Origin of the sequence: Microbacterium sp. UBA1612 (assembly GCF_002321605.1) — a bacterium.
In the GTDB taxonomy this organism is placed as follows: domain Bacteria; phylum Actinomycetota; class Actinomycetes; order Actinomycetales; family Microbacteriaceae; genus Microbacterium; species Microbacterium luteum.
Map to the genome: position 1 here is coordinate 111,380 of NZ_DCMW01000014.1, position 53,519 is coordinate 164,898.

At 70.7% G+C, this 53,519-nt stretch carries 55 protein-coding genes and 1 riboswitch (1 of these 56 cut by a window edge); of the genes, 31 read left to right on the forward strand and 24 right to left on the reverse strand.

The window, feature by feature from the left end:
* Nucleotides 1-336, reverse strand: the 5' end (the start) of a protein-coding gene (locus B3S45_RS05995; RefSeq protein WP_286718019.1) for an SDR family oxidoreductase. 465 nt of this gene lie to the left of the window's left edge; the window shows 336 of its 801 coding nt (coding positions 1-336); it begins with the start codon at nucleotides 334-336; its stop codon lies beyond the left edge, outside the window.
* Nucleotides 337-451: 115 nt separating this feature from the next.
* Here B3S45_RS05995 and menC point away from each other — a divergent pair, with 115 nt between their 5' ends.
* A complete protein-coding gene (gene menC, locus B3S45_RS06000; protein WP_286718020.1) occupies nucleotides 452-1,585 on the forward strand; it encodes an o-succinylbenzoate synthase in 1,134 nt (377 codons plus the stop codon).
* Nucleotides 1,586-1,719: 134 nt separating this feature from the next.
* A complete protein-coding gene (locus B3S45_RS06005; RefSeq protein ID WP_194383951.1) occupies nucleotides 1,720-2,598 on the forward strand; it encodes a hypothetical protein in 879 nt (292 codons plus the stop codon).
* Between the two features lie 119 nt (nucleotides 2,599-2,717).
* Here the strand turns inward: B3S45_RS06005 and B3S45_RS06010 are convergent, their stop codons facing one another.
* Nucleotides 2,718-5,321: an MMPL family transporter gene (locus B3S45_RS06010; RefSeq protein ID WP_286718022.1), complete on the reverse strand. Its 2,604-nt coding sequence runs from the start codon at nucleotides 5,319-5,321 to the stop codon at nucleotides 2,718-2,720.
* Nucleotides 5,322-5,397: 76 nt separating this feature from the next.
* On the opposite strand from B3S45_RS06010, the gene B3S45_RS06015 reads away from it, so the two are divergent.
* Together B3S45_RS06015 and B3S45_RS06020 are read left to right on the forward strand one after the other, a co-directional pair.
* Complete coding sequence (locus tag B3S45_RS06015) at nucleotides 5,398-5,991, forward strand: TetR/AcrR family transcriptional regulator (RefSeq protein WP_286718024.1); 594 nt, start codon at nucleotides 5,398-5,400, stop codon at nucleotides 5,989-5,991.
* 105 nt (nucleotides 5,992-6,096) lie between these two features.
* A complete protein-coding gene (locus B3S45_RS06020) occupies nucleotides 6,097-7,485 on the forward strand; it encodes a glycine--tRNA ligase (RefSeq protein WP_286718026.1) in 1,389 nt (462 codons plus the stop codon).
* A gap of 15 nt (nucleotides 7,486-7,500) precedes the next feature.
* Here the strand turns inward: B3S45_RS06020 and B3S45_RS06025 are convergent, their stop codons facing one another.
* Entirely contained in the window at nucleotides 7,501-7,923 is a 423-nt protein-coding gene (locus B3S45_RS06025) for a DUF1801 domain-containing protein (protein ID WP_286718028.1), read from the reverse strand.
* On the reverse strand, nucleotides 7,920-8,486 hold the full coding sequence (locus tag B3S45_RS06030) for an HhH-GPD-type base excision DNA repair protein (RefSeq protein WP_286718031.1): 567 nt from the start codon (nucleotides 8,484-8,486) through the stop codon (nucleotides 7,920-7,922). Before B3S45_RS06030 ends, B3S45_RS06025 begins: the two co-directional genes overlap by 4 nt.
* A gap of 9 nt (nucleotides 8,487-8,495) precedes the next feature.
* Here B3S45_RS06030 and B3S45_RS06035 point away from each other — a divergent pair, with 9 nt between their 5' ends.
* The 7 genes from B3S45_RS06035 to B3S45_RS06065 all read left to right on the forward strand — a co-directional run bounded on the left by B3S45_RS06035 (nucleotide 8,496) and on the right by B3S45_RS06065 (nucleotide 13,534).
* Nucleotides 8,496-9,017 (forward strand): XRE family transcriptional regulator, encoded by a 522-nt coding sequence (locus B3S45_RS06035; RefSeq protein WP_143003748.1) that lies wholly within the window; start codon nucleotides 8,496-8,498, stop codon nucleotides 9,015-9,017.
* 32 nt (nucleotides 9,018-9,049) lie between these two features.
* Nucleotides 9,050-9,352, forward strand: coding sequence for a DUF86 domain-containing protein (locus B3S45_RS06040; RefSeq protein WP_286718034.1), 303 nt, complete (start codon nucleotides 9,050-9,052; stop codon nucleotides 9,350-9,352).
* A 137-nt stretch (nucleotides 9,353-9,489) separates the two neighbouring features.
* On the forward strand, nucleotides 9,490-9,822 hold the full coding sequence (locus B3S45_RS06045) for a hypothetical protein (protein ID WP_071045198.1): 333 nt from the start codon (nucleotides 9,490-9,492) through the stop codon (nucleotides 9,820-9,822).
* Between the two features lie 11 nt (nucleotides 9,823-9,833).
* Nucleotides 9,834-10,145, forward strand: a complete 312-nt coding sequence (locus B3S45_RS06050; protein ID WP_071045283.1) for a pore-forming ESAT-6 family protein — start codon at nucleotides 9,834-9,836, stop codon at nucleotides 10,143-10,145.
* Between the two features lie 16 nt (nucleotides 10,146-10,161).
* On the forward strand, nucleotides 10,162-10,506 hold the full coding sequence (locus tag B3S45_RS06055; protein ID WP_071045199.1) for a DUF6507 family protein: 345 nt from the start codon (nucleotides 10,162-10,164) through the stop codon (nucleotides 10,504-10,506).
* Complete coding sequence (locus tag B3S45_RS06060) at nucleotides 10,506-12,716, forward strand: ADP-ribosyltransferase (protein WP_286718042.1); 2,211 nt, start codon at nucleotides 10,506-10,508, stop codon at nucleotides 12,714-12,716. The genes B3S45_RS06055 and B3S45_RS06060 overlap by 1 nt, the downstream gene beginning before the upstream one ends.
* Nucleotides 12,713-13,534 carry a hypothetical protein gene (locus tag B3S45_RS06065; RefSeq protein WP_194383940.1) on the forward strand — a complete coding sequence of 274 codons (822 nt, stop codon included), beginning with the start codon at nucleotides 12,713-12,715 and terminating at the stop codon, nucleotides 13,532-13,534. Before B3S45_RS06060 ends, B3S45_RS06065 begins: the two co-directional genes overlap by 4 nt.
* A 27-nt stretch (nucleotides 13,535-13,561) precedes the next feature.
* Here the strand turns inward: B3S45_RS06065 and B3S45_RS06070 are convergent, their stop codons facing one another.
* From B3S45_RS06070 to B3S45_RS06100, 7 genes are read right to left on the reverse strand one after another with little or no spacing between them, the layout of a single operon-like run.
* Nucleotides 13,562-13,942 (reverse strand): hypothetical protein, encoded by a 381-nt coding sequence (locus tag B3S45_RS06070; RefSeq protein ID WP_194383939.1) that lies wholly within the window; start codon nucleotides 13,940-13,942, stop codon nucleotides 13,562-13,564.
* Nucleotides 13,932-17,954, reverse strand: coding sequence for a type VII secretion protein EccCa (gene eccCa, locus B3S45_RS06075; RefSeq protein ID WP_286718046.1), 4,023 nt, complete (start codon nucleotides 17,952-17,954; stop codon nucleotides 13,932-13,934). Before eccCa ends, B3S45_RS06070 begins: the two co-directional genes overlap by 11 nt.
* Complete coding sequence (locus tag B3S45_RS06080) at nucleotides 17,951-18,727, reverse strand: hypothetical protein (protein WP_286718049.1); 777 nt, start codon at nucleotides 18,725-18,727, stop codon at nucleotides 17,951-17,953. Before B3S45_RS06080 ends, eccCa begins: the two co-directional genes overlap by 4 nt.
* Nucleotides 18,724-20,079, reverse strand: a complete 1,356-nt coding sequence (locus B3S45_RS06085; protein WP_194383936.1) for an EsaB/YukD family protein — start codon at nucleotides 20,077-20,079, stop codon at nucleotides 18,724-18,726. Before B3S45_RS06085 ends, B3S45_RS06080 begins: the two co-directional genes overlap by 4 nt.
* Entirely contained in the window at nucleotides 20,076-20,342 is a 267-nt protein-coding gene (locus B3S45_RS06090; protein WP_194383935.1) for a hypothetical protein, read from the reverse strand. The genes B3S45_RS06085 and B3S45_RS06090 overlap by 4 nt, the downstream gene beginning before the upstream one ends.
* Nucleotides 20,326-21,429: a DUF6177 family protein gene (locus B3S45_RS06095; RefSeq protein ID WP_286718052.1), complete on the reverse strand. Its 1,104-nt coding sequence runs from the start codon at nucleotides 21,427-21,429 to the stop codon at nucleotides 20,326-20,328. Before B3S45_RS06095 ends, B3S45_RS06090 begins: the two co-directional genes overlap by 17 nt.
* The gene (locus tag B3S45_RS06100; RefSeq protein ID WP_194383933.1) at nucleotides 21,426-22,196 is read right to left on the reverse strand and encodes an FHA domain-containing protein; all 771 of its coding nucleotides are present in this window, start codon (nucleotides 22,194-22,196) and stop codon (nucleotides 21,426-21,428) included. Before B3S45_RS06100 ends, B3S45_RS06095 begins: the two co-directional genes overlap by 4 nt.
* Nucleotides 22,197-22,306: 110 nt before the next feature.
* Here B3S45_RS06100 and hemG point away from each other — a divergent pair, with 110 nt between their 5' ends.
* From hemG to B3S45_RS06135, 7 genes are all read left to right on the forward strand, one after another.
* Nucleotides 22,307-23,779, forward strand: a complete 1,473-nt coding sequence (gene hemG, locus B3S45_RS06105; RefSeq protein WP_286718054.1) for a protoporphyrinogen oxidase — start codon at nucleotides 22,307-22,309, stop codon at nucleotides 23,777-23,779.
* A gap of 102 nt (nucleotides 23,780-23,881) precedes the next feature.
* On the forward strand, nucleotides 23,882-24,265 hold the full coding sequence (locus tag B3S45_RS06110; RefSeq protein WP_071045208.1) for a hypothetical protein: 384 nt from the start codon (nucleotides 23,882-23,884) through the stop codon (nucleotides 24,263-24,265).
* Nucleotide 24,266: 1 nt separating this feature from the next.
* Entirely contained in the window at nucleotides 24,267-24,668 is a 402-nt protein-coding gene (locus B3S45_RS06115) for a phage holin family protein (RefSeq protein ID WP_071045209.1), read from the forward strand.
* Nucleotides 24,658-24,930: a hypothetical protein gene (locus tag B3S45_RS06120; protein WP_071045210.1), complete on the forward strand. Its 273-nt coding sequence runs from the start codon at nucleotides 24,658-24,660 to the stop codon at nucleotides 24,928-24,930. Before B3S45_RS06115 ends, B3S45_RS06120 begins: the two co-directional genes overlap by 11 nt.
* 178 nt (nucleotides 24,931-25,108) lie before the next feature.
* The gene (locus B3S45_RS06125) at nucleotides 25,109-25,903 is read left to right on the forward strand and encodes a uroporphyrinogen-III synthase (RefSeq protein WP_071045211.1); all 795 of its coding nucleotides are present in this window, start codon (nucleotides 25,109-25,111) and stop codon (nucleotides 25,901-25,903) included.
* Nucleotides 25,904-25,905: 2 nt separating this feature from the next.
* The gene (cofD, locus tag B3S45_RS06130) at nucleotides 25,906-26,913 is read left to right on the forward strand and encodes a 2-phospho-L-lactate transferase (protein WP_286718058.1); all 1,008 of its coding nucleotides are present in this window, start codon (nucleotides 25,906-25,908) and stop codon (nucleotides 26,911-26,913) included.
* Nucleotides 26,913-27,656 (forward strand): sulfite exporter TauE/SafE family protein, encoded by a 744-nt coding sequence (locus B3S45_RS06135; RefSeq protein ID WP_194385603.1) that lies wholly within the window; start codon nucleotides 26,913-26,915, stop codon nucleotides 27,654-27,656. Before cofD ends, B3S45_RS06135 begins: the two co-directional genes overlap by 1 nt.
* A 297-nt stretch (nucleotides 27,657-27,953) precedes the next feature.
* On the opposite strand, the gene cofC is transcribed toward B3S45_RS06135, so the two are convergent.
* From cofC to B3S45_RS06165, 6 genes are all read right to left on the reverse strand, one after another.
* Nucleotides 27,954-28,661, reverse strand: coding sequence for a 2-phospho-L-lactate guanylyltransferase (gene cofC, locus B3S45_RS06140; protein WP_286718060.1), 708 nt, complete (start codon nucleotides 28,659-28,661; stop codon nucleotides 27,954-27,956).
* Between the two features lie 97 nt (nucleotides 28,662-28,758).
* Complete coding sequence (fgd, locus tag B3S45_RS06145) at nucleotides 28,759-29,778, reverse strand: glucose-6-phosphate dehydrogenase (coenzyme-F420) (protein WP_286718062.1); 1,020 nt, start codon at nucleotides 29,776-29,778, stop codon at nucleotides 28,759-28,761.
* The gene (locus tag B3S45_RS06150; protein ID WP_286718064.1) at nucleotides 29,775-31,301 is read right to left on the reverse strand and encodes a flavin-containing monooxygenase; all 1,527 of its coding nucleotides are present in this window, start codon (nucleotides 31,299-31,301) and stop codon (nucleotides 29,775-29,777) included. Before B3S45_RS06150 ends, fgd begins: the two co-directional genes overlap by 4 nt.
* On the reverse strand, nucleotides 31,298-33,739 hold the full coding sequence (gene cofG / locus B3S45_RS06155) for a 7,8-didemethyl-8-hydroxy-5-deazariboflavin synthase CofG (RefSeq protein ID WP_286718067.1): 2,442 nt from the start codon (nucleotides 33,737-33,739) through the stop codon (nucleotides 31,298-31,300). The genes B3S45_RS06150 and cofG overlap by 4 nt, the downstream gene beginning before the upstream one ends.
* A gap of 216 nt (nucleotides 33,740-33,955) precedes the next feature.
* Entirely contained in the window at nucleotides 33,956-35,368 is a 1,413-nt protein-coding gene (locus tag B3S45_RS06160; RefSeq protein ID WP_286718070.1) for an HNH endonuclease signature motif containing protein, read from the reverse strand.
* Nucleotides 35,369-35,919: 551 nt separating this feature from the next.
* Nucleotides 35,920-36,609, reverse strand: coding sequence for a nucleotidyltransferase domain-containing protein (locus B3S45_RS06165; protein ID WP_286718073.1), 690 nt, complete (start codon nucleotides 36,607-36,609; stop codon nucleotides 35,920-35,922).
* Nucleotides 36,610-36,720: 111 nt separating this feature from the next.
* On the opposite strand from B3S45_RS06165, the gene B3S45_RS06170 reads away from it, so the two are divergent.
* Complete coding sequence (locus B3S45_RS06170; protein WP_349675984.1) at nucleotides 36,721-37,683, forward strand: reductase; 963 nt, start codon at nucleotides 36,721-36,723, stop codon at nucleotides 37,681-37,683.
* A 33-nt stretch (nucleotides 37,684-37,716) separates the two neighbouring features.
* Here B3S45_RS06170 and B3S45_RS06175 read toward each other — a convergent pair whose 3' ends face one another.
* A complete protein-coding gene (locus B3S45_RS06175) occupies nucleotides 37,717-38,145 on the reverse strand; it encodes a hypothetical protein (RefSeq protein WP_286718079.1) in 429 nt (142 codons plus the stop codon).
* Between the two features lie 360 nt (nucleotides 38,146-38,505).
* On the opposite strand from B3S45_RS06175, the gene B3S45_RS06180 reads away from it, so the two are divergent.
* From B3S45_RS06180 to B3S45_RS06190, 3 genes are read left to right on the forward strand one after another with little or no spacing between them, the layout of a single operon-like run.
* Complete coding sequence (locus B3S45_RS06180) at nucleotides 38,506-38,862, forward strand: hypothetical protein (protein ID WP_286718081.1); 357 nt, start codon at nucleotides 38,506-38,508, stop codon at nucleotides 38,860-38,862.
* Entirely contained in the window at nucleotides 38,769-39,137 is a 369-nt protein-coding gene (locus B3S45_RS14690; RefSeq protein WP_422662296.1) for a ribbon-helix-helix protein, read from the forward strand. Before B3S45_RS06180 ends, B3S45_RS14690 begins: the two co-directional genes overlap by 94 nt.
* The gene (locus B3S45_RS06190) at nucleotides 39,134-39,478 is read left to right on the forward strand and encodes a type II toxin-antitoxin system PemK/MazF family toxin (RefSeq protein ID WP_286718086.1); all 345 of its coding nucleotides are present in this window, start codon (nucleotides 39,134-39,136) and stop codon (nucleotides 39,476-39,478) included. The genes B3S45_RS14690 and B3S45_RS06190 overlap by 4 nt, the downstream gene beginning before the upstream one ends.
* 107 nt (nucleotides 39,479-39,585) lie before the next feature.
* Here the strand turns inward: B3S45_RS06190 and B3S45_RS06195 are convergent, their stop codons facing one another.
* Complete coding sequence (locus tag B3S45_RS06195; protein ID WP_194383239.1) at nucleotides 39,586-39,975, reverse strand: heavy metal-responsive transcriptional regulator; 390 nt, start codon at nucleotides 39,973-39,975, stop codon at nucleotides 39,586-39,588.
* 97 nt (nucleotides 39,976-40,072) lie between these two features.
* On the opposite strand from B3S45_RS06195, the gene merA reads away from it, so the two are divergent.
* Nucleotides 40,073-41,449 (forward strand): mercury(II) reductase, encoded by a 1,377-nt coding sequence (merA, locus tag B3S45_RS06200; protein WP_286718090.1) that lies wholly within the window; start codon nucleotides 40,073-40,075, stop codon nucleotides 41,447-41,449.
* Between the two features lie 5 nt (nucleotides 41,450-41,454).
* On the opposite strand, the gene B3S45_RS06205 is transcribed toward merA, so the two are convergent.
* From B3S45_RS06205 to B3S45_RS06220, 4 genes are all read right to left on the reverse strand, one after another.
* Nucleotides 41,455-42,340 (reverse strand): IS5 family transposase gene (locus B3S45_RS06205; RefSeq protein WP_414683076.1). Its coding sequence is split into 2 segments (ribosomal slippage): nucleotides 41,455-41,985 and nucleotides 41,987-42,340, totalling 885 coding nucleotides; the frame shifts between segments, so codons are not numbered across the junction.
* A gap of 48 nt (nucleotides 42,341-42,388) precedes the next feature.
* Nucleotides 42,389-42,901 (reverse strand): hypothetical protein, encoded by a 513-nt coding sequence (locus tag B3S45_RS06210; RefSeq protein ID WP_286718093.1) that lies wholly within the window; start codon nucleotides 42,899-42,901, stop codon nucleotides 42,389-42,391.
* A gap of 26 nt (nucleotides 42,902-42,927) precedes the next feature.
* A complete protein-coding gene (locus tag B3S45_RS06215; protein WP_286718096.1) occupies nucleotides 42,928-43,500 on the reverse strand; it encodes a dihydrofolate reductase family protein in 573 nt (190 codons plus the stop codon).
* A 99-nt stretch (nucleotides 43,501-43,599) separates the two neighbouring features.
* The gene (locus B3S45_RS06220) at nucleotides 43,600-44,466 is read right to left on the reverse strand and encodes an AraC family transcriptional regulator (protein WP_286718098.1); all 867 of its coding nucleotides are present in this window, start codon (nucleotides 44,464-44,466) and stop codon (nucleotides 43,600-43,602) included.
* 142 nt (nucleotides 44,467-44,608) lie between these two features.
* Between B3S45_RS06220 and B3S45_RS06225 the strand changes: the two genes are divergently transcribed.
* Genes B3S45_RS06225 through B3S45_RS06245 form a run of 5 tightly spaced genes read left to right on the forward strand, consistent with a single transcriptional unit; the run spans nucleotide 44,609 to nucleotide 48,651 of the window.
* Complete coding sequence (locus tag B3S45_RS06225; protein WP_286718100.1) at nucleotides 44,609-45,046, forward strand: hypothetical protein; 438 nt, start codon at nucleotides 44,609-44,611, stop codon at nucleotides 45,044-45,046.
* 32 nt (nucleotides 45,047-45,078) lie between these two features.
* Nucleotides 45,079-46,158 (forward strand): enoyl-CoA hydratase/isomerase family protein, encoded by a 1,080-nt coding sequence (locus tag B3S45_RS06230; protein ID WP_286718102.1) that lies wholly within the window; start codon nucleotides 45,079-45,081, stop codon nucleotides 46,156-46,158.
* Nucleotides 46,159-46,162: 4 nt separating this feature from the next.
* Nucleotides 46,163-47,053: an LssY C-terminal domain-containing protein gene (locus B3S45_RS06235; protein ID WP_349675985.1), complete on the forward strand. Its 891-nt coding sequence runs from the start codon at nucleotides 46,163-46,165 to the stop codon at nucleotides 47,051-47,053.
* The gene (locus B3S45_RS06240; RefSeq protein WP_286718105.1) at nucleotides 47,050-47,649 is read left to right on the forward strand and encodes a hypothetical protein; all 600 of its coding nucleotides are present in this window, start codon (nucleotides 47,050-47,052) and stop codon (nucleotides 47,647-47,649) included. The genes B3S45_RS06235 and B3S45_RS06240 overlap by 4 nt, the downstream gene beginning before the upstream one ends.
* 48 nt (nucleotides 47,650-47,697) lie before the next feature.
* The gene (locus tag B3S45_RS06245; RefSeq protein ID WP_286718107.1) at nucleotides 47,698-48,651 is read left to right on the forward strand and encodes a J domain-containing protein; all 954 of its coding nucleotides are present in this window, start codon (nucleotides 47,698-47,700) and stop codon (nucleotides 48,649-48,651) included.
* Nucleotides 48,652-48,668: 17 nt separating this feature from the next.
* Here the strand turns inward: B3S45_RS06245 and B3S45_RS06250 are convergent, their stop codons facing one another.
* Nucleotides 48,669-50,210 (reverse strand): D-alanyl-D-alanine carboxypeptidase, encoded by a 1,542-nt coding sequence (locus tag B3S45_RS06250; RefSeq protein WP_286718108.1) that lies wholly within the window; start codon nucleotides 50,208-50,210, stop codon nucleotides 48,669-48,671.
* A gap of 39 nt (nucleotides 50,211-50,249) precedes the next feature.
* A riboswitch (TPP riboswitch) is annotated at nucleotides 50,250-50,360 on the forward strand.
* On the opposite strand from B3S45_RS06250, the gene B3S45_RS06255 reads away from it, so the two are divergent.
* The 3 genes from B3S45_RS06255 to B3S45_RS06265 all read left to right on the forward strand — a co-directional run bounded on the left by B3S45_RS06255 (nucleotide 50,353) and on the right by B3S45_RS06265 (nucleotide 53,467).
* Nucleotides 50,353-50,979, forward strand: coding sequence for an ECF transporter S component (locus B3S45_RS06255; protein ID WP_071045484.1), 627 nt, complete (start codon nucleotides 50,353-50,355; stop codon nucleotides 50,977-50,979). (Overlaps the previous riboswitch by 8 nt.)
* Nucleotides 50,979-52,691: an ABC transporter ATP-binding protein gene (locus B3S45_RS06260; protein ID WP_286718112.1), complete on the forward strand. Its 1,713-nt coding sequence runs from the start codon at nucleotides 50,979-50,981 to the stop codon at nucleotides 52,689-52,691. The genes B3S45_RS06255 and B3S45_RS06260 overlap by 1 nt, the downstream gene beginning before the upstream one ends.
* Entirely contained in the window at nucleotides 52,688-53,467 is a 780-nt protein-coding gene (locus B3S45_RS06265) for an energy-coupling factor transporter transmembrane component T family protein (protein WP_286718115.1), read from the forward strand. The genes B3S45_RS06260 and B3S45_RS06265 overlap by 4 nt, the downstream gene beginning before the upstream one ends.
* Nucleotides 53,468-53,519: the final 52 nt, after the last annotated feature.

The window sequence follows — 53,519 nt, forward strand, 5'->3', positions numbered from 1 at the left end:
GATGCTGCGCCACGTCGACCGGTCGAGATCGAGGAACGGACCCCCGTTGCCGCCGCCGGAGTTGTTCACGAAGACGTCGAGGCCGCCGAGCTCGTCGGCCATGCTGTCGATGTCGGCTTCCACCCGGTCGAGATCGGTCGCGTCGAACTGCCGCACATGCGCGCGGCGGCCGCGATCCCGCACGCCCTGCGCGGTCTCCTCCGCACCGTCCTGGTCGCTGTGCCAGGTCACGACGACGTCGAGACCCGCGTCGGCGAGCGCGAGCGCCGTGGCCGCGCCGATGCCCGAGTCCGAGCCGGTCACGATCGCGCGTCGAGGATGGAATGTCGTCTGCATGATGCCGACGCTACGACCCGAGTCCGACGCGGGAGAGGGGCTTTACAGGCTTCCTGCCTGGCGTTAGACGCCGAACGCTCGGCGACCGTGCGCGGTACCTCGCTAACGTGGGGGGATGTCGGTCACCCGCCCCGCAGCATCCATCGACCTCGACGGATTCGAACTGCGTGTGCTGCACATCCCGCTCGTCTCGCCGTTCACGACGTCGTTCGGCACCGAGACGGTTCGCGAGGTGATCGTCGTGCGAGCTCTCGCCGACGGGCTCGAGGGATGGGGTGAGATCGTCACGCAGCAGGCGCCGCTGTACTCGAGCGAGTACACCCAGGGCGCGTGGGACGTCACCACGCGCTTCCTCATCCCGGCGCTGCTGGCCGAGCGAACCATCGCGCCGGAGCGGGTCGCGAGCGTGCTCGAGCCCTTCGTCGGGCACCGGATGGCCAAGGCGGGGCTCGAGCTCGCCGTGCTCGACGCCGCCCTGCGCGGGGAGGGGCGTTCCTTCGGGTCCTACGCCGGTGCGGTCGCCGACCGGGTGCCCTCCGGGGTGTCGGTCGGCATTCAGCGCGATCCCGCCGCCCTCGTCGAGACCGTTCGCGGATACCTCGACGACGGCTACGTGCGCATCAAGATCAAGATCAAACCCGGTCGCGACATCGACGACACCGCCGCGGTGCGCGAGGCGTTCGGCTCGATCCCCCTGCAGGTCGACGCCAACTCGGCCTACACCCTGGCCGACACGGACACCCTCGCGCAGCTCGACCGGTTCGACCTGCTGCTCATCGAGCAGCCGCTGCAGGAGGACGACCTGGTGGACCACGCCACCCTCGCCGGCAGCCTGTCGACGCCGGTCTGCCTCGACGAGTCCATCACCTCGCGCAAGGCCGCCGCCGACGCGCTCGCGCTCGGGTCGGCCGCGATCGTGAACATCAAGGCCGGGCGCGTCGGCGGCTATCTCGAGGCGATCGCCATCCACGACCTGTGCCGCGACGCCGACGTGCCGGTGTGGTGCGGCGGCATGCTCGAGACCGGCATCGGCCGGGCGGCGAACGCCGCGCTCGCCGCTCTGCCGGGCTTCACCCTTCCCGGCGACGTCTCCGCCGCTGACCGGTTCTACGCCCGCGACATCGTGACCGAACCCGCCGTGCTCGACGACGGGCACGTGCGCGTGCCGACCGGACCGGGCCTCGGTGTCGATATCGACCCCGATGCTCTCGACGCGTTCACCGTCGAGAAGGCCGTCATCCGCCCCTGACCCGGGCCCGTCCCGCCGCCCTCTTCCCGCCGCTTCGAGAGGATTTCCCTCCCCGAGAGGACGGATTCGCGAGCAGGATCCTCTGGAACGGCGATGTCCTCCCGAGGAGGGAGCGGCGGGCGTAGCGTGAGCGCATGCGAGGGGCGGCGCGGATGCGTGTGAGGCGACGCGCGCTGGTCGCGGCGTTCGCGCTCGCGGTGCTGACGGGGTGCGCCGGCGGCCCGACGGACGGATCCGGCGGGAGCGGCGAGCCGGAGCTGCGGGCGGCCCTGATCCAGCTGCGCGCGGACGTGGCGGAGCGGCACGCGCAGGTGCGAGTGGAGAACCTCTCCGGGGCAGCCGTGCGGATCGGTGAGGTCGCCGTCGTCGATCCGCGGTTCGTGGCGGATGCGGTCCGGCTCGTGGACCGGGGGAGCACTGTTCCCGCCGGGGGATCCATCGACATCCGGGTGCAGCTGCCTGCGGTCACGTGCGATATCGCATCGAGTGCGGATCCGTCGGTGCGCCTCGAGCTCATCGCCGACGGCACCTCTCGCGGCGTCACTCTTCCGATCGCGGATCCGCTCGGGTTCGCCGGTCCCCTCCACGACCGGGAGTGCCGGGCCGAGGCGCTCGCCGCCGCGGCCGACATCGCGTTCACGGGGTTCTCGCCGTCACCCTCGGGCGAACCGGCGCTGTTGCACATGGAGATCGTTGCGGTGGGCGACGGCGAGGCGGAAGTGACCGCGGTCCAGCAGACCAACCTGCTCACCTTCGGCGACGCCACCATCGACGGCGTGCTCCCGATCGGGGTGCTCGTGCAGCCGGGGAAGGAACCCACGACCCTCGACCTGCCGGTCGTCCCCACCCGCTGCGACGCTCACGCGGTGCAAGAGGACAAACGCGGCACGATCTTCGATGTGCGGGTCTCGGTGGCAGGGGAGTCCGGCGAGGTCGAGCTCTTCGTCGGCGACGCGCTGCGCGGCCGCATCCTCACGTGGGTCGCCGACTGGTGCGGGTTCAGCGAAAGCTGACCCCGCCGGCGGCCGTGAGCGGCGTGAACAACACAGGAGATTCGCGGGCCGGACGGCGCGTCAGGCGCCGTGACGAGCCCATGGCGCGCGGATCTCCTGTGTTGTCGACGGCGAAGGTGTCAGAGCTCGCCGCGCTCGCGGGCCTCGCGCCGTGTCAGCGGCTCGTCGCCGGCCGGTTCGTCACCGTCGGCCCAGGGGGCGTGGTGGGCGCGCTCGAGCTTGGCGCCCTCGACGTCGACGTTCGGGATGATCCGGTCGAGCCATCGGGGCAGCCACCAGGCCGAGCGGCCGAGCAGGTGCATGAGCGCGGGCATGAGCAGCATTCGCACGACGAAGGCGTCGAGTAGCACACCGAAGGCGAGACCGAACCCGATCGAGCGGATCATGGTCGACTCGGCGAAGATGAACCCGCCGAACACCGAGACCATGATCAGGCCCGCCGCCGTGACCACGGCGCGGCCGGCGCGAAGCCCCCGCATCACGGCGAGGCGGGCAGGGGCGCCGTGGACGAACGCCTCCCGCATGCCGGAGGACAGGAACAGCTGGTAGTCCATGGCGAGGCCGAAGAGGATGCCCACGAGCAGCACCGGCAGGAAGCTCAGGATGGGGCCGGTCGCGTGCAGGCCGATGATGTCGGCGCCCCAGCCCCACTGGAACACCGCGACGGTCGCGCCGTAGGTGGCGAACAGCGACAGGATGAACCCGCCCGTCGCGATGATCGGCACGAGCAGCGACCGGAACACCACGATCATGATGATCAGGGACAGTCCGACGACGACCGCGATGTACAGCGGCAGCACCGCGGCGAGGTTCTCGGAGATGTCGATGTTGATGGCGGCCTGGCCGGCCACGCCGAGTGCGTATTCGCCGTCGACGGGGGGCAGGGTGCGCAGGTCGCGCACGAGCTCCTCGGTCGACACCGAGCTCGGCCCGTCTTCGGGCACCACCTGGAACGCCGCCAGGGTGCCGTCATCCGATACGGCGATCGGTGCGACGGCGACGACGCCGTCGAGGTCGGACAGGGCGGTGGCGATGTCGAGCTGCGCCTGCAGCTCGGCCGTGTTGTCGAGGTCGCCGGGCAGCGTCGCCGATACGAGCAGCGTGCCGTTGACGCCGGCGCCGAACGCCTCCTCGGTGAGCGTGTACGCCTGGTAGGCGTACGACTCTTCGGGCTCGCTCGAGCCGTCGGGCAGCCCGACGCGCATCGACAGGGCCGGGATGGCGATCACCAGCAGCGCGATGATCGCACCGGCCGCCGTGAGCACGGCTCGCCACGTGCCCATGGGGGCGGCGCCGGAATCCTCGTGGTGGACGGAGCCGACCTTCGCCCGGGCGCGCCGGTTCAGCACGCGGGGACCGATGAGCCCGAGCAGCGCGGGCGTGAGCGTGACGGCGATCAGCACGGCGATGAGCACAGCGAACGCGCCGACGGTTCCCATGAGCCCGAGGAAGGGGATGCCGGTGATGTTCAGCGCCAGCAGCGCGATGATGACGGTGGAGCCGGCGAAGGTGACCGCGTTTCCGGCGGTGCCGTTGGCGAGTCCGATGGATTCGCGCATCTCCGCGCCCTCGAGCAGCTGTTTGCGGTGGCGGTTGATGATGAACAGCGAGTAGTCGATGCCGACCGCCAGCCCGAGCATGATGCCGAGCACCGGCGTGACGCTCGACATGTCCAGCACGCCGGACAGGGACAGGGCGGCGAGCACCGCGATGCCCACGCCGACGAGAGCGGTGACGATGGGCAGCGCTGCGGCGATGACCGTGCCGAGCATGACCAGCAGCACGACCGCGGCGATCGCGAGGCCCGCGATCTCTCCGACGCCGATCAGGTTCGGAACCGACTGGGCGAGGGTCGACGAGAAGGCGTACTCGACGCCCTCGATCGGATTCGCCTCGACGTAGGAGATCACGGCCTCCTTCGATGCGGCGTCGAGCTCCAGCAGCGGCACGTCGAACGAGACGTTCACCAGCGCGGTCGTGCCGTCCTCGGACACGACGCGGATGCCGTCCGAGAGCGCGAGCAGATCGGCGCCGAGCTCGAGCTGCTCCGCGCCCTCGACGAGATCGGCGCGACCCTCGTCGAGCTCGGCCTGCTGCGCGGCGATCTCCTCGCGGGCCGCGTCGAGCTGCTCCTGCTGGGCGTCGAGCTCGGCCTGCTGCGCATCGAGCGCGGCGATCTGCTCGGCGGGTGCGCCGGCGGCTTCGGCCTGTTCGCGAGCGGCGTCGAGCTGCTCCTGCCCGGCGTCGAGCTGCTCCTGCCCGGCTTCGAGGTCGTCGAGCGCGGCATCCAGCTGCTCCTGGCCGGCGTCGAGCTGCTCCTGGCCGTCCTCGATCTCGGCGCGACCGTCGACGATCTCCTGTTCGCGGTCCGCGCGCTCCTGCTCGGTCTCGAAGGGATCGACGACCTGCGCGACGTCGGGAAGGTCGGAGAGCCCCTCGGCGACGGCGGCGATGTCGGCCTGCTGGTCGGCGGTGAGGGCCTCGCCGTCCTCGGCGTGGTAGACGACCTGACCCGATGCGCCGGCATAGTCCGGCAGCTCCTCGGCCAGCTCGTCGATCACCTCGCCCGATGCGGTGCCGGGCACGTCGAAGCTCGTCGCGAGGGTGCCGAAGCCGACGGCGAACGCGCCGCCGGCGAGCCCCAGGACCGCCGCCCACGCGACGATCACGATCCACGCGCGCTTCGCGGAGGCCTTGCCGAGCCGGTACAGCAGTTCTGCCATGATCACCTTTCGTGGCGGATGCGATCGGGAGCGACGACAGCGTACGATACGAACCGTCTCGTAACCTGAATCGAGGATGACCGTGACAGACCGACGAGGTGGTGCGCCCCGCAGTGAGGCGGCGCGGCTGGCGATCCTCCGCGCGACGGCGCGGCTGTTCCTGGAGAAGGGCTTCGGGCAGCTGAGCATCGAGGGCATCGCCGCCGAGGCGGGCGTCGGCAAGCAGACGATCTACCGGTGGTGGCCGACCAAGAGCGACCTGGTCGCCGAGGCGCTCATCGAGGGCATGCTCATGCCCGAGCAGGTGGTGCCCCGCTTCGACGGCACGCTGCGCGACGACCTCGCACGGTGGATGCGCACGGTGCTGGCGTTCGTCGACGACCCGGAGCACGACGAGATGCTGAAGTCGCTCGTCGCGGCCGGCACGATCAACCCCGCCATCGGCGAGCGGGTGCGCGACAACCTCGGCGCCGATGCCGACCTCGTGCGACGACTCGAGCAGGGGGTGTCCGACGGGGAGCTTCCCGCGGAGGCGCCCATCGCGTCGATCGTGGAGCTTCTCATCGGTGCGATCGTGCTGCGGATCGTCGCACGCTCCGACGCCGACGACGGCGAAGCCGAACGCCTCGTCGACATCGTGCTCGGCCGGTACGCGCCCGCCCGCGAGTGAGCGCGACGGTGCGGTCGGCATCCGCTCATTAGAATCGGGGGATGCCGGCGTCGCCGGTTCCGCGCGATCGGCGCACACACCCCCAGAACGACCATTGGAGCCACCGTGGCCGAGCAGTCCCGTCTCGACAAAGTCATCGCCCTCGCCCGTCATCGCGGGTTCGTGTTCCAAGCGGGTGAGATCTACGGCGGGTCGCGGTCGGCATGGGACTACGGTCCCCTCGGCACGGAGCTGAAGGAGAACATCCGCCGCCAGTGGTGGCAGACCTTCGTGCGCGGCCGCGGCGACATGGTGGGGCTGGACTCCTCGATCATCCTCCCCAAGCGCGTGTGGGAGGCATCCGGTCACGTGGCGACCTTCACCGACCCCCTGGTCGAGTGCCTGCAGTGCCACAAGCGCTTCCGCGCCGACAATCTCATCGAGGACTTCGAGGCACGCAAGGGGCGCCCCGCCGAGAACGGCCTCGCCGACGTGCCGTGCCCGAACTGCGGCACCAAGGGGCGCTACACCGAGCCCAAGGCGTTCTCCGGCCTGGTCAAGACCTACCTCGGGGTCGTCGACGACGAGTCGGGCCTGCACTTCCTGCGCCCCGAGACGGCGCAGGGCATCTTCGTGAACTTCTCCAACGTGCTCACCGCCAGCCGCAAGAAGCCGCCGTTCGGCATCGGCCAGGTCGGCAAGGCGTTCCGCAACGAGATCACGCCGGGCAACTTCATCTTCCGCACCCGCGAGTTCGAGCAGATGGAGATCGAGTTCTTCACCGCGCCCGACGAGGCCGGCGAGTGGTTCGACCACTGGGTCGAGGCCTGCTGGAACTGGTTCATCGACCTCGGCGTGAGCGCCGACAACATGCGCCGGTTCGACGTGCCCGAGGAGGATCGCGCGCACTACTCCGCCGGCACGATCGACGTCGAGTACCGCTTCGGCTTCCCCGGCAAGGAGTGGGGCGAGCTGATGGGTGTCGCCAACCGCACCGACTACGACCTGAAGAGCCACACCGAGGCGTCGGGGCAGAGCCTGACGTTCTTCGACCAGGCCTCGGGTGAGAAGTACATCCCGTATGTCATCGAGCCGTCGTTCGGCCTCACCCGCGCGATGATGGCGTTCCTCGTCGACGCCTACCGCGAGGAGGAGGCGCCGAACGCCAAGGGCGGCACCGACACCCGCACGGTGCTGGGACTCGACCCGCGCCTGGCGCCGGTGAAGGTCGCGGTGCTGCCGCTGTCGCGCAACGAGAAGCTGTCGCCGCTGGCCCGTGAGGTCGCCGACCGCGTGCGCGGCCACGGCTGGAACACCGACTTCGACGACGCCGGCGCGATCGGTCGCCGTTATCGTCGCCAGGACGAGATCGGCACGCCGCTGTGCGTGACGGTCGACTTCGACTCGCTCGACGACCGCGCCGTCACGGTGCGCGACCGCGACACGATGGCGCAGGAGCGCGTCGCGCTCGACCAGCTCGACGCCTACCTCGCCGAGCGCCTCCGCGGCGCCTGACCGGCGGGGTTCGCGTCAGTCGATGACGGTGATCTGCGCGTACTCGCCGCCGCCGCCCTCGGTGTAGGCGAGCGAGCGTTCCAGGATGCCGCGCAGCACGGCGTCATCGATCTGCTCGAGGTCTTTGATGTAGAGGCAGCCGACGCCGCTGGTGTGCGGGCCGAGATCGGCGAGGGCCTGCTCGTGAGCCTCGATCGAGTCGAGGTAGATCGTCGAGGCGGCCTTCCGCGGAGCGAAGGCCATGACGGGCATGTCGCCCTCGTTGCCGGTGGGGTAGCGGTAGTGGCAGCTGCCGAATCCGACGATCGTGCCCCACAGCTCGGGTTCGCGTCCGCTGATCTCGCGCATCATGTCGACGAGGGCGTGCGCGTCGCGCTGCCGCTTCGTCGGGGCGACCTCCGCGATGAACGCCGCCACGCTTCCGCCGGTCTTCTTCACGTCTTCGCCTCCGCCTTCATCGCGCGCTTGTACTCCCGCACCTTCGTCAGCGACTCGGGGGATGTGATGTCGGCGACGCTGCGATAGGAGCCCTCCTCGCCGTAGGATCCTGCGGCCTCACGCCAGCCGGCGCCGTCGTAGCCGTACTGCTTGCCGAGAAGGGCGAGGAAGATCTTCGCCTTCTGGTCGCCGAAGCCCGGGAGGGCCTTCAGGCGCTTCAGCACCGTCGCGCCGTCGGGGTCGTCCTGCGTCCACAGTGCTGCGGCGTCGCCTCCCCAGTCGTCGGCGATGGTGCGGCAGAGCGCCTGCACGCGTCCGGCCATCGACCCCGGGAAGCGGTGCACCGCGGGCGGCTGTGAGAAGGCCGCGGCGAAGTCGTCCGGATCCACGGCGGCCAGTGCCGCCGCGTCCGTCGTGCCGAGGCGCTGCTGGATCTTCAGCGGACCCGCGAAAGCGACTTCCATGGCCACCTGCTGATCGAGCAGCATCCCGATGAGGAGGGCGAGCGGGTCGTCGGAGAGCAGCCGGTCGGCGTCCGCGTCGTCGGTGATGCGAAGGTCCATGAACACAGTGTGACAGCGGCCTCGGGCGCCGGGCCAGATCGTCCGAGCTCCCTTCCGCACCATTCGATGGGGCGATATCATGGCGATATGGGTGAGGCATTGCGGGACCGGCGCGAGCGAGCGGGGCTCAGCCAGGCACAGCTCGCCACGCGCACCGGTGTGGCGCAACCCAATATCGCCGCCTACGAGTCCGGCCGCCGGAAGCCGTCGGCGGCCATGCTCGAACGTCTGCAGGCCGCCATGCGCCCCTTGCCCCATGAAGCGCTCGAGCAGAACCGCGAGAGAATCAAGGACCTCGCCGCGGACTACGGACTGAGCAACGTTCGCGTCTTCGGATCCGCCATCAACGGCACAGACACGACGGAAAGTGATCTCGATCTCCTCGTCACGCGGTCGTCCTCCGTCGGGCTGTTGGCGATCGCCGAGTTCACGATCGCCGCTGAAGAGATGCTCGGCGTTCCTGTCGATGTCGTCACTGACGGCGCGCTTCCCCTCGATCATCCGATCCTCCGGTCAGCCGTGGCGGCGTGAAGGAACGGGACCGGCGGGCGCTACGTGCGATTGTGCGATTGTGCGATGACGGCGCTCGACTCGCCGCGCGAGGCCGCGATTGGTACCGCTCGGACGATCTGAATACGCCGGGCCTCGCGGCCGAGTCGATCATCATCAAGATCGGTGAGAACGTTGCACGGTTGAGCGACGAGACGATCCTCGCGAACCCGCAGGTCCCCTGGTCGAGCATCAAGCGCATGCGCGATCGGCTGGCGCACCACTATGAGGCGACGGATTACGACGCGGTGTGGGCGACGATCAACGTCGACCTCCCTCGCGTCAACGCGGCAGTCAGGCCGCTCCTCGGTGACTGAACACAGTGTGACAGCGGCCGTCGCGGCGTGAGACTTCTTTCATCTGGTCTTCGGGCTCCGTATCGGCGGGTATTTTCGTATCGTTGTTTTCGGATGCGTCCGAGTTGGGTCGGACGGAACGAGAGGTCGGGGGCGACATGAAGTTCGCGATGGGAGCAGACACCCTCGGGGTGCTGACGAAGTCCACGTCGGGATCGAGTGACGATCTGCAGGTGCTGGTGCGCCAGCTCTTCGAGGCGGCAGAGCCGCTCGAGGGGCGATTCCAGGGAGCGGGCCGCGCGGCCTTCGACCGCTTCAAGTCGCGCACCGATGTGATCTCGGCCGAGCTGAAGGCATCCCTCGACGGTGTGCTCGGCGGCATCGGCGGCATGAACCGGTCCTTCCTCGAGGGGGAGGGCGCCATGATCGACAGCACGTCGAGCCTCGAAGGCGGCGCCTCGTTCGATGCCGCACGCTTCGGCGGACGGTGAGGGGCGGCATCATGGTGAATCAGAACGACCGCCGCGACTACGACATCGCGGCCTCGCAGAACGCGCAGGACAACTTCAACCGCGTCGCCGCGCAGCTCGAGGCGGTCATCGATCAGCACGACCGCGACGTGGCCGCCGCGATGGCCGACTACACCGCCGAGGGCGTGTCCGAGGACTACCGCGCCAAGGAGCAGCGGTGGAAGGCGGCCGCCGGCGAGGTGCGCACGATCATCACCACGCTGCGCACGTCGCTCGAGCGCAACGACGAGACGGCGCAGGAAGCGCTGCGCAAGGCGCGCGCGGCCGTCGAATCCATCGGCTGACCGGGTCGTCACGCACGTGACCACCTGGAGCATCGACCCGTCCGGCGTCGCCGGAGTCCTCACCGCCGTGAACCCGCACGCCGAAGCCCTCGGCGAGGCGTTGAACGCGCTCGGCGCGCCCCTCGGCGCCGCCGTCACGGCCACGCAGTCCGGCGCGATCGCCGAGGCCGTGCAGTCCTACTTCGACACCGTCGAGTCGCCCCGTATCCAGGGCATGAGCGCCCGCATCGGCGCCGCCACCAGCGGTGTCGTGTCAGCGACCGAGGCGTACGTCACCGGAGACCTCGCGATGGCCGCCGACGCGCAGGCAGCGAGCGTCGCCGCGATCACGCCCGCCTCCCTGCCGCTCGGGGCCGACTGATGCCGGCGGCGATCGACCCGGAACAGATCCCGGGCAGAGATCTGGATCCTGAGGCGATCGAGACCAACGCGGCGACGGTCACCTCGCTCGCGGGCACCGTGCGCGACACCGGCTCGCAGGTGCAGCTGTCGTGGCAGCGCATGGCAGGCGTCTACGAGGCCCCCGAGTCGGCGACCCTGCTCGGGCTGATGGATCCGGTCTCGAGCCAGGCGACCGCATCCGGCGACGGCATCGAGACGGTCGGCGGTGCGCTCACCGCGTTCGCCGCCGACGTGCGCCCGATCAAGGCGGAGTTGGATGCGCTGCGCCTGGAGGCGCAGACGTTCGTCGCCGAGATCTCCGGTGGCGTGAGCGTGCGCGAGCTGAACCCGGCCTGGGTGAGCACGCAGGGCTACCAGGGGTCGTGGAACGCGTACGGCGCGTACTCGTCGTCGTCGACGGGCGGCACCGCCACCGCGACGGAGGTCTCCCAGTACCGCACCGTCACGAAGGAGTGGCATGAGGTGCAGGAGTACGTCGACCGCAACAACGATCTGATCGCACGGGTCAATGCGCAGCAGGTGCTCCTGTGGGAGGCCGAGCGCACGTGCGCGAATGCGATCCGCGCGCTGTACTGTGCCGCGCCGCTGCGGGCGGCCACGAGCGAGGATGACGCTCTCGCCTACGGCATCGACGAGATCCCGGCCGGCACCGAGATGCCGTGGGGCGCCGAGGTGGAGCGCACCGAGGGGTGCGGCGAGGCGACCGTCAACGTCGTCTTCAAAGACTTCCTGTGGGAGGGCATCGCCGTCGGCGGCGTGTGGGGAACCGTCGAGGGCCTCGGCACGCTCGTGCTCGGCTACGACCCGTCGACGGGCGACTTCTTCTCCGGGGACGCCTACGGTGCGGCGTGGGGGAGTCTCGGTTCGCTCGCCCTGAGCGGGGTGATCGCGGCGACGCCGCCGCTGAACGTCCTGTTCGCGGTCGATGACGGGATGCGGCAGTTCGGCGGCGACGGATTCCTCCCGGACGAGGTCGCCGAGTTCAAGGACGGCCTGGATGAGACCGCGAAGAACACCGGCAAGGCGCTCATCGCATGGGACAAATGGGCGGATGACCCCGGCACGGCCCTCGGTGAGTCGGTCTTCAACGTCGGCACGATCCTCATTCCCGGCGGCGCCGCCGTCGCGGGTGTCAAGACCGCGGGCACAGCGGCGTCGGTGCTGTCGAAGATGGCGCGGTTCACCGATCTGATCGACCCGGGTGCATGGGCGGTGAACGGCGCGGTGCGCGTGGGCGGCCACGCCTTCTCCGGCGTCGGCGACCTCGCGGCGCGACTGGATTCACCGACCTTCAGCGGCCTCGACGTCGTCGACCTCGGCGACGATCTCGGCCAGCCGGCCGTGCTGCGCGCCGACACCGGCCAGACGGCGATGACCGCCCTCGTCGACGAGCTGGGCATCCACCCGGACGCGATCGTGGCGCGCGTCGACGACGGTGTGCCCGTGCTGGAGGCCCCCGGCGTACGGGTCGAGCTGCCCGAGGGTGCGTTCGGTGACGCGGCCCAGGCCGGTGATGACGTCGACCACCTGAGCGATACCGGCGATCCGGGCGCACCCGATCTCTCGGCGGACGAGCGCTATTCCCAAGCGATGGCAGTCGTCTCGGAGGGCGCGGTCACGTTCGCCGACGACGCAGCGGCGATCGAGTACGGACGAGCGGAATGGGCAGGAGTCGCCGACTCTCTGCCAGAGGATGTCGCGGATGCCGTCTACGATTACACGCGCGAAGTCCCCGGGGACTCCGGCATCACCTATCGCGAGATCAATGGCTCACTCCGTGGAGGGCCGATGAGCGAGGAGATCGCCCAACACGTGAGCAGGATTGATGAGGCGATGCGGGCGCATCCGCTGACCGAGGACGTCGTCGTGACCCGGGGGACGGGGACGGCGCACTGGTCGGTGCTTCCGCAGGATGCGGCGGGGACGACGTTCGATGAGAGCGCCTACCTCTCGACCTCGTTGGGGGACGCTGCAGATGCTTTCAGCGGGCAGGACGCGGTGCTTCATCTCCGTGTGCCAGAGGGCACGCCGGCTCTGTGGGTCGAAGCCGTTTCTGATTTCGGGGCGACTGAGCGGGAGCTCCTTCTCGGACGCGACCTCCGTTGGACGGCCGAAGACACGGTCTTCCGTGATGGACAATGGCATGTGTTCGGAAGCGTGGCGAAGTGATGGACGTCGACGACGTGCAGGGCCGGGCGGTCGCAGGTCCGCCCCGGTACAACGCCGCCCCGGCGGGGGCGGTGAAGGCTGCTGCTGTCGTTCGTGATGGGGCGACGGTCGGGTATCTCTACCTCGGGGTGGATGATGATGACTCCGCCGGCCTCGTCGCCACGCGTGCCGGAGACTTCCAGCCCGAGGGGTCGGGCTACTGGCTCACGAGGCTGCGCGACCTCAAGCAACGGGGAGTGCCCGCCTCTGCAGCCATCGAAGGGCTCCTCGGCGTCGAAGGGCCTGCACCCGCCGGAAGAGTCTCTCCCACCCTTGAGGAGTACCCCTCGAAGGCGGATCTGGAACGCTTCGTCAATCCGGAGAGCACGTCATCGTCACGCAGAGTGCGCTCGGCGTCACCTTCGCGTGACGAGATCGACGCCGCTCTCAGCGGGAAAGCGCCGATGACACCACCCATCCGCGATCGGGTCGCGCAGCTGGACGATGCTCTGGCGCGGAAGCCGACGCCGGAGGCGATCGTCGTGACGTTGACGGACAGGGGAGATGAGCGCTTCTCCCCGGGGCAGAGCATCCGCGAGTCGGGTTATCTCACGGCTCGGCTTCTGCCGGTGGACCGGACGGTCCCCGGGGTGCGATCGGTGGTCAGGTTGCGCGTGCCTCCAGGGATACCGGCTCTTTTCCAGCCGCCGCGTCAGCAGGGAGATTCGGGGATCCTTCTTCTCGCTCGGGGGATCGAGTGGCTCGTCGACGACGTGATTGATCTCCCGGGTCAGACAGCAGTCGTGGGACACGTGATCGAGGTGAGCCCGACGCGATGACGCGCGCGCCCGTCTGTTGTCCCAGCCTCAGAGCAGGGGATCGTGGTCGATGCGCGCGCCGAGCGATTCGGCGAGGGTGTCGAGCACGGCGATGCCGATGAGGCCGCCCGGCGTCCACGGGGTGTAGGCGTCGGTCCAGAACGCCGGCGTCGGCAGCGCGTCGAGCTTCCACCCTGGCCGCAGGCGTCGCGCCTCGGCGAGGCCGGCGAGCGGTCGGGGGCGCAGCACGGTGAGGACGAGGTCGCCGTCGGCGGAGACCGTCAGCGCCGCACCGGCATCGAGCGGCTGCAGCACGAAGTCCGGCGATTCCCCGGTGGCGCCGAGGCGGTCGCGCACGATGGCGACGGCGCGAGCGACGGCGTCCGCCCCGACCGGCTCCGGAGAGACGAGTGTCGAGCTACGAGGCATCCGGCTGCTCCCGTCGGCGGCGGCGCAGCGGCGGCGCATCGGTGGGTGGCGGTGTCTCGGTGGGAGACGGCTTCTGGGTCGGCGTCGGCGCGGGAGCGGCATCCGCCGGTGTCGGCGCGAAGTGCGCCACCTGCACGAGGGCGGCGTGGCGGCCGCGGCGCGCGATGCGCCCACGGCCGGCGATCATCGGCTCGGCGTAGAGCTTGGGCAGCAGCTGCCCCTCGGCCCGATCGCCCGACATGACGAGTGTCGTGCCGCCGGTGTCGCGGATGCCCTGCAGGGCGAGGTCGAACATCGCCCGCGACGCGCCCGCGACCGGGCGGCTGACGACGACGTTCAGGCGCAGGTCGCGCGCCGACGCCAGATACGGCAGCAACGGCCGCAGCGGCTCGACGCCGCCGGCGGCCAGCACGTCGAAGTCGTCGGCGACCACGAGGATGCGCGGTCCGGTGCCCGGCCCCTCGACCTGACGCTTCTCCAGCTCCTGCGCGATCGACTCCGCCAGCTGCCGGGCCATGCGCCCCGTCTTGGCATGCCCGCCGAGGTAGGCGTCGGGCACATCGTCGACGAGTTCCCCGCGGGTGTCCATGAGGGCGACGACGATCTCCTCCGGCGAGTGACGGTCGATCGCCCCGTGCACGATCCCGCGCAGCACCGTCGTCTTGCCGCAGCGACTGTCGCCGAGCACGAGCAGATGCGGATCGGTCGCGCCCAGCTCCAGCAGCTCCGGCTCCATCGTGTCCTGCCGCAGCCCGACCGGGATCGCGTCGGGTTCGGCGAAGGCGTCGGGCAGCTCGGCGGGGGCGAGATCGTCGGGCAGCAGGCGGATGGGCGCGGCCCCGGGCCCGCCCCACTCGGCCGCGCTGCGACGAGCGAGCGCCTCCAGCGCCTCGCCGACGTCGGCGGCGTCGACGTCGTCGAGCAGTGGCAGCGCCACCTGGGCGAGCAGCTTGTCGTCGGTGAGGATGCGACCGGGTTCGTCGGCGCGGAGGGTCGCGGAGAGCTTGCGCGCGATCTGCGAGTCGGCCGGGTCGTTCAGCCGCAGCTCGAGACGCGTGCCCACGAGGCTCTGCGCGTTCATCCGCAGCTCGTTGAATCGGGTCAGGGCGACGACCACGTGGATGCCGAAGCTTCCGCCGCGCTCCAGCAGCTGCGAGACGGCGCCGTCGAGGTCTTCGAAGTCGCCTCTCAGCGCGCCGAACCCGTCGATCAGCAGCACGACATCGGCCGAGGGGAGCTGCGGCAGGCGCCCGGCGGCATGGGCGGCGCGCATCTCCGCCAGCGAATCGAGGCCGTGATCGCGGAAGACGTGTTCGCGCACTGCGACCATCGCTGTGAGCTCCTCGACGAGCCGCTGGAGGCGTTCGCGGTGGCCGCGCGTGGCGATGCCGCCGACGTGCGGGAAGTGCTCCAGCCGTGACAGCCCCCCGCCGGTGAGGTCCATGCCGTAGATGCTCACCTCGCGGGGCGTGTGGGTGAGCGCGAGGGATGCCGCCAGCGTGCGCAGGAACGTCGATCGACCCGACTGCGGAGCGCCGGTGACCGCGACGTGCCCGCCGCTGCGCGAGAGATCGAGGTGCCAGGGCTCCTGGCGCTGTCGCGCGGGCTCGTCGATCACGCCGATCGGCGCCCGCAGGGTGCGATGCTCGTCGGCGCGGGAGAGCACGCTGCCGAGCGTGACCCGGGGCGGGAGCGGCGACAGCCACACCGGACGCGTGCGCTCGACGCCCTGCGCGAGCCGCGATGCGGCGACCTGCACGAGGGTGCGGCCCGTGGCGGGGCGATCCGGCTCGGTCGGCAGTTCGATCTCGGACTCTTCGGCGCCGGACGAGACGACGTCGTATGCGGGGAGCTCGCGGGCACGCGGAGCATCCACCACCTCCGGACCGTCGGAGGCGACCAGCTCCGGAACGGGACCCGAGACGAAGCCGGCGCGGAACCGCGTGTAGACCGAGGTGTCGACCTTGAGGTAGCCGTAACCGGGGATGGCCGGCAGATGGAACGCGTCGGGGGTGTCGAGCACGACCGCGCTCTCCGACTCCGAGAACGTACGCAGGCCGATTCGGTACGACAGGTAGGTGTCGAGGCCCCGCAGCCGGCCCCCCTCGATGCGCTGACTCGACAGCAGCAGGTGCACGCCGATCGAGCGGCCGATGCGTCCGATCGTCAGCAGGAGCTCGACGAAGTCGGGCTCGGCGGTCAGGAGCTCGCCGAACTCGTCGATGACCAGGAACAGGTGCGGCAACGGCGGCAGGTCGGGGCGAGCCTCACGCAGCTGCCGGTAGTGCCCGATGGATGCGGCGTTGTCGGCCTCTTTGAGCAGGCGCTGGCGACGCACGACTTCGCCGTTGATGCTCGCGCGAGCGCGTTCGGTCAGCTGCGGGTCGTCGGCGAGGTTGTCGATGATGCCGGCCACGTGCGGGAGCCGGGCGAACGGGGCGAACGCGGCACCGCCCTTGTAGTCCACGAGGATCATCGACAGGTCGTCGGGGGAGTGGCTGAGAGCGAGTCCGAGGACGAGGGTGCGCAGCAGTTCGCTCTTGCCCGACCCGGTCGCGCCGATGCAGATGCCGTGTGGGCCCATGCCCAGCTGCGCGGACTCCTTGAGGTCGAGCATCACCGGCACGCCGCGGTCGTCGACCCCGATCGGCACGCGCAGGAAGTCAGCCGCCGACCTCGGCGTCCAGGCGGTGGTCGGCTCGAGCTGCTCGACGTCGCCGACGCCGAGCAGCTCGGTGACGTCGGGCACGTCGCCCGACTGCGCGTCGACCGCGCTCGTACGGGTCAGCCGCAGCGGGGCGAGCGGGCGGGCCACCGCCTCCAGCAGGGCCGTGCCGACCGCATCCACCGTCACGCCGCCGATCGTTTCGGTCCCTGCGCCGGGCGACTCGATCGTGGCGTCGTCGGCGTGTGCGGTGAGCCGGATCGAGACGGTGGCCGGCTCCTTCAGGCGATCGTCGACGAGATGCACGACGGTCACGCCGATGTCGGTGTAGTCCAGGGTCGCGTCGAGCCGGGGAAGGGTCGGCGCGGCGTCGGTGTCGGCATCCACGAACACGATGAGTCGCGCCGGCTTGCGGCGGCGCCCGGCACGTCGGGCGGCGGATGCGGTCGCGAGGCGGTCGCGCAGGTCGCCGCCGATGATCTGGAACAGGTCGGGCAGGCTCGGCGCGATGCGACGCACGCCGCCGGCCGCGGAATCGGCGGCAGCCGCCTGCACGTGCGGCAGCAGATCGAGTCCGCGCCACTGGCCGCGACGCTCGGCCGGCACGACGAGGGCCAGCTGCACGTCGTCGGGGGAGTGCAGCGCGGCGATCTGCGCGACGAGGGCGCGCGCGGCCGCGACGGTCAGGTCGCGATCCCCGACGAGCGAGACCTGGCCGCCGCGCTCCAGATCGATCACCGACGGCAGGGACGGAACGATCCCCGACAGGCGCACGAGCCTGTCGGCCGCGCCCTTCATGATCGGGTCGAACGGCTGCACCGGGTTCTGCTCGTCGGGCAGCCGCACCGGAAGCGCCCGCACGTCGGCCAGCCCCACCCGCACGCGCAGGAAGTCGGCGTCTCCCGGGCGACGTTCCCACCGCCGCGCGGCGTTTCCGGTCAGCTCGATGAGCGCCTGAGGGTCCGGATGCTGCCGCCACATCGCCGTGCGGTGCTCGGCGGCACGCTCGGCCAGCCGGGCACGCGTGGTCTCGAGGTAGTCCAGGTACCGCTCTCGCTGCACCCGCCGCTGCCGAGCGGCGTTGCCCCGCGCGGTGAAGGCCATCGTGACGCCGCCGACGAGGGCGACCACGAGGATGACCGCGCCCACGACCACCATGATCGGGTTGTTGCGCAGCAGCACGATCATGGTGATCGACGACAGGCTGCCCGCGATGGGAAGAAGCGACTGGATCGGGAACCCGCCCGCCGCTTCGGACATCGGCGGCGGTGGGGCCAGCACCAGCTCATCGGGGGCCTCGACCGGCTCGGTGATGCGGGCCGGACGGTGCACGATGCGGGTCGTCACGAGCGGTCTCCGGCCATCAGGTCGGCGCCGAGACCGAGCAGGGCGACGCGGGTGGCGAAACGCCGCGGTGCGGCGTCGCGGGTGAGATCGCCGTCGTGCGGGATGACGCTCACCGACGTCTCCTTCCGGGCGGCCACGATGCGTCCCGCTGTGCCGGTGCCGCCGCGGTCGACGAGCGCGACGACGACCCGCGGGCTCTCCGGCAGGGCCGACAGCCCCGGGCCGAGCGACACGGCGCCCTCCGCCGACGCGCGGTCGGCGTCGGCGACCAGCAGGACGGTGTCGCCGAGCGCCGCGCAGGGTGCCAGGTCGGTGGCGGGATGCCGCCGGCCGAAGTCCGTGACGACGACGTCGAAGAAGCGCGAGATCGGAGCGGCTTCGTCGAGCCACGCACCGACCGGGTCGGTGGCAGCGGCCGCGGGGGCGAGGCCGCGCGCACCCTCGAGCACGCGGGCGAGGTGCGCGGTCGCCTCGGCGCTCGTGCGGGGCGGTGCCGTGCGTGCGCGGTCGGGGTGGAGCCGCCAGTGCGCGGCCAGTGCGCCGTCCTCTGCGGCGTCGACGGCGAGCACGCGATCGCCGCGCGCCGCGGCGACGATCCGCACCAGGTGACGGGTGAGGGTGGTCGCGCCGGCCCCCGCTCCGAGCGAGATGACGCCGATCCGTCGGGCCGTCGACAGCGGCGTGGAGATCTCGCGCTGCCACTGCGGCAGCAGGGGGCGCCATCGTGCGGCACCGCCGAACAGCGCGGCCGGCAGCGGCGACAGGCGCGTCACGATCCGCCCCCGAACATGCCGAGCAGCTCCGCGTAGACGCCGAACACCCCGAACAGCAGCGGGAGGAGGGCGACCACGGCGAGCATCTCGAGGGCGTTGCCGAGTCCGCGGAGCCGAGCGCGGGTGTTCTCCCGCGGGGAGACCAGGGCGAGGACGGCGATCCCGGCGGCGGCGAGCAGGCACACGGCCACTCCCCACGCGCCGACGGGACCGCCGAGCAGGGCGAGCACCGCCGTCGCGCCGCCCAGCACGAGCGGCGACCAGAGCACCGCTGATGAGATCCGCAGCGGGAACGCCCGCGAGCGGAGCGCACCGGCGAGCGCGATCGCGAGGGCGAGCAGCGGACTCCACACCGGCGCGCCCAGGACGAGGGCCACGGTCGCGATCGTCGCGAACGCGCTCGTTATGGCCGTGCTCCACGTGAGCACGCTGTATGCGTCGTCGATGCGGTCTCGCGCCGTCGCGCGGTCGAGGCGCTCGCCCTCGGCGACGCGCTGATCGAGGCCCGTGAGGCCCGCGCTGCCCAGGGCGACCCACGGGAGCACGCCGGTGGCGAAGACCGCGACGACCCCGACCACCCCGACCGCTGCGGAGGTGCCGACACCCGCCACGAGCAGGGCGAGCACCAGAAGCGAGAGAAGGATCGCCATCACGCCGGCGGCGCCCGCGCCCACCCGCCGCAGACCGCCGCCGATCGCCACGGCGAGCACGGTGCCGAGCAGGGCGAGGCCCACCCCCGCTCCCGCGACCGCGGATGCGACCGGATCGACGTCACCCGAGACCTGCGCCGCGACGACGCCGGCGACGACGCCCGCGGGGAGGGCGCATCCGGCAGCCGCCGCCGCGACGAGCACGGCGGCGGACCGCATCCGCAGCAGTCCGAGCACCAGGGCGGCGGCGGTGACCACGACCGTGCCGCCGGCGAGCACGACCAGCGCGACCGTCGGTGAGGCGAACGGCGCGACGAGACCGGCGGTCGCGGTCGCGATCGCGGCGGCGACGCCGGCGAGTGCGAGGCGCGAGCGCTCGTCCCACCGGTCCGAGCGCCGCGCGTGCGCGTCGGTGGCGGCGTCGGTGAGATCGATGACGGCCGGAGGAGGCGGCGCGGCGTCGAGCCGCACGAGGGTCAGCGACGTGCCGTCGAGCAGGTCGAGCTCCTCGCTCGTGCGCGCGAGGTCGAGCTGCTCGCCGTCGGGGCGCACGAGCACGGCCGGGTGGGTGACGGTGCCGGTCGGCTCACCGAGCAGATCGAGGATGGTCGGCAGCACGACCCCGAGCGGCTCCGCCCGCGGCACGACGAGATCCGCACGGCGGGTGCGCCCGGCGACCGTGATGCGCGTGAACCCGGTCATCGGATCTCTCCTTCTGCGGTGGTCGAGGTGATGTCGGAATCGACGATCGACGCGGCATCGGCGCTGAGCAGCTGCGACACGTAGGACACCCCCACGCACGCGGCGCACGCGATCGCCGTGACGACGATCGACGCGATGAAGCGGCGCACGTTGTCGTTGACGGTGCGCCGTTCGTCGAGCGCGCCGTGGAGCAGGGCCGACCCCAGCCGCATCCGCTGGATCTTCGCCTGCTCGATGAGCACGACGTCACGCTGATCGGGCATCGTCTCCTCCTTCGGGGTCGGCTTCGCGCAGCGCCTGCGCGATCGCGGGATCGAGCTGAAGCAGCCGGGTCAGCGCGTCGGGCTCCGCGCCGCCGAGCACGCGGGCCAGGGTGTCCCAGCCGCCGCCTCGCGTGTCGCCGAGGCGAAACAGCAGCCCGGGCAGGCGCGGGCTCCCGACGCGTTCGCCGCCGGCATCGCGCACGACTGCGTCGGGCAGTCGGAGAGCGGCGACGGCGGGCGGCCCCAGCAGCAGAGCGAGCGGCTGCGGCGTCGCGGGGGCGCTGGCGCGGCGCGCGAGGTCGGGTGCCCCGATCGCCGCCATCGCCAGGGCGATCAGGGGCATGCCGTGACCGGCGGTCGCCCGCAGCGCGGCGGTCGCGTCGTCGGCGAGCGAACCGGCGCTGCGCGCGCCGGCGGAGCCTGCATCCACCCACGCCCGCGTGGTCTCCTCGAGACCCTCTCGGGTGCGCGCGATGCGGAGCGTCGCCAGCAGTGCCGTCTCGTCGGCGCGCCGGCCCGCCAGCGCCCACAGCGACTCGTCGGGCATGCGACGCCGTGTGCGCTCGGTCATGTCGTCGCGGCTCCATCGGGCTGCGAGCGGTTCGGTCGCGCCCCACGTCGCGAGGTCGATTCCGAGCGCGCCGGCGATGCCCTCCACGGCGCCGCCGAGACGCACGGGACGACTCACCCGGTGCCGCGTCGCGCCGGTGAACACGAGCTGCAGGTGCGATCGCACCGGACTCGCGAGGAAGCGCTCGTGAGCCGGACCGGGGGCGGAGCCCGTGAAGACGTCGCGGGGGGTCGCGAGCGGACGACCCGTGCGGGCGTCGAAGAAGGCTTCCTCGGTGCGCACCACCCAGGCTCCGCCCGTCGCCTCGAGCGCCGATGCCGCCGCCGGGGTCAGGCGGGTGTGGGCCGGCGTCACGACGAGCGTGCGCACCCCTTCGAGCGTCGCCCGGTGGAGCACGTCGCTGAGGCCGGTCCCGAGCGCGAGCACATCGCCGCGGTGCTCCCACGTGATGCACCCCGGCGAGACGGCGTCGACGAGGGGATGCGCCGCCCGCTCGCCCGTCGCATCGCCCGTCACGTCGGCAGACCGACGGTCAGGTCGCGGTCGCCGAGCTCCAGGCGTGCATCGGGTGGTAGCGGCGTGCGGTGGAACGGCACGAGCGGCACGCTGAGCTCGCCCCGCCGAACCGCGGTTCCGTTGAGCGAGCCGAGGTCGACCGCCCACACCTGCTCGCCGTCCCACTCCAGCCGCACGTGCGACTTCGACAGCGTGCGAGAGAGGTCGGGCCATTCGTAGGTGGCCGCGGGCGCGTCGGCGGGCGCCTCCGGATCGCGTCCGATGATCAGCGAGTCCGCGAGGGACAGCGTCTGGCCAGAGTCCAGGCGCACGGTGGCCGGTCGCACGAAGCGGCTGGGGCGGCGTGCGCGGTCGTTCACCTCGGGAAAGGCATACGGGGCGAACAGCGGCGACAGCGGGTCGCGGCCGCGGGAGAGATCCGTCGTGCGCAGGCGACGCCCGACCGCGGCGCCGATCAGGTCGCGCCCGGCCGGGGCGGCCGTCCGCACATCCACCGAGCGGGTGGATGCCACCGCGTGGCCGAGGCTCGATCCCCGCCGCGCGAGGAGCGCCACCCACACGACCAGCGCCGCTGCGGCCAGGAGCACGGCTGCGGCCGCAGCGCCGGGCGCGCCGATCACGGCGAGCACCACGCCGACGATCGCCGGGGCGACGACGGTGCTCGCGTCGACGGTCGTGCTCAGCGCCCGCTGCGATGACCGCGCCGGGACCGTGCCGACGAAGAGGTCCGTCGCGCGATCCCGTGCGGGGAGTTCCTGCAGATCCATCCGCCCCCTCCGGCGTGAAACCCTCCCATCCTAGGAGCGTGGCGCATCCGAAGCGGGGCTTGTCCACAGGTCGACATGCGAACCGGATCCGGGCGGGGGAGGATGGGGGAGTGACCCAGGAGTTCGACGAGCTGGTTTCCCACGCCCATGACACGCGCGTCGTGGTGGTCGGCGGCGGTATCGCGGGCCTCGTGGCCGCCCTCGAGTGCGCGAAGGTCGGGATGCGGGTGACGGTCCTCGACGCGGCCGACCGGCCGGGGGGAGCGATCCGCACCGCCGAGGTCGCCGGCATCCGGCTCGACACCGGTGCCGAGAGTTACGCCACTCGCGGCGGGGCGGTGCACGCCCTCATCGATGAGCTCGGCCTCGCAGACCGGATCACGACACCCGACGCCGCCGGCGCGTGGCTCGTCGGGATCCCCGGCGTCGGTGCTGCTCCCCTGCCGAAAGGCGGTGTGCTCGGCATCCCGGCCAACCCGTGGGCGCCCGACGTGCGCCGCATCATCGGCTGGACCGGCGCCTGGCGCGCCTACCTCGACCGGCTGCGCCCGCCCCTGACGATCGGCCACGAGCACAGCCTCGGGCGCCTCGTGCGCACGCGCCTGGGGGCCAAGGTGCTCGATCGGCTCGTCTCGCCCGTCACCACGGGCGTGTACTCCGCGCGCCCCGACGACATCGACGCCGACGTGGCGGCACCGGGCCTCAACAACGCCCTCACCCGCACCGGGTCTCTCACGGGGGCCGTGGCCCAGATGCGGAGCGGGTCGGGGAGCCGGCCCGGAAGTGCGGTCGAAGGCCTCGCGGGCGGCATGTCGACGCTCGTCGACGCGCTCGTCGCGCGACTTCAAGAGCTGGATGCGACCGTCACTACGAGCGCGCAGGTCACCGCGGTCGCACGCGAAGGCGGAACGTGGCGCGTCGCTGTGGCGCGCGAGGAGGCAGACGTCGAGGCCGACCTGCTGATCATGGCCGCGCCCGAGGACACCGCTCGGCGGCTGCTTGCCGCTACCGTGCCCGGACTCGCGCGCGAACTCGGCCCCGCGCCGGTCGTCGAGGTGGTCACGATGGTCCTCGACGCGCCGGCGCTTCATGCTGCACCGCGCGGCACCGGTGTGCTGACCGTGCCGGGCGCGTTCCGCGCCAAGGCGCTCACGCACTCCACGGCCAAGTGGTCGTGGGTGGCCGACGCCGCCGACGGGCGACACGTCGTGCGCGTCTCCTTCGGCGCGCAGGGCGAGCCTCCGGCGACGGAGGGGCTCGACGACACGGCCGCCGCCGCTCTCGCGCTGGCCGAGGCCTCGGCGATGCTCGGCGTCGAGCTGGAGCCCCGTGCTCTCCTCGGGGCCGTCCGCGAGCGCTACACCCAGTCCCAGCCCGGCGCCGCGCTCGGTCGTGCCGCCGAGGTCGCCGAGATGCGACGCACCGTCACCGCGACGCCCGGTCTCGCTGTCGTCGGGGCGTGGCTCGCCGGAGCCGGGCTCGCGCAGGTGGTGCCCGATGCTCGGCGCGAGACCGATCGCATCCGCCGCGCAGCCCTCTTCGGGAACGCCACCGAAACCGTCGAGGGTGACGCCACGGCGTAACGGAATCCGGCTCACCCGCCGATGTCAACCCAGGATGCCGACGCGGGCATACATCGCTACCCTGGAGTCGACCAGCATCTCCACCGATCGTGAGGAGACCCCATGAGGGGCAAGGTAGGACTCGTCATCGGACTGGCCGCGGGCTACGTCCTCGGCACACGCGCCGGCCGTGAGCGGTACGAGCAGATCAAGACCCAGGCCGACAAGCTGTGGAGCGCCGCGCCGGTGCAGAGCCAGGTCGACAAGGTGAAGGACTTCGCCAAGTCGAGCGCCGCGGCACTGCCCAGCACCGTGTGGGATACCGCGGTGAAGGTCACCAAGGCCGCCACCACCAAGGGCACCCCCGGGCAGCGTCTCGACGCAGCGCTGAAGACCGGCGAGAAGGCCGAGGGAGACCTCCAGAAGGCCGCGAAGGAGTCGGCGGAGGCCGTGAAGGACGCCGTCGACGACGGCGAGGTCACGGTCGAACCTCGCGGCGGGGCCTGAGATGTCGACGCCCCGTGGTTTCCGCGACCGCGCGGACGACAGTCTGCTGACCCTCCTCGGCGAGATCCCGGAACTCGTCCGGGCGCTCGTCATCGCCGAGGTCGACGCCGCCAAGGCGTGGCTCGCCCGCACGGCGAAGGACGGCGGCTGGGGGGCGCTGTGGATGGTCGCCGCGCTCTTCGTGCTGTTCTGGTCGGTTCCGGCCCTGGGTGCCTGGGCCATCGCCGGCCTGTCGTCGTGGTGGCCGGTGTGGCTGTCCGCACTCGTGGTGTTCTTCGCGATGGTGCTGATCGCGGTCGTGCTCGCCCTGTTGGGCGTGATGCGGTTCCGCCGGCTCGTGAAGCGCCAGAACCCCGTCCAGTCCATCGCCCAGGATGTGAAGGAAGTCCGCGATGAGCTCTAACGCTCCGCTGCCCCGCACGGCCGTGCCCCTCGGCATCACCGATCCGGTCGAGAGTGCCCGCGCCGAGTTGAAAGCCGCTCTGCTCGCGATCGAAGAGAAGGCGAACGTACCGCGTCGGGTGGCCGTTGCCACGGATCGCACGATCACCGATGCCCGGGCGTTCAGCCAGCGCAATCCCGCGGCCGCGGTCGCGATCGTCGTCGCCGGAGCCGCCGCGATCGGCGTCGGCGTGTGGGGCCTCGTTCGCCTCTACACCCGCTGATTCATCTCGGCGGTCCCGAGCACCGTTCCCGGCTTTCATCCAGCGGGGTATGCTCAGGACTGGCAGTGCAATGGTGCGATTGCTGCCGACGGTGCGAGCCCGAGACCCGGATTCGTTCCGCCCGTCGGTTGCTCGAACGCCCGGGCGGCCGACTCGTGCATCGACGAGAGCCTCCCGAATGAATCACACTTCACCGCAGCCCAAGCCCCTCACCGGATGGCGGCTGCTCGTGCCCCGCGGGGGACCGTGGGGCGACGGCGTCGCCGCGACGATCCGCCGCAGCGGCGGAACCCCGGTCATCGCGCCGCTCATCAACTTCGCGCCCTCGACCGATCAGGCGACGCTCGAGCAGTCGCTCGCCGACCTCGCCGACGGCGCCTTCGACTGGCTGACGGTCACGAGTGCCACCACGGTCGACGTGCTCTACGCCTACCACGCCAAGATCCCGGCCTCGACGAAGGTCGCCGCGGTCGGCGAGACGACGGCGGCCGCGCTCACCGCGGTCGGCTACAAGGTCGACCTCGTGCCGGAGCGCGACAACTCCGCTGCGGGCATGGCCGAGCAGATGATCGCCGCCGAACCTGAGCCGCGGCAGGTGCTCACCCTGCGCAGCGAGATCGCCAAGCCGGTGCTCACCCGCATGCTCGTGGAGGCCGGTCACCACGTGCGCAGCGTCGTCGCCTACCGGACCGTGGGCGTGCCCGCCTCCGACAAGGTCATCGGAGACGTGCGCACGGGCCGCATCAACGCGATCCTTGTCACCAGCGGGTCGGTTGCCGACCAGGTTCGCGAGCAGTTCGCGGTGATCCCGGAGACGACGATTATCGCGGCCATCGGGCCACGGACCGCGAAAGACGCCAAGCGCGCCGGTCTCCTCGTCGACGTGATCGCCGAGATGCAGTCGGTCGATTCCCTTCTCGCTGCCGTGTCCCGGTTCCCCCTTCCGCAACCGGCTGACGAATACGCCCCCTGAGCGTGGGGGTTCGGGGCGGCGGCACGCCGCGCATCGTAGTGCTCGCCGGCGGCGTCGGCGGGTCCAGGTTCGTCCTGGGCGCGCGGGAGGCGCTCCGGCGACGCGGCGTCGCCGCATCCGCCGATCACCTCACCGTGGTCGTCAACACCGGTGACGACCTGTGGCTGTCGGGTGTGCGCCTGCAACCCGACGTCGACTCGATCACGTACGCGCTCGCCGGGGTCAACGACACCCAGCGCGGCTGGGGTCGTCAGGACGACTCCGAACGCGTGAACGCCGAGCTGCAGGCGTGGGGCGCCGGGTGGCCGTGGTTCACCCTGGGCGACCTGGACCTCGGCACCCACCTCGCGCGCACGGGATGGCTGCGCGACGGGGCGACGCCGACCCGAGTGCTGGAGCTGATGGCGGCCCGGTGGGATCTCGGCGCGCGCCTGCTGCCGATGACCGACGCCGAGGTCGACACGATCGTGACCGTCGACGAACCGGAGACGGGGCCGCGGCCGATGCACTTCCAGGAGTGGTGGACCCGGCACCGGGCCAGCCTGCGCCCGCTCGCCTTCGACAATCCCGGCATCGAAGCGGCTGCGCCGGCGCCCGGTGTCGCCGACGCGATCGCCGCCGCCGACGTCGTGCTCGTCGCCCCGTCGAACCCGGTCGTGTCGATCGGACCGATCCTGGCCGTTCCCGGCATCCGTTCGGCCCTGCGCCACACCGACGCACCGGTCGTCGGGGTCTCGCCGATCATCGGCGGCCGGGTCGTGCGCGGCATGGCCGACGTGTGTCTGACCGCGATCGGCGTGGAGACCTCGGCCGTCGGCGTCGCCGGACTGTACGGTGCGCGCAGCGGCGACGGCGTGCTGGATTCCTGGCTCGTCGCACAGGAGGACGCTGCCGCCGTCGACGCCGTCCGCGCGCTCGGACTCGACGCGCACGCCCGGCCGCTGTGGATGACCGACCCCGCGCGGTCGGCTGACATTGTCGACGCCGCGCTCGCCCTGGCCGGCGTGTGATCGTTCCCGACCTCGCCGTGTGGGCGTGGCTGCTGCTCGGCCTGTCGGCGTTCGTCGTCGGGGTGTCCAAGACGGCGATCCCCGGGGTGAACACGCTGTCGGTGGCGGTGTTCGCCGCCGTTCTGCCGGCTCGGGAATCGACCGGAACGCTGCTCGTCCTCCTCATCGTCGCCGACCTGTTCGCGATCGTGTCCTACCGGCGTGATGCGAACTGGAGGGCGCTGGTGCGGCTCGCGCCCGCCGTGCTGGTCGGTCTCGTGCTGGGTGCCGTCTTCCTCGCGGTGGCGAACGACGAGTGGGTCAGCCGGGTGATCGGTGTGATCCTGCTCGCCGTGGTCGCCTTCACTCTGCTGCGTCGCCGTTTTGCGCCCGTCGTCGCCGGCGCCGGCCCGCACCCGGTCGCCGCGGCCGGTTACGGCACGCTCGGCGGCTTCACGACGATGGTGGCCAACGCGGCGGGACCGGTGATGTCGATGTACTTCCTCGCGTCGCGTTTCGCCGTGAAGGAGTTCCTCGGCACTGCGGCGTGGTTCTTCTTCCTCGTGAACATCGCCAAGCTGCCCTTCTCCATCGGCCTCGGGATCATCACACCTGCGGGCCTGGTGCTCGACGCCATCCTCGTTCCGCTCGTCGTGGTCGGCGCTCTTCTCGGGCGCTGGTGGGCGAACCGCCTCGATCAGCGCCTCTTCGAGCGTCTGGTCATCGTCTTCACCATCGTCGGCGCCGTCTACCTCCTGTTCTGACCCGCCTCCTGTTCCAACCCGCGCCGGCCGGAGCGTGCGGCCCGCGGCTGTCTCCGTCGCCCCAGGCCCGCTCCGTCACCCGGCCCGTCTCCATCACCCCGCCCGTCTCCGTCACCCCGTCTCCGTCACCCCACGTGCCCCAATTCAGGCTGTGGAGGTGTGCAAGAGCCCGGGAAGGTTGCCTGCGGCGCGCTGAGCCTGAGTTACGGCACGCGGGGGCGGGGTGACAGACGTGACGGACGGACCGGGCCGGCGTGGCGGACGGACCGGCGTCGGCGTGCCGGCGGTGTGCGGCAGCTACAGCAGCGCGGCGGTGCGCGGGCCGACGCCGAGGGTCGCGGCGGTTTCCAGCTGCTCCGGCGTGTCCACGTCTCGACGGACGGTCGAACCGCGTGGGATGTCGAGCGCCACGCACCCCATCTCGAGGTGACGCGCGAAGGATCCGTCGCCGAAGGCCGACGTCCATTCCACCCCTGCGGTGGCGGTCACCAGCGTCGAGCCGGTGCCCTCGGCGTCGGCGACGACGGAGCGCGGATGCGCGGTGGCGGCGTCGAGCGCCGCGGCGAGGTCGTCGGGGCGGAGTGCCGGAAGGTCGCCGAGAAGCGCGGCGCGATGTGCGACCGTTCCCGCTGCCGCCATGCCGAGCGCGATCGCCGCATCGAGGCCGCGAGCCTCCTCCTCGGCGACGAACCGAAGTCCGGGGATGTCGGCCGCGGCCAGCGGCAGCCCCGCGTCGTCGGTCACGACGAACACCTGCGCGACCATCGGGCACGAGGCCGCCGCGGCGATGGTGTCCAGGGCGATCGCACGCGCCAGACCCTCACGCGACGCCCCGGACGCGAGCCGCGACTTCCCTCGTCGCGCGGGCTTCACCGGAATGACGACGCGCCACCGCTGAACCGCCGGGTCGTCCCCTCTCGCCGGCTCGTCCTCGCCCGCCGGACCGTGTCCGCGCGCTGGGTCATCTCCGACGCCGTGCACCAACTCAGGCTGTGCGGGGGTCATTCCGCCTCATCCGGGCCAACGGGGTGCCTCCAGCCTGAGTTCGTGCACGTGCACGTGCACGTGCACGCGCGCGACGACGAAGCAGCCACGACGCGGGTCACGAGGCGTACTTCGCGCGCAGGCGCGGGAGGATCTCCGCCCCGTACATGCGCAGGAACTCGGCCTGGTCGTGGCCGGGGTCGTGGAAGACGAGGTGCCGGAAGCCGAGCTCGATGTACTCCGAGATCCGCTCGACGTGCTCGTCGGGGTCGGTCGAGACGATGAAGCGCGAGGCCGCCCGTTCGATCGGCAGCTCGGCCGCGCGCCGCTGCATCTCGATCGGATCGTGCACGTCGCGCTTCTCCTCGGGCGTGAGCGCGAGCGGGGCCCAGAACCGCGTCTTCTCGAGGGCGGTGTCGTGGTCGGGGTGATACGACACCTTCACCTCCATGAGGGTGTCGATCGCGTCGGATGCGCGCCCGGCCTTGCCGAGGCCGTCCGCCAGCGCGGGCAGCAGCGTGTCGGTGTACAGCTCGCGGTTCTTGCCGCTGGTGGTGATGAACCCGTCCGCGATACGTCCGGCGAGGCGGGTGGCGGCGGGTCCGGCGGCGCCGATGTAGATCGGCACCGGATGCTCGGCGCCGGGCCGGTCGTAGATGGTCGCGTCCCTCACGGAGTAGTAGGTCCCGTCGTACGTGACGCGTTCGTCGGCCCAGAGCTGCTGGATCATCAGGATCGCCTCTTTGAGGCGCTGGAACCGCTCCGGCGCGTCGGGCCATTCCAGCCCGAGCGTCACCTCGTTGAGCGCCTCGCCGGTGCCGACGCCGAGAACGACGCGGTCCGGGAACATCACCCCCAGCGTCGCGAAGGCCTGGGCGATCACGGCGGGGTGGTAGCGGAAGGTCGGCGTGAGAACGGATGTGCCGATGAGCACCCGTTCGGTGCGGGCCCCGAGCGCGCCAAGCCATGGCAGGGCGGCGGGGGCGTGGCCGCCGTCGTGCATCCAGGGCTGGAAGTGGTCGGAGAGGAACACCGAGTCGAAGCCCATCTCCTCGGCCAGCACGCCGAACTCGACGAGTTCGCTCGGGCCGAACTGCTCGGACGATGCCTTGTAGCCGAAGCGCAGCGGAAAGGTCATGATGCTCCTCCTGGGAAGGGACGTGGGCGCAGCGTGGGGGTGGATGCGGTGGTCGCGGCAGCAGGAGCCGGGGCGAGGAACTCGGATCCGTCGGCGCGTGCGAGCCGGTCGCGGAAGGCCTCGACGGTGCCGGGCCACAAGAGCGTCAGTCGCCCGGACCGGGGGTCGACGTACCAGTTGCGACAGCCGCCGGTGATCCAGGGGGTGGATGCGGCGGCGCGGTCGATCTCGGCCGTGTACGCCGCTTCGGCGGCCGGGTCCACCCGCAGCACGCCGCCGGCGACGCGTTCGCGGCGCGCGAGGGTGCGCACGGCGTACGCGGCCTGCTCCTCGAGCATGAGCACGGAGGAGTTGTGGCCGAGCGAGGCGTTGGGTCCGTTGAGCACGAAGAGATTGGGGAACCCGGCGACCACGGTCGAGGCGAACGAGGTCATCCCGCTGCTCCAGTGGTCGGCGAGGGTGCCGTCCTCACCGGTGACGAGGTCGGCGTACGGCTGCTGCGCCGAGGCGAACCCCGTTGCGAGCACCAGTGCATCCACCTCGTGTCGGGAGCCGTCGGCTGCCGTGAGAACATCGCCGTCGACGGCGTCGAGCGCGGCCGGAACGAGGGTGACCGCATCCGAGACCACCGCCGGATAGAACGCGTCCGACAGCAGCACGCGCTTGCAGCCGAACGCATAGGCGGGGGTGAGGGCGTCGCGCAGCGCCGGGTCGGCGACCTGCGCGCGCAGGTGGTCCAGGGCCGTGCCGCGCGCAAGATCGGCGGCCGCGGCATCGCCGGAGCGCGATGCGAACCGCGCCTCGCCCTCGGCATACAGCGTCGCGCGAAGGTCGGCGAGGGTCTCGGGATGCTCCGCGAAGCGTCGACGCTCGGTGGGCGAATACGCGCGCTCGCCGCGGGGCACGATCCACGCCGGCGTGCGCTGGAACAGGGTCACGTGCGCACCACGGCGCACCAGTTCCGGCACGAGCTGCACGGCGCTCGCTCCGGTGCCGACGACGGCGATACGGCGCCTCGCGACGGGAACGGAGTGGTCCCAGCGGGCCGAGTGGAACAGCGGCCCAGGGAACGTCTCTAGCCCCGTGATCTCGGGGATGAGCGGTTCCGTCAAGCGGCCGCACGCGAGGGCGAGGGCATCGGCGATCACGGTGTCGCCGTCGGAGGTGCCCACGCGCCAGGTCGACGAGTCGCGGTCCCACCGGGCGCCGGTCATGCCCGTGCGCAGACGGGTGCGGTCGGTCACGCCGGCGCGGTCGGCGACGTCGGCGAGGTAGCTGTGGATCTCGGCCCCGGGCGCGAACACGCGGGACCAGTCCGGATGCGGGTGGTCGGCGAACCCGTACAGGTGCGAGGGCACGTCGCACGCGACGCCCGGGTAGGTGTTGTCGCGCCACGTGCCGCCGACGCTGTCGCCGCGCTCGAGCAGCACGAACGACTCCCGCCCGTCGCGCAGCAGGGCGAGCGCCATGCCGATCCCGGCGAAGCCCGCACCGACGATCGCGACCTCGACGCGCACGGTCATCGGATCGGGGTCTTCCGATTCGCCGGCGGTTCGCGGTAGTCGGTGGTGCGCTGGCGGAACGGGCGGAAGAGTCGCCCGACGAGGGCGGCGGCATCCGGAACCGGCAGGTCCTGGCCGTGCTCGATGCCCGCCTCGGGCTTGACGCGTCCGTCGAGCAGCGTGCCGCCGAGATCGTCGGCGCCCGACTGCAGCAGGATGGCGGCGGCCTCGCGGCCGACGCGGGGCCAGGGCACCTGGATGTGCGAGATCGAGCCGGAGAGCATGAGGCGCGAGACGGCGACCATGGCTCGGTGCTCGTCGATAGCCGGCCGCCCGTCGACGAGCGGCACGCCGCCGCGCGGCCCGGGGAGGGGGATCGGGACGAACTCGCGGAATACGCCCGTGACGGACTGGATCTCGCGAAGGCGGCGCAGGTGTGTGACGCGCTCGCCGGCGGTCTCGACGTGTCCGTAGAAGAGCACCGACGTCGAGGAGAATCCGGCGCGATGGGCGGCGGTGATGCCCTCGACCCAGCGGTCGGTTTCGAGGTCGGTGGGGGCGATCTCGGCGCGAACGCGTTCGCTCAGCACCTTCACGCCGGTGCCCGGCACGGTGTCGACGCCGGCGTCTTTCATCGCGGTGAGCGCGGCGGTGAGGCCGATGCCGGCGCGGTCGGCGAGGTCCCACACGTCTTGCGGGCGGTAGGCGTGCAGGTGCAGGTCGGGCTGCGTGGCCTTCACGGCTCGCGCGATGTCGAGGTAGGCCTCGGGGGAGACGTCGGCGGGCAGCATCCCCTGCACGCACAGTTCGGTCGCGCCGAGCTGCCACGCGTCGTCGGCGATGGCGGCGACGTCGGCAAGGTCGAACTGCGCCGGGTCGGCGGCATCCGGTGCGGTGCGGAACCCGCTGGAGGTGAGGTTGCGGTTGACGACCAGGCTCACGGCTTCGCCGACGGTGTAGCGGCGCACGTCGTCGGCGGCAGCGGCGAGGGCGTCGAGGTCGGTGCCGGTCACCTGCAGCAGGTTCTGCCACTCGCCGTCGTCGAGCGATCCTGCGTCTGCGGCGGCGCGTGAGATCAGTCGGCCGAGGTCTCCGGCGCGCACGCCGCCGATTGCGCCCTTTCCTGCCGAACCCACCTCTTCCCGGCGCTCGGAGGGCGTTGTCTCGGCGGGATCGGGTGGGCTCGACGCGCCGGATGAGTCGCCCGGCCGCGGCGGACCCGGCACGGCGAGTCCCGTTGCCGGGTCGGCGACGGCGGCGACGGGCGCGTGCATCGCGGAATCGAGCCACTCGTCGGGGTCGGCGATGAACTCCGGATGCGCCGTGAGGCGCTCGCGCAGGAGGAACCCGAGGTCTTCGGTGGCCGTCGCGAGGTCGTCGAGGTGCGGCCAGGGGCGCTCCGGGTTGACGTGGTCGGCGGTGAGGGGGGAGACCCCGCCCCAGTCATCGGCGCCGGCGCGCACCAGGAGGGCGAACTCTGTCGTGTCGGAGAGGTTCGGCGGCACCTGCACCCGCATCCGGGGGCCCAGCACGAGGCGGGCGGCGGCGACCGTGGCGACGTACTCGAGAAGGTCGGCGTCGGGTGCCGACTGCATGGCAGTGCGGGGCTTGGCGCGGAAGTTCTGCACGATCACCTCTTGCACGTGACCGTGGCGGGCATGGGCGTCGCGCAGGGCGATGAGCGACTCCGCCCGGTCGCGCACGGTCTCGCCGATGCCGACGAGGATGCCGGTGGTGAACGGGATGCGGGCACGCCCGGCATCCTCGATCACGCGCAGTCGCACGTCGGGGTCTTTGTCGGGAGATCCGTAGTGCACCTGCCCGGGTTCTTCGTAGAGGCGGCGGGAGGTGGTTTCGAGCATCATGCCCATGGAGGGGGCGGTGGGGCGGAGCGTGCGGAGCTCGTCGGCGGTCATCACACCGGGGTTCAGGTGCGCGAGCATGCCGGTCTCGGCGGTGATGAGGCGGGCGATGTGGGCGACGTAGTCGAGGGTGGAGGCGAAGCCGTGGTCGTCGAGCCACGCGCGTGCTTCCGGCCAACGCTCTTCGGGGCGGTCGCCGAGGGTGAGCAGGGCTTCCTTGCATCCGAGTGCCGCGCCCTGCCGCACGACCGAGAGCACTTGCTCGTCGCTCATGAACACGGGCTTGCGCTTCTTCAGGAGCTGGCCGGGGGTGTCGACGAAGATGCAGTAGTGGCATCGGTCGCGACAGAGGGTCGTGAGCGGCACGAACACCTTGCGCGAGTAGGTGATCACGCCGGGGCGGCCGGCGCTTTCGAGGCCCGCATCGCGCATGGTTCCGGCTGCTGTCAGCACGGCGTCGAGGTCGTCGCCGGCGGTGAGAAGCGTGACGATCTCGTCGACGGTGAGGTCGACCTCGGCTTCGGCGCGGACGATCGCGCTTCGCACCGAGGGCGCGCTCGCGGCCCCGGTGGTCCGGGAGGGTTCGAGCAGGGTCACCTCCCCAGTCTCGCACCGAGCGTCTGTGCCGGCTCGATCGACTGTTGCGGATCGGTCGACAGTGGGCTGCGTCGACGCGCGCCATCTCCGACACGAGCCATCCCGGCACGAGCCACGTTGACACGAGCCAGATCGACACGCGGCACCTCGACACGAGCCAGGTCGACACGCGGCACCCTCGACGCGGTGGGATGCGGCGGGGCGACGATGAGTTGCTCAGAAGGGTAGTGCGGATGCTTCTGGCTCGGGTGGGTCCGCGTCGCCCGGGCCGCCGACCCCGTCGGGCATGAACATGACTCGTGGTGGTGGGTCGTCGTCGTATTCCAGGCCTGATGGTGCGGTGAAGTGCAGTCTTCCGCCGGGCATTTGGACGACGGTCCATCCGGCGGCTTGTTTCAGCGCGTGGTGGCTTTCGCAGAACGCGCCCATATTCTCGATGTCGGTTTTGCCGCCGAGTGCCCAGTCTTCGCGGTGGTCGATGTCGCATTCGGTGGCGGGTCTGCGGCATCCGGGGAACCGGCACCGGATATCCCGCGCCACCAGATACCGCTTCTGAGCCGGTGTCGCGAAGCGTCGGTCCACGGCGAGGACGACACCGGTGATGGGGTCGAGGAAGACCCGGTCGAAGCCGGGGGCGTTGCCGGCGAGGATCTTCGCCGTCTCCGGGTCCACCGCGCACTTCCCGTTCAGCTGCGCCCCGCCCAGGGTGGTTCCCGCGAGTGTGGTGGCCGGGACGGTGATCTGCACGTGCCCACGGATCGCACCCAACCCACCCTCGACCCCGGTCGGGTCGACGGAGGGGGAGGCGGTGAGCATCATGTCCAGCAGCAGGTCGGTGCGGATCTGGTCCAGCGTGCGCTCATCGAACCACACACCCGGCGCCACCTCGGTGCCACCCGTCCCCACGTAGGCACCGCCTACCTCTGACGGCGCACCGTCGCCCGTCCGCGTCTCGGTGGTGTTGCGGCGTGCGGCACGGTCGGCGGCTTTGATCGTCTTCCCCTGCCGGGTGAGCCGGTCATAGACCCCGTGGACCTCCACGGATGGTCCGATCGTGCCGAGCATCGACATCCCATCCCGGAGGTCCTCCACCCAGATGCGTCGATCGAGCAGGGCGTCGTCGTGACGTTCCTGGATCGACCGAGGGTTGAGGTTCTCCGCGACCTGCTCCGCATACGACCGCACCCTCGCCGGGGAGGTCGTCTCGGCATAGTCGAGCACATCCCGCTCATACGACTCGCGAGCGCCCGGGTCGGCCAGTTCGGCACCGGTGTCGACGATCACCTTCACGTGGGCTCGGGACACCCGGCCCGCGTGCCACGACTCCCACGCCGCGGGGAACTGCGTCACGGTGCGGTGCGCTTCGAACAGGCGGGTCTGCATCGTGCGGTCACTGACCCGCTTCGCCACCGCGAGTTCGGCGGCCATCGCCCGCAACGGCATCTCCCGCTCCCGCGTCGACGCATCCCGCAACCGCGCCGTCTGCTGCTGGGTGAGGGCATACGCCTCGGCATACAACCGTTCACGCTCCGCCTGAATCCGCGCTTCCGCCGCATCGAACGCCGCGATCTCAGCAACCAGCTCACGCGTGCGAACCCGGTCCGCCCCACCCTGCTGGTCGATCGCCATCACAGCCCCCGCTCGATCTCCGACTACCTCGAGCGTAGAACCAACGTCAGACATTGATCCGATGCAATGTGGAACTTGGGGACAACACATTCATACACAAGTACGAGCAGGTGAAGACGCACCATTTGTGCCGACACGCTGCAGCCGGCGGCGAGTTTCGATGTGACAACGGCGGCAGTACGGCACGCTGTGTCACCGGCCGTTAGACCACAAGCATGAGGATCTAGAAGACCGCGATGACGCTGGCGGCGAGGAGGAGCCATCCTTTCCATGTGGACCCCGCATTGGGCCGCTCCGCTGGCTGATCGAGGCCGAATTGTGCACGGAGGCGGAATGCTTCCTGTTCGAGTCGCTCTCATTTTTCGTACCTGCGCAAACGCCCCGCAATGGTTCACCGCGGAGTCACAGGCTGCTCTGCAGTCACATACTGCGGATCCTCCGCGCCGTGACCCGCAAGTTGTGACTGCAGAGTGGAAATCGAGACCCGGGATCCGACCCGACGGGAGGCGCGAAGCGGAGCGGTAGGTAGACCGCGAGACCTCGACCACGATTCAACGGACGAACCCTGCTTGGACTCGCCCACCGGCGCGGTCGAGTTCCTCCTCGGCTCGGTCTGCGAACGCAAGGACGTCGCCGTCGACAAGCGGGCGGGCCAGGGTGTCCGCACGCGCCTCACTCAGTCCGCGAAGACGACGCGGCAGATACTTGCCCGCGCCGATCCAGCGACGCTCTGACAGCAGCATGAGTTCGGCAATCCGCTCAAAGAGTGCGAACGCCACGACCCGTTGCTCCAACGGGTCCGTCGCGTCTCTGAGGTCGTCGATCAGGTCAGTGATGGCGTATCGGCGCAGCTCCATCTCATGCGGCGAGACCACGGGACCTTCGTCATAGATCGTCCGCCACTCCGCTCGCAACGGTGCCACTTCCGCTGCTCCGCGGACCGGGATTCCCTCGAGGAGCATATTGAGGATGACGGGTCGGTAATCGCCGAGACACTTCCGCGCCCATTGCTCGAACCCGTCGGAAGAATACGCGAACACTTCGAAGGTCTCGCCTTCGAAAGCGAACGTCGCGGCGAGGCTGCTCGCGTGTGCGGCCAGCATGTGATCGCCGATAAGGAGCAGATCAATATCGCTGGTCCGCGTACGATTCCCACGCGCCGTGCTGCCGGCAACGACGGCGACGGCTGCGCCGGGGAACCTGTCAACGAGGAACCGCTCCACCAGGTCGATCTGCTGCACCTGCCGATCGTACGAGCGAAGCACGCCGTTTGTGGACGCCTTTCGTCGTTCGAGGGCCCGCGGGTCGTCGACGCGGCTCCGAAGTCGTCGCCGACATGGTCCACTAGGGGGATGCGAGCGTTGGTGCTGGGCGGGACGGCATGGCTCGGGCGTGCGATCGTCGGAGAGCTCTTGCGTACCGGGGCCGATGTCACATGTCTCGCGAGAGGTGAGTCGGGGGCCGTGCCCGCAGGCGCACGGTTCGTGCGTGCCGATCGCCGAAAGACTGATGCCTACGATGTGGTGCGTGGAGAGTGGGATGAGGTCATCGAACTCTCCTCCGAACCTGATCTCGTCGAGCCTGCGTTGACCGCGCTGACTGACAGCGCGTCACATTGGACACTCGTGTCTACGGTGTCCGTCTACGCTCGCAACGACGAGCCCGACGCCGACGAGTCAGCTGCGCTTGTCGAACCAGCGGACCTGGCACAGTACCCGGATGCCAAAGTCCACGCGGAGCGACATGCTGCAGGGCGGGTTGGATCACGTCTGTCGATCGTTCGCCCCGGCCTCATCGTCGGGCCGGGTGACCAGAGCGATCGATTCGGCTACTGGCCGGCACGATTGAGTAGGCGTGGACCCGCATTGACTCCGACGACCGAAGGCCGATTCGTTCAGGTCATCGACGCTCGCGACCTCGCTGCCTGGATCGCGCTCGCAGCCCGGAGCGAACACGTGGGCGTCACCAACGCGATCGGGGAGCCTCACCCCATGGGCGACTTCTTCCGAGGTGTTTCCGAGATCGCCGGGTACGACGGGGAACTCGTCGCAGTCGATGATGAGGCGCTGCTCGCGAACGACGTGCGATACTGGGCCGGCCCTCGCTCTCTGCCGCTGTGGCTACCCGCATCTGACGCCGGATTCGCACGGCGAAGCACCGCGACCTTCCACGCAGTAGGTGGTGCCACGCGCCCCATCGAGCACACGGTGGCCGATGTCCTTGCGGACGAGCGCTGCCGCGGCGTCAACCGTGAACGACGATCTGGTCTCACGAGTCTCGAGGAGCAAGCGGTTCTTTCCCACGCTCGTGCCTGAAGAGACCGGATGTTCCAGCCCGAATAGATCTCGTCAGTCGGGCGTCGCAGAGTGCGCGACTTGTGCGGGGCGCCTAGTGATGAGTGGTCGGAGTGCAAGGGAGGTGATGGCGATCAGCGCGGTGGTCATCGTGAGGCTGTCTCGCCCCCCGATTCTCAGCCATCCGAACAGCCCGCCGCTGTAGGGCGCCTCACCGAGTTCCGGAATAGCCGGGCCGAACTCCCATACCGTGTATGAGGCGACCGCCAGCGCAAAGGTCACGAGGGCGAACGCGATGTTGGCAGCGGCCGCCGAACCGGGCGTCAGTCGAATCACGCTCAACATGAGCGCACAGATTGCTACGCAGCCGACAACTGCCGTGATGGCGAGGGGCAGGAGTGGGATGTGCGGGCCGACAACGCTGTCGATGTCGTTGCTGATCGGGTGCAGAGCGACTCCATCTTGAGCGGCTGAGATGCGCATGCTGAGGTATCCGAGAACGAGCACGAACATTGTCCCCGTGATTGCTCCAATTGCTGTCCACATCAATCGCCTCACGCGGCGCCACGATACGCACTGAGCCGCGGTGTCGCGAGTGCTGAATCGCGTGACCTTCGCTGATGGCGCACGGCGGAAGATTCGCGGTTTAGTCGAGCGTCAGGCGATCTCGGCCAGGGGTCCAGACAGCCACGCCTCCACTTCTTACGGCCGTCGCAGGCGGACGACGGTGGGGCTGGCGTGCTTGGACCGTCTTGATGAGCAGGCGCATCTTGACCCCGGATTCGGAACTCGATCTGGAGGGCCGTTGTGTCGTAGACCTTGGTGAACGCGGGGCTCCCCGTCATGCTCGGCTCACTTGGTGCACTCTTCGCGGATGGGAATCGGCGGCCGTGGGCGGCTCTTCTTCCTGCACCGTTCCTGCCGCTGATCGGGGTCCTACTCGTCATCGGTGACCTGGAGGCCACACCCAACCTCGCCGAGCAGGTCGGGCAGAGACTTGCGGACAACATCGCCTTGTCTGTTCTCTTCTTCACCACCTACGTCGTCGGATTGATAGGCATGATCGCGCTGCCGATGATTGCGAGGCGGGAGGGCCGGGTTGGCAGATGGCGAGTCACCCTGAAGGGGGCTGTCATCGCACCCGCAGTCGTCGTCCTTGCGGGTGCGATGGGGGCATCTCTCGTCTGCGGATTCGGGTAGACGGCCGAGGCGCAACCTGTCGGCGTCGGTATACTCAGAGTATGACGACGACGATCAAGGTCAGCGACGAGCTGCGTGATCGGCTCAAGGCTCAGGCCGGGCGTGACGGACTCACCCTTGGCGCACACCTGGAACGCCTCGCCGATGCCGAGGACCGGCGAGCGCGCCTCGCCGCGCTCAAGTCCGCTATCGGCGCGACGAGTCCGGAAGATGCTGCTCGTCATGCACGGGAGACCGAGGACTGGGAGAGCACGGAACTGGCCGACGCTTCGTGAGGTCGCTTGATCTCGCACCGGGTGTCGTTGCGTGGGCTGCGCTCGAGCCCGTGCGCGGCCGCGAGCAGGGTGGGCATCGACCCGTCCTCGTCGTAGCGTCATCCGGGTACTTGGATGCCGTGACAACGCTGGTCATCGCGTTGCCGATCACGACGACGGATCGCGGTTGGCCCAATCACGTCTCCGTGGAAGGGCCTAGCGGGCTGTCTAAACCTTCCTGGGTCATGACGGAACAGCCTCGGACTCTGACGCGCGACCGCCTCACAGGGGTCACCGGCGAGGTCTCGCCCACGTGTCTGAGCACCGTGCGCACATGGCTCGGTGACTTCCTCGATCTCTAGCCCCACGCACGGGTAGCCGTCTGCCGCTAGGCCGTGTTGATCAAGATTCTCTCGCCGTCATGGGACCGGCCGCTCCTCAAACAGCTGGCGTGTTTATGTGACCCAGCTCAGAGGTATTGGCAGATCGATTCGGGAGTGCAGGTCTCCGGCGGCGTCTGCTGCGCATGCTCCCGAAGTTCGGCGATGCTCGCGCGCAGGAGCCGTAGCTGCGCGACCTGCTCGTCTATCTCGACCAGGCGGCGGTCAAGGAGATCCCGCACATGGCCGCATGGCGAACCGCCCGCGTCACGAACATCGAGAATCTTGGCGGTTTGAGCGAGTGTGAGTCCCACTGCGCGAGCCCGGCTGATGAACTCGAGTCGTGCCACGGACTCCTCCCCGTAGCTGCGGTATCCGCCAGGGGTGCGGTCGGGCGGCTGAAGCAGCCCTCGCTCCTCGTAGTACCGCAGCGTCGACGGTCTCGTCTTCGTCTTGTTCGCGAGTTCTCCGATCCGCATCCTGACGAACCTCCGTTATCGACTTGACCTTCAACCGAGCTTGAAGGTCCATGCTACGGGCGTGGCCACATGAACGGCCCGGCCTGAAGGAGCGATCATGACCCGGAACGATGAGTTCGATCTTGCGGTGATCGGTACGGGCGGCGCGGCGATGTCCGCGGCGATCCACGCTCGGCTCGAAGGAGCGAGCGTGGTCGCCATCGAGTCCGGAACGCTCGGCGGCACCTGTGTGAACATCGGCTGCGTGCCCTCCAAGACCCTCCTCGCGGCCGCGCACACCCGCCATGACGCGCTCGCCAACCCCTTCCCCGGCGCCCCGACGACCGCCGGCGGGGTTGACCTGGGCGAGCTCATGCAGCAGAAGGACGACCTGATCGGCATGCTTCGACAGACCAAGTACGCCGACATCGCCACCGCGTACGGATTCGGCATCACGCCCGGCACCGCGACGTTCGCCGATCCGACAACCCTGCTCGTCGACGGCCAACCCGTTCGCGCCAAGTCGTATCTCGTGGCCACCGGTGCCGAACCGCACATCCCGACCATCCCCGAACTTGAGAACGTCGACTACCTCACCTCGACCACCGCCATGGAACTGACCGTGTTGCCCCATTCGCTAGTGGTGATCGGCGGCGGATTCGTCGGCCTCGAACAAGCCCAACTCTTCGCCCGCCTGGGCGTGGACGTCACCATCGTCGGCCGCCTCGCCCCACACGCCGAACCCGAACTTTCCTCCGAACTCCGCAAAGCGTTCCTTGCCGAGGGAATCACCGTCATCAACGACCGAGCCGCAACCATCACCCCCGACGGCGACCGGGTCCGGGTGAGCACGCAGACCGGAAAGGAAGCCACCGGCGAGCGCATCCTCGTCGCCACCGGGCGAACCGCCCGCACCAGGGGCCTCGACCTGACCGCGGCGGGCATCGCGACCGACGAGCGCGGCTTCATCATCGTCGACACGCAGCAACGGACCACGAACCCGGCCGTGTTCGCCGCCGGCGACGTCACCGACGCACCGCAGTACGTGTACGTCGCCGCGATGGCCGGGAAGATCGCAGCCCGCAACGCCCTCGGTCAGCGCGAGCACGTCGACTACACCGGGCTTCCCTCCGTCCTCTTCACCTCACCCCAGCTCGCCTCCGCCGGGATCACCGAAGCCGAAGCCCTGGCCGCCGGGTATCGGTGCGCCTGCCGCTACCTGCGACTATCCGACGTGCCACGCGCCATCACGAACCACAACACTCGCGGTGGCATCAAGATCGTCGCCGACGCCGACACCGGCAAAGTCCTCGGCATCCACGCCCTCGCCGAGACCGCCGGAGAGATGATGCTCGCCGCGACCTACGCCATCACCGCCGGATTCACCGTCACACAACTCTCCGACACCTGGGCCCCGTACCTCACCATGGCCGAAGGCATCCGCCTGACCGCGAACCTCTTCCGCAACGAACTCCCTACCTCCTGCTGCGCCTGAACCGTTCACCCGAGGTCGGACTTGATCCAGATGAGCGCGGCGGCGAGGCTGATCGCGGCGCGGTAGTTGCGGGCGGTCTTGTCTGAGCGCATCGCGATGCCACGCCACCGCTTGAGCTGGTTGAAGCAACGCTCCACGACGTTCCGGCCGCGGTACCGTGTGCGCTGCTCATCACCGAAGTCGATCGGCCGACCCGGCTGCTTCCGGCGGTGAGCGATCTGGTCATCACGCTCCGGAATCGTCGCAGCGATGCCGCGGGCTCTCAGCCACGCACGGTTCGCCTTCGATGGGTACCCCTTGTCCGCGATCACCCGATCCGGCCGGATCCGTGGCCTGCCGGTCGTCGGCCGCGGGACGCGGATGTGCTCGAGGACGGTGGTCATCATCGTGGTGTCGTTGACGTTCCCGCCGGTGAGCACCCATCCCAACGGCCGCCCGCGGCCGTCCGCGACCAGATGGACCTTGCACGTCAAGCCGCCACGTGAGCGGCCGATCGCGTGATCAGGGGGCTCGGACCACGGATTCTTGTGATTCGAGAGATCCCCCTGTGTCCCGTCGCAAGGTCGCGCCGTCCTGATGCACGCGCGCAATCGTGGAGTCGATCGAGACCACCCAGTCAAGCTTCCCGGCGGCGTCAGACTGCCGCTGCACCTCAGCAAGCAGCCGGTCCCAAGTGCCATCCTGCGCCCACCGGGTGAACCGCTTGTAGATCGAGTTCCACTTCCCGAATCGCTCCGGAACATCCCGCCACGGCGCCCCAGTGCGGTACTTCCACGCCATTCCCTCAACCGCGAGTCGATGATCGGTCCAAGGCCGCGACCGGCCCCTCACCATCGGCATCAACGGCTCGAGCACAGCCCACACCTCGTCAGAGACCTCGCAACGCGTCACCGCTCAAGACTCGCCGACCGCACCCCGAAACCACTTGATCAACACGCCCTAGGCATCGCGCGGCTTATCTTCGTCAGATCGCCTCCGGACAGCGTCTGCGATGGCGAGTGCTGCAGCTGCGGTGAGTGCGACCGCGCTGAAGAGATAGAGAGCCATCGACCACCCCGAGTGGTCGCCGCCGGAGACGAGGAACGTGTCCGCCACGGCCATTCCCGACGGAAACGAGGCGATGAACAGAGCAGGGGCGCCCAGGGCGAGCATGAAGAGGTAAGCCAAGGCTGCGCCCAAGGGCGTTGCTCGGTTCCACAGCAGAACGGACGCGAGCACGAGCGCCAGGACGATTCCGCCGCCGAGCACGGTGAGGGTCAGTGGGATGCCGGGAGATTCGCCCGCTTGCGAGATTCCGCCGTAGATCTCGGACAGGCCGGCTCCGGGCACCGCCGCCAGCGGGTTCAGTGCCAAGATCTGCAACGCCGCGAGAACGGCGTAGAGGATGATCGCGCCGCAGCCGGTCACCACCACCATCCACACGGGCGCCGGCTGCTTCGGGAGAACCGACATACCCGAACCTTGCCGCTTGGCAGACCTCACTCCTCCGCGCCCCGCACCGCGTGCTCGGTGGTCACCCATCCGGAGCCGACATGGCTGGCGACCTGGGTCATGACGGTCTGTTCGAGATCGGATGGGGTGGGCCCGCGTCCGCTCCCGATCAGGCTGGGGATGTGACGAAGGCGCAGCACGTCAACCAGGTCGGCCCGGAAGAGCGCATCCGTGAGTTGCAGGCTTCCCCAAACGAGCAGATCGCCATCGGTCTCGTTGCAGAGTCGCACGAGCGTCTCGAGCGGATCTCCGGGTTCGATGATTCCCGGCGCATGGTCACCCCACGGGGCTGCTCCGATCGAACTGCTGACGATGTGCTTGGGGAGAGTGTTGATCGGCCCCGCGACGGGCTCGTCGCGGGGATCGACGTTCGGCCAGTACTCGACGAACATCTCATACGTCTTCCGTCCGAGCACGATCGCACCGACGTGCTCCAGCATCTCGAGCTGGTCTGAGTCGGTGCTGTCGATCGGCGCCGCGTCCATGAAACCCATCCCACCGTCGGAGTCCTGCACGAAACCGTCGGCGGTGATGATCTGCTCCACGATGATGCGACCCATGCGTCGACGATAGGCGCGCCACCCCTGGCGCGCCAGGGATTGCCGAGGTCACGAGGCAGCGTCCCATCGTGCGGACTCCTGCCGACCGCCCGCGCCGGATCAGCCGCGCTCGACGGGCAGCCAGAGCTCGCACGTGGCCGTGCTGAAGTCGGGCGCCCTATCGAGCACCGAAACGATCGAGGGGCCCGGCCGCAGTCGCCACGGATTCGACGGGAACCAGTCGGTCGCCGTCGCCGCCCAGGTGCGCTGCAGCTCGGCCGGGTAGGCGCCCTCGGAGCGGAACGCCGCCCAGGTGCCGGCGGCAACCTCGATCACGTCGAGATCATCGGGCACGGTGACGTCGTCGCTCACCGCAACGCCGTGCAGGTACGTCAGCTCGCTGCCCTCGGCGTAGTCCGCATCGACGTCGGCACTCACCTGCAGCAGGCCCGCCGGCTCCGTGTCGCCGAGCTCCTTCAGCCGCGCGTGCGCGGTCTCAGGCAGCCCGGCGATATGGGCCTGGATGTGCGGATTGACGCCCTCGTGGATGAGCGGCACGCGCACGGCGTGTCCGACGAGCCGGAAAGCGGGGCGATCGATGAGACGGGTGTCCATGGGGTTGTTCCCTTCGACGGTCAGGCGGAACCTGAGTTGCGGTTGCGCGCGAAGAGGAGCCGCGTGCCGGCGCACATCCGACGGTGAGACATCATGGACCGAGCGGAACGCGCGGTTGAACGCCTCCGTCGAGCCGTAGCCCCAGCGAACCGCCACCTCGAGCAGATCGTCCGATCCGCGCAGGTCGGCCGCTGCGAGCGTCATGCGACGACGTCGCACGTACTCCGACAGCGGCATGCCCGCCAGCGACGAGAACATGCGCCGCAGGTGATACTCCGTCGTTCCCAACGTGCGCGCGAGGCCGGCGATGTCGATCTCATCCGAGATGTTCGCTTCGATGCGCTCGACCAGACGGTTCAGCGATCCGATCACGGCTTCCTCCTTCGCCCCACAGCCTTCCGCGGCCGAACGAACCGCGCCCGACAATCGTGGCCCGATCGAGTCGTCTCGATTGTTGCCTGTCCGTGAGCAAAACGGTTCTGGCGGGTCGGATGCCGCTGGCAGACTAGAGGGCATGGTCACGCTCCTGCTCGATTCGGCGCACCTCGAGGTCGCGCTGTCGGGTGCCGAGCGTGCGCTGGCATTCCGCAAGGAGAACATCCGCGTGGACCGGTCGGCCATCGCGAAGGTGCAGTTGACGGAAGACCCGTGGCACTGGCTGCGCGGCGTCGCCCACCCCGGAACCTACGTGCGCGGCGTCATCGCGATGGGAACGTGGGAGTCGACCGGCGCGAAGGACTTCGCGATCGTGCGCCGTCGCCGCGCCGGCGTCGTGATCGACCTCGACGGCCACCCGGACTTCCAGCGTCTCGTGCTCACGACCCGTCACGGCATCGAACTCGTGCAGGCTCTGCGCCTCGACGCCGAAGACGAGCCCGCCGATGTCGTGACCCTCGCCGCGACCGGAGCGATCCCGACCGCCTCGGTCGACGACCAGCACCCCGCAACCTGATCCGGGGTGGATGCGCGCGATAGCGTGAGGGGGTGAGTGAAACCACACCCGCCGCCGCCCCTGCCGGCGATGTCGACGTGCTCGTGCGGGTGCACGCCGCCCTCGGTCATCTCACGCTGAACCGGCCGCGGGCGATCAACGCGCTCACCCTCGACATGGTGCGCCACCTCACCGACGCGCTGGACACCTGGCGCGACTCGCCCCACATCGACCTCGTGCTCCTCGACGGCGCCGGTGATCGCGGACTGTGCGCGGGAGGCGACGTGCGGGGCCTCCGCGAACAGATCATCGCCGGGAACCCCGAGGCCACCGGGGATTTCTTCCGGGCAGAGTACGCACTGAACGCCGCGATCGCGGAGTACCCGGTGCCGATCGTCGCCTACGCCGACGGCATCACCATGGGCGGCGGCATCGGGCTCGCGGGCCACGCCCGCATCCGGATCGTCACCGAACGCTCGCGCCTCGCGATGCCCGAGACCCGCATCGGCTTCACCCCCGACGTCGGCGGAAGCCTGCTCCTGGCGCGTGCGCCGGGCCGCCTCGGCGAGTACCTGGCTCTCACCGGCGCCACGATGACCGCCGCCGACGCGCTCTATGCCGGATTCGCCGACCACCTCGTGCCGACGATGCACCTCGCCCCGCTCGCCGAAGCGCTCGAGACCCGCGCCGACCCGGGGTCGCCGTCGGAGATCGTGCTGCTGTTCGACGACACCCCCGACACCTCCGCGCTCGAGCAAGCACGCGGATGGATCGACGACGCCTTCGCAGCCCCCACCGTCGCCGAGATCGTCGAACGGCTGCACGCCAGCGACGTGCCCGAGGCGCGGGAGACCGCCGGCACCCTCCGCGAGCTCTCCCCGACCTCGCTGACCATCACGCTCGAAGCGGTGCGCCGCGCACGGCGCCTTGACCTGAGGCAGGCGCTCGACCAGGAGTACCGCCTGGCCCAGTGGTTCGCCGTCACACAGCCCGACCTCGCCGAGGGCATCCGCGCGCAGCTGGTCGACAAGGACCGCTCGCCGCGCTGGGAGCCGGCATCCCTCGACGCCCTCGCCCCCGACCTGGTCGACGAGGCGTTCTCGTTCGTTCCGTCCGTGCCGCTCTGGGGGTGACACCATGGCCCGCCGACCCATCACCCGGCACCGTCGCCGATGGTCGCTCGGCATCGCCGTCGACTGGTTCTTCTTCACCTTCGCGGGGCTCGCGGCCATCTGGCTCGCGTACCTGAGCTTCACCGAATCGTTCAGCCTCGGATGGTGGGGCATCCTCGGCGTGCTCGCCTTCTGGGTGCTGCTGGCCTACCTCGTCCTGCCGCGCCTGCACCGCATCCTCACGACGGTGTACGTGCCCGAGTACTTCATCGGCCGCGCCCGCACCAGCGACGGACTGCTCGGCGACCCCGTCAACCTCGCCTTCATGGGCGACGGCGACCAGATCGAGGCCGCGCTGCGAACCGGCGGATGGACGCGCGCCGACGACGTCACCCTCGCGTCGTCGTGGCGCATCATCAGCTCGACGATGACCCGACGCAGCTACGAGCACGCCCCGGTCAGCCCGCTCTTCCTCTTCGGCCGCCAGCAGGACTTCGCCTACCAGCAGGAGGTCGACGGCAACCCCGGCCAGCGGCACCACGTGCGGTTCTGGCGATGTCCGGACGGATGGCTGCTACCCGGCGGCCGCCGCGTCGACTGGCTTGCCGCCGGCACCTTCGACACCTCCGTGGGACTGTCGCTGTTCACCCTCCAGGTCACCCACAAGATCGACGCGGACACCGACATCGAGCGCGACCACATCGTCGCCACCGTCTCCGCCGACCGCCGCGTGCGGGTGGAGGTCATCGAGGACTTCTCCACGGGCTACCACGCGCGAAACGGCGGCGGCGACAGCATCCGCACCGACGGAGACCTGCCGATCGTCGACGTGCGCGGCGTGCCTGCCGTGGCGGGGCCAGGTGCCGCGCCAACGTCGGACGCCGCGCCGGGGCCCGGGAGCGAGGTGATCCCATGAGCACGCCCGAGTCCCGGCGCCCCTCGCCGCGCGACGTGCCCAAGCGTCACGCCTACGAACCGCCGGCGAGCCTCCTTCGCCGACCGGGCTTCGATCCGCACATGAAGCGCCCGCTCAGCACGCTGGCCGGGGGCATCCTCGTCATCCTCAGCGCCTTCGCCGCCGCGCTGTTCATCGCCGACGTCGCCCTGCGATGGTTCACCGACACCGCCGACGAGGTCGTGTGGATGCTCGGAGACAGCGTGACCCCGGACGCTCGCCTCGCGGGGCTGTATGCCTTCCTCGGCATCGGCGGATTCTTCGTGCTCGCCGAGCTCGTGCTCGCCGTCTTCGTGCTCCGCGGGCGCAACGGCCCGCGCGTGATCGTCATGACCTACTCCACGATCACCATCTGCGTGACCTTCGCGGGCTGGTGGGCCGGCGGACAGGACGTCACGTTCGAGACCAGCCTCATCTCGGTCGCCACGGACGTGCTCATCCTGCTCGCGCTGTCGTCGCAGGACGCCGCCGCCTATGCCCGCCGCTTCGAGGTGGTCGCCGACACCCCGGGTGAGCCGCCGGCGAACCTGGGAGCCGGGCAAAGGGAATCTCAGTAGCCTGGACTCCTCACCGCCGCGCCCGCGACGGGAGTGCTGGGAGGCGCCGTGTTCGACAGTCCGCTGTCCGCGTCCGCCTACGATCTGCTCGGTGTGGACCCCGCCGCCGACGCCGAGACGCTCCGCCGGGCCTACCGCCTGAAGCTGCGGCAGTCGCATCCGGATGTCGGCGGGGACGCCGCCGTGTTCGTGCAGGTGCAGCGGGCGTGGGAGCTGGTCGGCACCGCCGACGCGCGCGCGTCGTACGACCGCCGCAACGGATTCGCCGGCGCCGGCGAGGCAGGAGCGCCGTCGTCCGAACCTGCTGCCGACGCCGAGAAGCCGGCGTGGAGCAGCCCCGCTCCGCCGCCTCGCGCGAACGCGCGCCCGGACACGCGCCCCCGCGCCCGCAGCCACGGACAGCCGGGCGGATGGCGCCGCGAGAAGTACCTCGAGCTCATCCGCGAATGGGTCGGCCGCGGCGTCGAGATCCCCGACCCGTACGCCCCGCACCTGGTGCGCTCGGCTCCCCACGAGGTGCGCCGGCTGCTCGCCGACGCGCTCGCCGAAGAGGCCACCGCCGTGATCGTCTCCGAGCTCGGCATGGGCTACACCGCGTGGCACGACATCGACGCGGGCCGGGCGAAGCTCGATCACATCGTGCTCGGACCGAGCGGCCTCTACGGCATCCTGTCCGAAGACTTCGGCCGCCCGGTGCGCATCAAGCGCGGCGAGGTCGCCGACGTCGACGGCGGTCCGATCTCCACCCACGTCGCCGCGATGCGCGCGGTCGGGCGCGCGGCACGGGTGAAGTTCGGCGGGGCGATCATCGTGCTTCCGGACGACGACGTCGAGCACGCCATCCAGGAGATCGGCAAGGTGCGCGGTGTGCCGACCGCCGTCGTGGGCCGGTCCGCGCTGTCGACCGTGCTGCGTCGGGGGATCACCGGCACCCGGCCGCTGGGCGGCACCGAGGTCTTCGAGGTCCGCACGCGCCTGCAGGCCGCGGTGCGCTTCGCCTGACCCTGACCTGCTCGGGCTCAGCCGGCCAGGCCGAAGAGGTCGAGCGGATGCGTCAGCCGCCACCACGGGTCGGGGTCCTCGATGTCGTCAGCGAGCTCGAGCGTGACGGTGGTGGCGTCGAGGGGACCGTCCACCGACATGGTCCCCACCACCTCGCCGTCGCTGCGCGCATCGTCCAGATCGTAGGACGCGTCGACGGTCGCGCTGCCCCCGTCCCACAGGATCACCGACGCGTCATCCGACACGACGATGTCGACATCCGACCCCCACAGTGTGGTGACGGCGCCCGCCACCGTGCCGGCGGTCACCGACGGCTCCGGCTGCAGGTTCGCGACGGCCTGCTCGTACATCGAACGCGACGCGTCATCGCGCCCTTCGGCGTCGACCTCGCCCAGCACCGAGGCGTAGAGGCGGACCGTCGTATCGCCGATGGCCACCTCCTCGGCGGAGAGCAGGTTCCAGCTCTCGTCGAGCGTGCCGGTCTTCACGCCGACGACGCCCTCATCCGCCAGCAGAGTGTTGGTGTTCTCGACCAGGCCGGCTCCGGGCAGGTCGACCGAGCGCGTGGCCACGATCTCGGCGATCACCGGGTCGGCGAGAGCCCGGGATGCGAGCGCGAGCAGCGACGCCGGATCGGCGGTGTTGCCTGGATCGATGCCGGTCGGCTCGACGACGGTGATGCCGTCGAGGCCGTGCTGGGCGAGCCACGTGTTCGCGGCATCGGCGAAGAGGGCGTCTGAGGCCCAGATGCGGCTGGCGAGGCGGTCGGCGTAGTTGTTCGCCGACCCGATCAGCATGCCCTGCAGCATCTGGTATTCCGTCAGCGTGCCGCCGACCGGCACATCCAGCGCCGATTCGTCGCGATAGCGGTATTCCCAGTACTCGGCGCTGTCGGCGGCCGAGAAGGAGTAGTCCGGACCCGACTCGCCGACGGCGAGCGGCATCCGGTCGAGCACGAGCAGTGCGGTGACGACCTTCGTGATGCTCGCCATCGGCGCGACCGCGTCGGAGGAGGCGAGGGTCGACGAGATGCCCGCGACGGACACCGCCGATGAGCCCGGCTCGGGCCATGACATCTCGAGCGGGGTGGACGCGATCGGCGCGACCTCGATCGGCGTGACCGTCGGGGCGACGGCGTGGAGCGGCCAGAGCAGCGTCGTCGCGGCGTAGGCGCCGACCACGAGCGCCGCTGCCGCGGTCGGCCACACGACGCCGGGGCGCCAGAGGCTCCGACGCGGACGCTTCGCGAGCAGATCGGCTCCGACCGAGGTGTACGACGTGGTCGCGGAGGACAGGTCCACCGGCGCGGCGGTGCGGGCGAGCGTGGCCGCGTCGACCCAGGCGAGCGCGGCCGTAGTCGGTCCCGCCGCGGGGGTGTCGGTCGGCGCCACCGTGCCTTCGCGCTCCGCAGTCGCGTCGGGCTCCGTGGCGGCGTCGGGCTCCGTTGTGACATCGGGCTCCGTTGTGACGTCGGCGGTCTGGGCGGACTCGGGCGCGGACGAGCCCCCGCGCTGCCGCAGCGACCGGCGCGTCGTCGGCGGTGCGTCCTCCACAGTCACCCCGCCAAACTATCGCGTCGCTCCCGCGTTATACTCATCGGCACACACCGCGGGAGTCCGACGAGTCGGGCTGAGAGGGAGCGAAACGCGCTTCGACCGCCGAACCTGATCCGGATCATGCCGGCGCAGGGAGGGAGTAATCATGCACGCGTCCACGCGCACGTCCACATCCGATTCCGTCACGACGGGCCGATTCCGCTGGCGCATCGTCGATATCGTCGTCGCCAGCGTCATCGCCGTCGCCTGCGCCGGGATCTTCCTGGTCTGGAACGTCGCCTACGAGGGGCCGTCGTCCCTCCTCACCCCGCTGCTGCCGGGAGTGCAGGGCCTGCTCGCAGGTCCGTGGCTCATCGCCGGCGTGCTCGGCGGCCTCATCGTGCGCAAGCCCGGCGCCGCGCTCTACACCGAGACGGTCGCCGCCGTCATCTCGGCCCTCGTCGGCAACGCGTGGGGGCCGCTGACGATCGTGTCCGGCCTCGTGCAGGGTCTCGGCGCCGAGCTGATCTTCCTGGTCTTCGCCTACGCCGTGTGGCGCCTGCCGGTGGCCCTGCTCGCCGGCGCCGGTGCCGGTCTCGCGTGCGGCATCAACGACCGCATCCTCTGGTACCCCGGCGCCGACGTGCTGTTCACCACCGTCTACATCGCCTCCACCACGGTCTCCGGCGTCGTCATCGCCGGCCTCGGCGGCTGGCTGATCATGCGCGGCCTCGCCGCCACCGGTGCGCTCAGCCGCTTCGCCGCCGGGCGTGACGTCGCCCAGCGCGTGTAGTGGCCGCATCCGCGACACCCGCCGTCGAAGCGCAGGGGTGGGGATGGCGCTACGCCACGCGTCACGCGTGGGCGGTGCGGCAGACCAGCTTCCGGATCGACCCGGGCGAGCGCGTGCTCCTTCTCGGCGCATCGGGGTCGGGCAAGTCGACGCTGCTGCAAGGCATCGCCGGCGTGCTCGGCGGCGCGGACGAGGGGGAGCAGGAGGGTCGGCTGCGCGTGGCGGGGGCTGCGCCCGCCAGCGCGCGCGGCGCATCCGGACTCGTGCTGCAAGACCCCGACGGCCAGACCGTGCTCGCCCGCGTCGGTGACGACGTCGCTTTCGGGTGCGAGAACCTCGGGGTGCCGCGCGAGGAGATCTGGCCGCGGGTGCGGCACGCCCTCGACGCCGTCGGGCTCGACGTGCCCCTCGATCGCGCGACGGCCGCGCTGTCGGGCGGGCAGAAGCAGCGTCTCGCGCTCGCCGGAGCGGTGGCGATGCGACCCGAGGTGCTGCTGCTCGACGAACCGACCGCGAATCTCGACCCGGCGGGCGTCGTGGAGGTGCGCGACGCCGTCGCACGCGCGCTCGACGCCACCGGCGCGACCCTCGTCGTGATCGAGCATCGCACCGACGTGTGGCTCCCGCTGGTCGACCGCGTCATCGTGCTCGCCCCCGGGGAGGGCGTGGTCGCCGATGGCTCGCCGCACGATGTGCTCGGCCCCGCCGCATCCCGCCCGCCCCGCACGCCGAGCCCTTCCCGGCCGTCGAGCCCTTCCCGGCCGTCGAGTGCACGGGAACTCGCCGAGCGCACGGGTTCTGGCGCGCGAGTGGCCGTGCACTCGGCGGAAAGTCGTGCACTCGGTGCGGCGGAGGCTGGCGCCGCGCACGACGCGGCGCACGACGAGGCCTCGAGGGGTGAGGATGCGGTGCCGCGGCGCGCGCGGGAGCTCGCGGCAGACGGGGTGTGGGTACCGGGCGTGCCGCCGGCGTACCCGCCGGAGCCGACGGCACGCCCTGGCGAGGTGCTGCTCAGCGCCCGCGACCTCGTCGTCGCGCGCGTGCCGGGAACGCCGGTGGCCGGCCCGTTCGATCTCGACGTGCGCGCCGGCGAGGTGCTCGGCGTCGTCGGGGCGAACGGTGCCGGAAAGTCCACGCTCGGTCTCACACTGGCGGGGCTCCTCCCTCCCGAGTCGGGCGTCGTCGAGGCCGCGCCGAACCTGGCCGCCGGCGCGACGCCACGACGACGGCGCGACGGCGAGAGCCGGCATCCGGTGCAGTGGTCCTCGCGCGCGCTGCTCACCCGCATCGGCGCCGTGCTGCAGGATCCGGAGCACCAGCTCCTCGCACGGACGGTGCGGGAGGAGCTCGAGGTCGGCCCGCGCGCACTCGGGCTGCCGGCCGATCGCATCGCCGAGCGCGTGGACGAGCTGCTCGAGCGGCTCCGCCTCGCGCCGCTCGCCGCCGCGAACCCCTACACGCTTTCCGGGGGTGAGAAGCGACGCCTCACCGTCGCGGCGGCCCTCGCGACCCGGCCGCGTGTGCTCGTGCTCGACGAACCCACGTTCGGGCAGGATGCGCGCACGTGGGCGGAACTCGTCGCGATCATCGCGCGGCTCCGCGACGGCGACGGCGACGATCCGCCCCTCGCGGTCGTCGCCGTCACGCACGACGCCGCGGTGCTCGAGGCGCTCCACGCCCGCCGGTTCGTCGTGGGAGAGGTGCCGGCATGAGTCCGGATGCCGGGCGCGGCGTCGTCGCGCGCCTGAACCCGGTGGCCAAGCTCGGCGCGGCCCTCGCGATCGCGCTGCCGCTCGTGGTGACGATCGATCCCGTCTCGGCGCTGGTGGCCTTGCTGCTCGAACTGCCTCTCCTTCTCGCGGCGGGACTCTCGCCGCGGCAGTTCTGGCTGCGCACCCTCCCGCTGTGGATCGCCGCACCCGCCTCGGCGGTCACGATCGCGCTCTACGGCGCCGCGTCGGGGGAGGTCTACGTCGAGTGGCTGTTCGTGCGCATCAGTGAGGGATCGCTGATGCTGGCGCTCGCGACCTTCCTGCGGGTGCTCGCGATCGGGCTCCCGGCCGTGGTGCTGTTCGTCACCGTCGACCCCACCGACCTCGCCGACGGGCTGGCGCAGATCGTGCACCTTCCCGCGCGGTTCGTGCTCGGAGCGCTCGCGGGCATGCGCATGCTCGGGCTCCTGACCGACGACTGGCGCGCGCTCGCTCTGGCTCGGCGTGCGCGCGGCGTCGCCGACACCGGCCACCTCCGGCGCGGGTTCGGGATGGCGTTCGCGCTGTTCGTCCTGTCCATCCGCCGGGGTTCCTCGCTCGCCACTGCCATGGAGGCGCGGGCGTTCGGAGCCCCCGGCCCGCGCACGTGGGCGCGCGAGTCCCGCTTCGGTCGCGGCGACACCCTGCTGCTGCTCGCGGGCTTCGCCATCAGCGCGACGGCGCTCGCCGTCTCGATCGCCGTCGGCGCCTTCAATCCCATTCTCGGCCCCTCCTGACGCATCCACGCCCGCCGCCGCGCCGCCGGTGGCGCGGCCGCCGGGCGCATCC

Excerpts from the sequence above, each read along its gene's own strand:
- B3S45_RS06225 (WP_286718100.1), top strand. The coding sequence starts at position 44,609 with ATGGTCACGCTCCTGCTCGATTCGGCGCACCTCGAGGTCGCGCTGTCG.
- B3S45_RS06150 (WP_286718064.1), bottom strand. The coding sequence starts at position 31,301 with ATGACCGTGCGCGTCGAGGTCGCGATCGTCGGTGCGGGCTTCGCCGGG.
- B3S45_RS06070 (WP_194383939.1), bottom strand. The coding sequence starts at position 13,942 with ATGCCTCGTAGCTCGACACTCGTCTCTCCGGAGCCGGTCGGGGCGGAC.
- B3S45_RS06045 (WP_071045198.1), top strand. The coding sequence starts at position 9,490 with ATGAAGTTCGCGATGGGAGCAGACACCCTCGGGGTGCTGACGAAGTCC.
- B3S45_RS06085 (WP_194383936.1), bottom strand. The coding sequence starts at position 20,079 with ATGACCGGGTTCACGCGCATCACGGTCGCCGGGCGCACCCGCCGTGCG.
- B3S45_RS06265 (WP_286718115.1), top strand. The coding sequence starts at position 52,688 with ATGAGTCCGGATGCCGGGCGCGGCGTCGTCGCGCGCCTGAACCCGGTG.
- B3S45_RS06015 (WP_286718024.1), top strand. The coding sequence starts at position 5,398 with ATGACCGTGACAGACCGACGAGGTGGTGCGCCCCGCAGTGAGGCGGCG.
- B3S45_RS06100 (WP_194383933.1), bottom strand. The coding sequence starts at position 22,196 with ATGGATCTGCAGGAACTCCCCGCACGGGATCGCGCGACGGACCTCTTC.
- B3S45_RS06010 (WP_286718022.1), bottom strand. The coding sequence starts at position 5,321 with ATGGCAGAACTGCTGTACCGGCTCGGCAAGGCCTCCGCGAAGCGCGCG.
- B3S45_RS06005 (WP_194383951.1), top strand. The coding sequence starts at position 1,720 with ATGCGAGGGGCGGCGCGGATGCGTGTGAGGCGACGCGCGCTGGTCGCG.
- B3S45_RS06060 (WP_286718042.1), top strand. The coding sequence starts at position 10,506 with ATGCCGGCGGCGATCGACCCGGAACAGATCCCGGGCAGAGATCTGGAT.
- B3S45_RS14690 (WP_422662296.1), top strand. The coding sequence starts at position 38,769 with ATGGCGAGTCACCCTGAAGGGGGCTGTCATCGCACCCGCAGTCGTCGT.
- B3S45_RS06110 (WP_071045208.1), top strand. The coding sequence starts at position 23,882 with ATGAGGGGCAAGGTAGGACTCGTCATCGGACTGGCCGCGGGCTACGTC.
- merA (WP_286718090.1), top strand. The coding sequence starts at position 40,073 with ATGACCCGGAACGATGAGTTCGATCTTGCGGTGATCGGTACGGGCGGC.
- B3S45_RS06215 (WP_286718096.1), bottom strand. The coding sequence starts at position 43,500 with ATGGGTCGCATCATCGTGGAGCAGATCATCACCGCCGACGGTTTCGTG.
- B3S45_RS06125 (WP_071045211.1), top strand. The coding sequence starts at position 25,109 with ATGAATCACACTTCACCGCAGCCCAAGCCCCTCACCGGATGGCGGCTG.
- B3S45_RS06195 (WP_194383239.1), bottom strand. The coding sequence starts at position 39,975 with ATGCGGATCGGAGAACTCGCGAACAAGACGAAGACGAGACCGTCGACG.
- B3S45_RS06240 (WP_286718105.1), top strand. The coding sequence starts at position 47,050 with ATGAGCACGCCCGAGTCCCGGCGCCCCTCGCCGCGCGACGTGCCCAAG.
- B3S45_RS06115 (WP_071045209.1), top strand. The coding sequence starts at position 24,267 with ATGTCGACGCCCCGTGGTTTCCGCGACCGCGCGGACGACAGTCTGCTG.
- B3S45_RS06175 (WP_286718079.1), bottom strand. The coding sequence starts at position 38,145 with ATGCGCATCTCAGCCGCTCAAGATGGAGTCGCTCTGCACCCGATCAGC.
- B3S45_RS06235 (WP_349675985.1), top strand. The coding sequence starts at position 46,163 with ATGGCCCGCCGACCCATCACCCGGCACCGTCGCCGATGGTCGCTCGGC.
- B3S45_RS06170 (WP_349675984.1), top strand. The coding sequence starts at position 36,721 with ATGCGAGCGTTGGTGCTGGGCGGGACGGCATGGCTCGGGCGTGCGATC.
- B3S45_RS06120 (WP_071045210.1), top strand. The coding sequence starts at position 24,658 with ATGAGCTCTAACGCTCCGCTGCCCCGCACGGCCGTGCCCCTCGGCATC.
- B3S45_RS06090 (WP_194383935.1), bottom strand. The coding sequence starts at position 20,342 with ATGCCCGATCAGCGTGACGTCGTGCTCATCGAGCAGGCGAAGATCCAG.
- fgd (WP_286718062.1), bottom strand. The coding sequence starts at position 29,778 with ATGACCTTTCCGCTGCGCTTCGGCTACAAGGCATCGTCCGAGCAGTTC.
- B3S45_RS06030 (WP_286718031.1), bottom strand. The coding sequence starts at position 8,486 with ATGGACCTTCGCATCACCGACGACGCGGACGCCGACCGGCTGCTCTCC.
- cofC (WP_286718060.1), bottom strand. The coding sequence starts at position 28,661 with ATGACCCCCGCACAGCCTGAGTTGGTGCACGGCGTCGGAGATGACCCA.
- B3S45_RS06210 (WP_286718093.1), bottom strand. The coding sequence starts at position 42,901 with ATGTCGGTTCTCCCGAAGCAGCCGGCGCCCGTGTGGATGGTGGTGGTG.
- menC (WP_286718020.1), top strand. The coding sequence starts at position 452 with ATGTCGGTCACCCGCCCCGCAGCATCCATCGACCTCGACGGATTCGAA.
- B3S45_RS06050 (WP_071045283.1), top strand. The coding sequence starts at position 9,834 with ATGGTGAATCAGAACGACCGCCGCGACTACGACATCGCGGCCTCGCAG.
- B3S45_RS06180 (WP_286718081.1), top strand. The coding sequence starts at position 38,506 with ATGCTCGGCTCACTTGGTGCACTCTTCGCGGATGGGAATCGGCGGCCG.
- B3S45_RS06255 (WP_071045484.1), top strand. The coding sequence starts at position 50,353 with ATGCACGCGTCCACGCGCACGTCCACATCCGATTCCGTCACGACGGGC.
- B3S45_RS06160 (WP_286718070.1), bottom strand. The coding sequence starts at position 35,368 with ATGGCGATCGACCAGCAGGGTGGGGCGGACCGGGTTCGCACGCGTGAG.